36 protein-coding genes and 1 pseudogene (1 of these 37 only partly in view) are annotated in these 57,671 nt (G+C 72.1%); 11 read left to right on the top strand and 26 right to left on the bottom strand.

Annotated elements, in window-relative coordinates:
- From ACFYWX_RS13515 to ACFYWX_RS13525, 3 genes are all read right to left on the bottom strand, one after another.
- Positions 1-17 carry the beginning of a thioester reductase domain-containing protein gene (locus ACFYWX_RS13515; RefSeq protein ID WP_389424142.1) on the bottom strand. It extends 2,482 nt beyond the left edge of the window, so the window shows 17 of its 2,499 coding nt (coding positions 1-17); it begins with the start codon at positions 15-17; its stop codon lies beyond the left edge, outside the window.
- A 57-nt stretch (positions 18-74) separates the two neighbouring features.
- The gene (locus ACFYWX_RS13520; protein ID WP_389424143.1) at positions 75-13,745 is read right to left on the bottom strand and encodes an SDR family NAD(P)-dependent oxidoreductase; all 13,671 of its coding nucleotides are present in this window, start codon (positions 13,743-13,745) and stop codon (positions 75-77) included.
- Between the two features lie 208 nt (positions 13,746-13,953).
- Positions 13,954-15,678: a fatty acyl-AMP ligase gene (locus ACFYWX_RS13525; protein ID WP_389424144.1), complete on the bottom strand. Its 1,725-nt coding sequence runs from the start codon at positions 15,676-15,678 to the stop codon at positions 13,954-13,956.
- 358 nt (positions 15,679-16,036) lie between these two features.
- Here ACFYWX_RS13525 and ACFYWX_RS13530 point away from each other — a divergent pair, with 358 nt between their 5' ends.
- The gene (locus ACFYWX_RS13530; protein ID WP_389424145.1) at positions 16,037-17,131 is read left to right on the top strand and encodes a chemotaxis protein; all 1,095 of its coding nucleotides are present in this window, start codon (positions 16,037-16,039) and stop codon (positions 17,129-17,131) included.
- A gap of 30 nt (positions 17,132-17,161) precedes the next feature.
- On the opposite strand, the gene ACFYWX_RS13535 is transcribed toward ACFYWX_RS13530, so the two are convergent.
- A complete protein-coding gene (locus ACFYWX_RS13535; protein WP_389424146.1) occupies positions 17,162-17,575 on the bottom strand; it encodes an SsgA family sporulation/cell division regulator in 414 nt (137 codons plus the stop codon).
- 344 nt (positions 17,576-17,919) lie between these two features.
- Here ACFYWX_RS13535 and ACFYWX_RS13540 point away from each other — a divergent pair, with 344 nt between their 5' ends.
- Positions 17,920-19,338, top strand: coding sequence for a PP2C family protein-serine/threonine phosphatase (locus ACFYWX_RS13540; protein WP_389424147.1), 1,419 nt, complete (start codon positions 17,920-17,922; stop codon positions 19,336-19,338).
- 10 nt (positions 19,339-19,348) lie between these two features.
- Here the strand turns inward: ACFYWX_RS13540 and ACFYWX_RS13545 are convergent, their stop codons facing one another.
- The gene (locus tag ACFYWX_RS13545; protein WP_389424148.1) at positions 19,349-20,842 is read right to left on the bottom strand and encodes a hypothetical protein; all 1,494 of its coding nucleotides are present in this window, start codon (positions 20,840-20,842) and stop codon (positions 19,349-19,351) included.
- A 243-nt stretch (positions 20,843-21,085) separates the two neighbouring features.
- Between ACFYWX_RS13545 and ACFYWX_RS13550 the strand changes: the two genes are divergently transcribed.
- Complete coding sequence (locus ACFYWX_RS13550; RefSeq protein WP_389424149.1) at positions 21,086-22,225, top strand: aminoglycoside phosphotransferase family protein; 1,140 nt, start codon at positions 21,086-21,088, stop codon at positions 22,223-22,225.
- A gap of 169 nt (positions 22,226-22,394) precedes the next feature.
- A complete protein-coding gene (locus ACFYWX_RS13555) occupies positions 22,395-24,341 on the top strand; it encodes an N-acetylmuramoyl-L-alanine amidase (protein ID WP_389424150.1) in 1,947 nt (648 codons plus the stop codon).
- 16 nt (positions 24,342-24,357) lie between these two features.
- Here the strand turns inward: ACFYWX_RS13555 and ACFYWX_RS13560 are convergent, their stop codons facing one another.
- The 8 genes from ACFYWX_RS13560 to ACFYWX_RS13595 all read right to left on the bottom strand — a co-directional run bounded on the left by ACFYWX_RS13560 (position 24,358) and on the right by ACFYWX_RS13595 (position 31,043).
- Entirely contained in the window at positions 24,358-24,855 is a 498-nt protein-coding gene (locus ACFYWX_RS13560) for a hypothetical protein (RefSeq protein ID WP_389424151.1), read from the bottom strand.
- A 69-nt stretch (positions 24,856-24,924) separates the two neighbouring features.
- Complete coding sequence (locus tag ACFYWX_RS13565; RefSeq protein WP_389424152.1) at positions 24,925-25,524, bottom strand: CGNR zinc finger domain-containing protein; 600 nt, start codon at positions 25,522-25,524, stop codon at positions 24,925-24,927.
- Positions 25,525-25,591: 67 nt separating this feature from the next.
- Positions 25,592-26,494 (bottom strand): universal stress protein, encoded by a 903-nt coding sequence (locus ACFYWX_RS13570; protein WP_389424153.1) that lies wholly within the window; start codon positions 26,492-26,494, stop codon positions 25,592-25,594.
- A 131-nt stretch (positions 26,495-26,625) separates the two neighbouring features.
- Positions 26,626-26,871 (bottom strand): DUF397 domain-containing protein, encoded by a 246-nt coding sequence (locus ACFYWX_RS13575; RefSeq protein WP_389424154.1) that lies wholly within the window; start codon positions 26,869-26,871, stop codon positions 26,626-26,628.
- Positions 26,872-26,953: 82 nt separating this feature from the next.
- A complete protein-coding gene (locus ACFYWX_RS13580) occupies positions 26,954-28,120 on the bottom strand; it encodes a thiolase domain-containing protein (protein WP_389424155.1) in 1,167 nt (388 codons plus the stop codon).
- Complete coding sequence (locus ACFYWX_RS13585; protein WP_389424156.1) at positions 28,117-29,166, bottom strand: thiolase domain-containing protein; 1,050 nt, start codon at positions 29,164-29,166, stop codon at positions 28,117-28,119. Before ACFYWX_RS13585 ends, ACFYWX_RS13580 begins: the two co-directional genes overlap by 4 nt.
- On the bottom strand, positions 29,163-30,104 hold the full coding sequence (locus ACFYWX_RS13590) for a Zn-ribbon domain-containing OB-fold protein (RefSeq protein WP_389424157.1): 942 nt from the start codon (positions 30,102-30,104) through the stop codon (positions 29,163-29,165). The genes ACFYWX_RS13585 and ACFYWX_RS13590 overlap by 4 nt, the downstream gene beginning before the upstream one ends.
- Positions 30,105-30,242: 138 nt before the next feature.
- A complete protein-coding gene (locus ACFYWX_RS13595; protein ID WP_389424158.1) occupies positions 30,243-31,043 on the bottom strand; it encodes a crotonase/enoyl-CoA hydratase family protein in 801 nt (266 codons plus the stop codon).
- 177 nt (positions 31,044-31,220) lie between these two features.
- Here ACFYWX_RS13595 and ACFYWX_RS13600 point away from each other — a divergent pair, with 177 nt between their 5' ends.
- Positions 31,221-32,825 (top strand): acyl-CoA synthetase, encoded by a 1,605-nt coding sequence (locus tag ACFYWX_RS13600; protein ID WP_389424159.1) that lies wholly within the window; start codon positions 31,221-31,223, stop codon positions 32,823-32,825.
- 28 nt (positions 32,826-32,853) lie between these two features.
- On the opposite strand, the gene ACFYWX_RS13605 is transcribed toward ACFYWX_RS13600, so the two are convergent.
- Entirely contained in the window at positions 32,854-33,699 is an 846-nt protein-coding gene (locus tag ACFYWX_RS13605) for an alpha/beta fold hydrolase (RefSeq protein ID WP_389424160.1), read from the bottom strand.
- Positions 33,700-33,882: 183 nt separating this feature from the next.
- On the opposite strand from ACFYWX_RS13605, the gene paaK reads away from it, so the two are divergent.
- A complete protein-coding gene (gene paaK / locus ACFYWX_RS13610; RefSeq protein ID WP_389424161.1) occupies positions 33,883-35,175 on the top strand; it encodes a phenylacetate--CoA ligase PaaK in 1,293 nt (430 codons plus the stop codon).
- Here the strand turns inward: paaK and ACFYWX_RS13615 are convergent.
- The gene (locus tag ACFYWX_RS13615; protein ID WP_389424162.1) at positions 35,172-36,671 is read right to left on the bottom strand and encodes an acyl-CoA synthetase; all 1,500 of its coding nucleotides are present in this window, start codon (positions 36,669-36,671) and stop codon (positions 35,172-35,174) included. The genes paaK and ACFYWX_RS13615 overlap by 4 nt on opposite strands.
- A gap of 109 nt (positions 36,672-36,780) precedes the next feature.
- On the opposite strand from ACFYWX_RS13615, the gene ACFYWX_RS13620 reads away from it, so the two are divergent.
- Positions 36,781-39,192: a penicillin acylase family protein gene (locus ACFYWX_RS13620; protein ID WP_389424163.1), complete on the top strand. Its 2,412-nt coding sequence runs from the start codon at positions 36,781-36,783 to the stop codon at positions 39,190-39,192.
- A 24-nt stretch (positions 39,193-39,216) separates the two neighbouring features.
- Here the strand turns inward: ACFYWX_RS13620 and ACFYWX_RS13625 are convergent, their stop codons facing one another.
- The 3 genes from ACFYWX_RS13625 to ACFYWX_RS13635 all read right to left on the bottom strand — a co-directional run bounded on the left by ACFYWX_RS13625 (position 39,217) and on the right by ACFYWX_RS13635 (position 43,534).
- Positions 39,217-40,770, bottom strand: a complete 1,554-nt coding sequence (locus ACFYWX_RS13625; RefSeq protein WP_389424164.1) for an acyl-CoA synthetase — start codon at positions 40,768-40,770, stop codon at positions 39,217-39,219.
- Entirely contained in the window at positions 40,767-41,876 is a 1,110-nt protein-coding gene (locus ACFYWX_RS13630) for an NAD(P)H-dependent flavin oxidoreductase (protein WP_389424165.1), read from the bottom strand. The genes ACFYWX_RS13625 and ACFYWX_RS13630 overlap by 4 nt, the downstream gene beginning before the upstream one ends.
- A 95-nt stretch (positions 41,877-41,971) precedes the next feature.
- Entirely contained in the window at positions 41,972-43,534 is a 1,563-nt protein-coding gene (locus ACFYWX_RS13635) for a phytoene desaturase family protein (RefSeq protein WP_389424166.1), read from the bottom strand.
- A 111-nt stretch (positions 43,535-43,645) separates the two neighbouring features.
- On the opposite strand from ACFYWX_RS13635, the gene ACFYWX_RS13640 reads away from it, so the two are divergent.
- Entirely contained in the window at positions 43,646-44,521 is an 876-nt protein-coding gene (locus ACFYWX_RS13640) for an NUDIX domain-containing protein (RefSeq protein WP_389424167.1), read from the top strand.
- A 75-nt stretch (positions 44,522-44,596) separates the two neighbouring features.
- Here the strand turns inward: ACFYWX_RS13640 and ACFYWX_RS13645 are convergent, their stop codons facing one another.
- The 3 genes and pseudogenes from ACFYWX_RS13645 to ACFYWX_RS13655 all read right to left on the bottom strand — a co-directional run bounded on the left by ACFYWX_RS13645 (position 44,597) and on the right by ACFYWX_RS13655 (position 48,168).
- Complete coding sequence (locus ACFYWX_RS13645) at positions 44,597-46,834, bottom strand: tetratricopeptide repeat protein (RefSeq protein WP_389424168.1); 2,238 nt, start codon at positions 46,832-46,834, stop codon at positions 44,597-44,599.
- 60 nt (positions 46,835-46,894) lie between these two features.
- A pseudogene (locus tag ACFYWX_RS13650) lies at positions 46,895-47,602 on the bottom strand (oxygenase MpaB family protein); the annotation flags it as partial.
- A 377-nt stretch (positions 47,603-47,979) separates the two neighbouring features.
- Positions 47,980-48,168, bottom strand: coding sequence for a hypothetical protein (locus ACFYWX_RS13655; protein ID WP_389424169.1), 189 nt, complete (start codon positions 48,166-48,168; stop codon positions 47,980-47,982).
- Positions 48,169-48,205: 37 nt separating this feature from the next.
- Here ACFYWX_RS13655 and ACFYWX_RS13660 point away from each other — a divergent pair, with 37 nt between their 5' ends.
- A complete protein-coding gene (locus ACFYWX_RS13660) occupies positions 48,206-48,403 on the top strand; it encodes a hypothetical protein (RefSeq protein ID WP_389424170.1) in 198 nt (65 codons plus the stop codon).
- Here ACFYWX_RS13660 and ACFYWX_RS13665 read toward each other — a convergent pair.
- A complete protein-coding gene (locus ACFYWX_RS13665; protein ID WP_389424171.1) occupies positions 48,380-50,554 on the bottom strand; it encodes an FUSC family protein in 2,175 nt (724 codons plus the stop codon). The genes ACFYWX_RS13660 and ACFYWX_RS13665 overlap by 24 nt on opposite strands.
- 294 nt (positions 50,555-50,848) lie before the next feature.
- Complete coding sequence (locus tag ACFYWX_RS13670; protein ID WP_389424172.1) at positions 50,849-51,982, bottom strand: hypothetical protein; 1,134 nt, start codon at positions 51,980-51,982, stop codon at positions 50,849-50,851.
- 360 nt (positions 51,983-52,342) lie between these two features.
- Here ACFYWX_RS13670 and ACFYWX_RS13675 point away from each other — a divergent pair, with 360 nt between their 5' ends.
- Both ACFYWX_RS13675 and ACFYWX_RS13680 read left to right on the top strand, forming a co-directional pair.
- Positions 52,343-53,035: a DUF1931 family protein gene (locus tag ACFYWX_RS13675; protein WP_389424173.1), complete on the top strand. Its 693-nt coding sequence runs from the start codon at positions 52,343-52,345 to the stop codon at positions 53,033-53,035.
- A 281-nt stretch (positions 53,036-53,316) separates the two neighbouring features.
- On the top strand, positions 53,317-54,510 hold the full coding sequence (locus ACFYWX_RS13680) for a PP2C family protein-serine/threonine phosphatase (RefSeq protein ID WP_389424174.1): 1,194 nt from the start codon (positions 53,317-53,319) through the stop codon (positions 54,508-54,510).
- A 102-nt stretch (positions 54,511-54,612) separates the two neighbouring features.
- On the opposite strand, the gene ACFYWX_RS13685 is transcribed toward ACFYWX_RS13680, so the two are convergent.
- The 3 genes from ACFYWX_RS13685 to ACFYWX_RS13695 are packed head-to-tail and all read right to left on the bottom strand — an operon-like array spanning position 54,613 to position 57,422.
- Positions 54,613-55,041, bottom strand: a complete 429-nt coding sequence (locus ACFYWX_RS13685; protein WP_389424175.1) for a DUF2267 domain-containing protein — start codon at positions 55,039-55,041, stop codon at positions 54,613-54,615.
- A gap of 35 nt (positions 55,042-55,076) precedes the next feature.
- Positions 55,077-55,469 (bottom strand): DUF2267 domain-containing protein, encoded by a 393-nt coding sequence (locus ACFYWX_RS13690; RefSeq protein ID WP_389424176.1) that lies wholly within the window; start codon positions 55,467-55,469, stop codon positions 55,077-55,079.
- A 21-nt stretch (positions 55,470-55,490) separates the two neighbouring features.
- Positions 55,491-57,422 (bottom strand): MFS transporter, encoded by a 1,932-nt coding sequence (locus ACFYWX_RS13695; protein WP_389424177.1) that lies wholly within the window; start codon positions 57,420-57,422, stop codon positions 55,491-55,493.
- Between the last annotated feature and the right edge of the window lie 249 nt (positions 57,423-57,671).

Genomic DNA, 57,671 nt, shown 5'->3' on the forward strand with positions numbered 1-57,671 from the left:
TCGTTCATGTCACGCATGAGAGCCCTTCACCCTGTGCACGGTCCATTCCTTCACTGCTGTCGCGCGTCGATCACTCATCGCTGCTCCCACGACCGGAACGTCCGCAGATGCTCCGGCGTGGCCACGGTCTCCAGCCGCTCGTCCTCCTGGTCCCCGCCGCCGAGCGCCGCCACGACGCGGCGGGCCGGGGCGTTGCGCGGGGTGCGTTCGGCGGTCAACCGGACCTTCGTGCAGCCCAGTTCGTCGGCCCGGTCGGCCAGCCACGTGAGCAGCCGCTCCTCGACTCCGCGGCCGAGCGCCCGGCAGCTCATCAGCCAGGCGACGACGTCGAGCCGGTCCCCGTCCTGCCGGACGGCGAGCAGCCCGATCTGCCCGTAGTCGCCGAACCGGTCCCGGGCCGCGGCCGTCCACACCTCGCCGCGCTCTCGCCAGCGGGCGAGGTCCCCGCCGTCGGCGGAGCGGGCGCGGAGGGTGAACTGGTTGGTGCGGCGGACGAGTTGCTCGGCGCGCTGGACGTCGTCCTCGGACAGTTCCCGGATGTCGACCTCGAGCTCCAGCTGGGCCAGGAACTCCTCGAACCCGGCCTGTTCGCGTACGGCGTCCCGCTCCCGCTCCTGGTCGTAGAACCGGGCCCGCAACGCGTCCTCCGCGGTCGCCGCGGCCGGGACGAGCGGCCACAACCGGCCCAGGAACTCCTCCAGTTCGGCTGCGGGCGGGCAGGTCACCGACAGGACCTGGGGCAGTGCCGACCGCATCTTGCCGATCTCTGCGGGGTTGTCGTCCAGGAACAGGAAGCTGTCGAGTCCGAGGTTGAGCGTGTGTGCCGCCTGCGCCAGCCGGCCCGGCTTCGGTCCCCACTCGGCCGACAGGACGCTGAAGTGCTCCGCCTTGAGCAGGCTGTCCGGCCGGTCCAGGACGGCCCGTACGGTTTCCACGTCGTTGTTGCTGACCAGCGCCAGCAGTGCGCCCGCCTCCCGCCACTGGAGCAGCCGGCGCGCGAGCAGGGCGCGCGCTCCGGTCAGGTCGACCGCCTCGGGGCCGGCCTCTCCGGCCACGCCGCCCCACAGGGTCTCGTCGCCGTCGACGGCGATCACCTTGGGCGCGGGCCGCCGCAGCGCCCGTACGACCTCGGCGAGGTGCAGGGCGACGGCCGCTTGGAAGTGCGGGGTGAACGGCAGGTGGGCGAGCCGTTCGGTGCCTGCGTCGAAGGGGTCCTCGACGGCGTGGCGCGGGGTCCAGTCGTCGGGGCCGAGCACCGCGATGCCGGGTCGTTCGGCCAGCTCGGCCGCGATGTCGCGCTCCCACCGGGTGAGGCGGTCGTCGCAGTGGGCGGACGGCAGGATGCCGACGACCAGCGGCTTGCGGGTGCGCTCGGCCAAGGCACGCAGCGCCGCCGGGTACTCGGTGCGCAGTTCGGCGAGGAGCGCGTCGTCGACCGGGCCGAAGCGTTCCAGGTCGACCGCCCTCAGCAGCACCACGCCGACCGCGGTGCCGGGGTCGGCGAAGACGCCCGAGGGGTCGCGCAGACTCGCGAGCACCTGGTGGTACGGGGCTTCGGCGACGGTCAGAGTCCCGTCCCCCGCGCCCTCGTTGACGGCCGCCTCGCACATCAGGGGGAGGTTGCCGAGGGCGAAGGTGGCGGCGAGGGCCAGGGAGCGGGGCGTCGGAGCGGACGTCGGAACGGACGTCGCCGCCGGACGCACCAGTGCCGACGCGTCCTGCGCGACCTCCGCCAGCAAGCGGACGTACTCCTCCCCCAGCCCGGCCGTGACCGCTTCGTCGAGGATGTCGAGGTTGTGGTCCAGGCGGAGTCGGCCCGCGTCCGGGGTCATGGTGATCATCAGGTCGAGGTCGGTGTAGCCCGTCCCGCCGGGCAGCACCTCCACGTGGGTCAGACTGCCCGCGTACCGCACGAAGTTGAAGTACACCTCGACGAGCGGCGCGTTCTGCCGGTACAGGCCCTGCCGGGCCAGCGTGGCGAGGACGTCCGAGAACATGGCGCCCCTGGTGAGGATCCGCTGGAGGCGGCCGTCGGTGCGGCGCAGCACGTCCTCGACCGGCTCGCCGGCCCGGGCCTCGGCCGGGAACGGCACCGGGACGCCGTAGAAACCCACCGCGTCGTACGCGTCGGCGTGAATGCGGGTGTCGACGGGGACGGCGAGCACGAACCGCTCGCGCTCCCGCTTCCTGGCGAGGAGGACGGTGAGTGTGCCGAGGCAGAGGGCGGCCGGGGTGACGGCGAGCCGGCTCGCGGCGGCCGACACCCGGTCCATGAGTCCGTCGGGGAGGGCCACGGTGACGCTGCCCGACCGGTACGAGCGCCGCTCGGGGCGCGGGCTCGCGAGGGTGAGGTCGAGGCGTTCGCTGCCGTGGAAGCTCTCGCGCCACTCGGCCGCGTCGACGGCCTCGCCCGCCTGCTGGGCCTCGATCAGGAGGTGGACGTCCCGGTTGGTGACGTCGGAGGGGAGAGGGCTGCCGGACAGCTCGGTGTCGATCTCACCGGCCACCAGCAGCAGCGACTGGAGGTCGCTCACGGCGTGGTGCGCGCCGAAGACCAGGATCTGGCCGTGTGCGCCGCCGTCCAGCAGCTCGAACCGCCACAGCGGCGGCGTCGCCAGGTCGAACGGGGGCTCCAGCAGCTCCCGCAGCCGGTCGGCGGCGTCCGGTGCGGCCTCGTCGGCCGCGTCCGTCCAGCGCAGCGGCGGCTTGGGCAGCGACCGGTCCACGCGCAGCCGCCAACCGCCCTCGGGGTCCGGGACGATCGCCGTGCGCAGGGCGGCGTGCCGGGCGGTGAGGCGGTTGACGATGTCCGTGAGCGTCTCGCGGGTGACCGGCGTGGTGAGCCGGACCGCGAGGCCCACGCCGTGGGCCGCGTGCGGCATGCCCGGCTGGGCGCTGCGCAGCAGCCGTACGACGTCGCGGGTCGCGGGCCGCAGCTCGCTCTCCGGCACCTCCGGGGCGGGCTCGGCGGGCTGCTCGGGGGCCGTGGTCCGCCGCTCCGGGAGGGCCTCGCCGAGCGCGCGGGCGAGGCCGCGGATGTCGGAGGCGTTGAAGACCTCGGCGGTGGGGAGTTCGACGCCCAGTTCGCGGGCGAAGGCGTTGCGCAGCCGCACCAGCATGAGGGAGTCCAGGCCCAGTTCCTTCAGGGCGGTGGTCGCGGAGACGTCCACGACGCCTCCGGAGACCTCGCCGACGCGGGCCCGGACGTACGCCTCGAGCCAGGCGGTGCGGTCCTGCTCCGTGGTCGCGGCGAACACCTTCTTCACCAGGCCGTCGGAGTCCGCCGTGCCCGTGGGCGCGGTGATCAGGTCGCCGAGGATCGGGCGGGTGCGCGCCGCGTCCGGGTCGAGCGCGAGCATCTCCCAGTCGAGGGCGAGGGGCGCGAGCTGGCGCCGTGCGGTGTTCAGCACCCGCTCGAACAGTTCGCCGCCCTCCTGCGGGGAGAAGGCGACCAGGCCCGTGCGGCTGGTCTCGGCGGTGCGGACGCCCGACTCGGCGACCATGCCGACGCCGGCCCAGGCACCCCAGTCGAGGCTGAGCGCCCGCCGTCCGGTACGGGAGAGGTGGTGGGCCCACGCGTCGAGGAACGCGTTGGCCGCGGAGTACGGGCTCTGTCCGGCCGAGCCGAGCAGACCGGCCGCCGAGGCGAACAGCACCAGACCGTCGGCCTCCGGGACCAGTTCGGTGAGCAGGGCGGTGCCGAGGACCTTGGGGGCGAGGACGCGCAGGACGCGGTCGTCGGTCAGGTTCGCCACCGTGGCGTCGTCGAGGACACCGGCCGCGTGGACGATCCCGGCGATCGGTCCCGCGTCCCGTCGTACGGCGTCCAGGGCGGCGGTGAGACCGGCGCGGTCGGCGACGTCGGCGCGGGGCAGGTGCACGGTGACGCCCCGGGCCTCGAGCGCCTGGATCCAGCGGGTGGCGTCCGGGCCGGGGGTGCCTCGGCTCATCAGGGCCAGTTTGCGGGCGCCGCGTCGGACCAGGCGTTCGGCGACGATCCGGCCGAGGCCGCCCAGACCGCCGGTGATCAGGTGGACTCCGTCGGGGGTGGTCCCGGTGCGGGCCTCGTCGTCGTCCGGGCGGGTGCGGGCCAGCCGGGGCACCAGGCGTCCCGACTCGCGCAGCGCGACGAGCCGTTCGTCGTCGGCGTGCCACAGCTGGGTCCACAGGGCGTCGGTGCCGCCCTCGGCCGGCAGGTCGATCAGGGTGGTCCCCAGCTCCGGGTGCTCCTGCGCCACCGCGAGCCCGAAGCCCCAGGCGAGCGCCTGCTGCGGATGGGCGACCCGGGTGCTGTCCCCGGCGGCCTGGCTGCCGCGGACGACCACGAAGAGGCGCGGCGCGCGGCCCTGCGGCCGGTCGGCGAAGGTGCGCACCAGGTGCAGGGTGCTCAGGCAGCACAGCCGTGCCGCCTCCTCGGCGGTACGGTCGTCGGCGACGGCCGGGGCGTCGAGCGCGGTCAGCTGGACCACCCGCTCGGGCGTACCGCCCGCGAAGCCCTCTTCGAGGAGCCGGGCCAGCTGCGCCGGATCCGTCGGGTCGAGGACGTACCGGCCGGGCTCCTCCTCGGCGAACTCCTCTCCCCTGCGGGCGATCACATGGGGTACGGCGGTGCCGAGCCGCTCGGCGAGATCGGCGGCGACACCCGACTCGTCGCCGAGGATCAGCCAGCTGCCCGTGGCGGGGGGCTCCTGTGCGGCCGGGCGCGGCTGCCAGCGGGTCTCGAAGAGGGCGCCGTCCAGCGGGGAGAGCGCAGCCAGCCGGAAGTCCCGTGCCTCCAGGACGAGTTGCTCGTCCTCGTCCCAGAGCCGCAGGTCGAGGGTGGCGGTGTCGCCGTCCACGGACTTCAGTGCGCAGCTCACCCAGACGGGCGTGGTGCGCCTGCCGGTGAACGTCAGTCGTCCGAAGCCGGCGGGTACGAAGGCGCGGCCTTCGGGCGCGTTGCCGGGCAGGGCGGCCGTGTGGAAGGCGGCGTCGAGGGAGGCGGGGTGCAGCAGGTGTCCGGCGGCGGGCTTGGCTGCCAGCCGGGCGAGCGCCGTGTCGGCGGAGCGGTGGCCGGACTCCAGGCCGCGGAAGGCGGGGCCGTACTCGATGCCGAGCGCGGCGAGCCCGGCGTAGACGCCCGGCAGGTCGACCGCTTCCGTGCACTGTTCGCGCACCTCGGCGAGCCGGGCGTCGCTCGCCCCTTCGCCTGCGGTGATCCGCCCGGTGACGTGCCGCTCCCATCGGCCACCGGCCGCCGACGAGGCGACGGTGAACTCGCGGACGCCGTCCTGGGCGGGCGGCAGCACCAGTTGCAGCCGTACGGGCCGGTCCGCGTCGAGCCGCAGCGGCTGGACGAAGCGGACGTCGGCCAGCTCGACCGGTCCGCCGTCCTGGAGCGTGCCGGCGGCGCCGAGGGCCATGTCGAGGAAGGCGGCGCCGGGCAGCCAGACCTCACCGGTGACCTGGTGGTCGGTCAGGTAGGTGAAACGGCTGTCGCGCAGGTCGAGTTCGGTCTGGAAGACGTGCCGGTCGGGTTCGTCGCTGGCCTCGACGTGCGTGCCGAGGAGCGGTGAACCGCCGGGCGTGCCGGTGTTGGGGGCGGGTGCGAGCCAGTGGCGTTCGCGGGCGAAGGCGTAGGTGGGCAGGTCGGTCCGGTGTGCGTCCGGGAACAGCGCCGACCAGTCGGGGGTGTGCCCGGCGGTGTACAGCTCCCCCACCCGGTCAAGGAGGACGTCGTGAGCGTCCTGGCCTCGGCGCAGGGAGCCGACGCCGACGGCGTCGATGCCGGCCTCGGCGGCCACCGCCTCGATGGAGGAGGTGAGCGACGGGTGCGGGCTGAGTTCGACGAAGTAGCGGTAGCCGTCGTCCAGCATGCGTCGGACGGTGTCCGCGAAGCGCACGGGGCGGCGGAGGTTGTCGAACCAGTAGGCGGCGCCCAGTTCGTCACCGGGGACGGGTTCGGCCAGGAACGAGGAGTACAGCGGGGTCGGCGTGCGGGTGCCGCGGACGTCGGAGAAGGAGTCGAGGAGTTGGCCGCGGAGCGGTTCCATCAGGGGGGTGTGCGAGGCGAACGGAGTCGAGAGACGTCGTACGCTGACGCCTCGCTCCTCCAGCGCACGGTGGAGTTGGGCCAGGGCCTCGGCGTCGCCGGACACGGCGGTGGACGAGGCGCTGTTGACCGCGCCGACGAACAGCCGGTCCGTGTGGGGCTGCAGCAGTTCCTCGACCTCGGCGGGCGGCAGGCTCACGGCCAGCATGCCGCCCTGTCCGACCAGCGGGACGACCGACCGGGCGCGGGCGGTGACCACGGTGATGGCGTCGTCCAGGGTGAGCGCGCCCGCGCCGTACGCGGCGGCGATCTCACCGAGGCTGTGCCCGACCACGGCGTCCGGCGTGACGCCGAGCGCCCGCCAGGCGGCGGCCAGCGCCGCGTTGACCGCGAACAGCGCCGGTTGCAGATACTCGGTCCGGTTGAGCGGGAAGAACTCCTCGGGTGCGCGCAGGGCGTCGAGGACGGACCAGCCGGCGTGCCGGTGCAGGGCCTCGTCGATCCGGGTCAGCTCCGCGCGGAACGCGTCCGAACCGCGCATCAGGTCAAGGCCCATGCCCGCCCATTGGCCGCCGTGCCCGGCGAACACGAAGGCCACCTTGCCGGTCTGGTCCTCGCGGGGCGCTGTCTGCGGCCTGCGTCCGGCGGCCAGCCCGTCCAGTTGGGTGAGCAGTTCGTCCCGGTCGCCCGCCACGATCGCCGCACGCCGCTCGAAGTGGCTGCGGTGCCGGGCCAGGGTGTGGGCGACGTCCGGCAGGGTCGCGTCGGACCCCACGTGGCGGGCGAGCCGGGCGGCCTGCCCCCGCAGGGCGGGCTCACTGCGGGCGGACAGCACGAACAGATGCTTGGCCGGGGCGGCTTCGGCCCGCGGCTCGGTCACGGGCCCGGGCCCGGCGTCGGTCTGGGGCCCCGCCTGAACCTTCGGCGCCTCCTCGACGATCACATGCGCGTTGGTTCCGCTGATCCCGAAGGCGCTCACCCCGGCCCGGCGGACCCGGGTGGCCTCCTCCGGCCAGGCCAGGTCCGTCCGCAGGAGGTGCAGTCCGCTCTCCTCCCAGTCGACGTGCCGGCTGGGTGTGTCCGCGTGCAGGGTGCGCGGGAGGGTCTGGTGGCGCAGGGACTGGATCACCTTGATGAGTCCGGCGACGCCCGAAGCGGCCTGGGTGTGGCCGACGTTGGACTTCAGCGAGCCCAGGTACAGCGGCCGGTCCTCGGGGCGCGAGGCGCCGAAGACCTCGGAGAGGGCGTTGGCCTCGATGGGGTCGCCGAGCGTGGTGCCGGTGCCGTGGGCCTCGACGTAGTCGATGTCGGCGGGGTCGAGACCGGAGACCTCCAGCGCGCGCCGGACCACCTGCTCCTGGGCCGGGCCGTTCGGCGCGGAGAGGCCCTGGCTGCGGCCGTCCTGGTTGACGGCGGTGCCGCGCAGCACGGCCAGCACCTCGTCCCCGTCGCGCCGGGCGTCGCTCAGCCTCTTCAGTACGAGCATGCCGGCGCCCTCCGCCCAGATGGCGCCGTCGGCGTCGTCGGAGAAGGAGCGGCACCGGCCGGTGACGGACAGGCCGCGCAGGCGGCTGAACTCGACGAAAGTCTGCGGCGTCACCATCAGCGTCACGCCGCCGGCGAGGGCGAGGTCGCACTCGCCGGAGCGCAGCGCCTGCGCCGCCAGGTGGGTCGCCACCAGGGACGACGAGCACGCGGTGTCGACGGTCATCGCCGGGCCGTGCAGCCCGAGCGTGTACGCCAGTCGGCCCGAGGCCACACTCAGCGCCGAGCCGGTGCCGACGTAGCCGTCGAGCTGGTCGAGCCGGGAGCCCGCCAGGTAGTCGCTGCCGAACATGCCGACGTACACGCCGGTGGTGCTGCCCGCGAGCCGCGCGGGCACGATCCCGGCGCGTTCCAGCGCCTCCCAGGCGGTCTCCAGGAGCAGCCGCTGCTGCGGGTCCATGGCCGCCGCCTCCTTCGGGGTGATCCCGAAGAAGCCCGCGTCGAAGGACTCGATGTCGTCCAGGAAGCCGCCTTCGCGGGCGTACGACTTGCCCGGGGTCTCCGGGTCGGGGTCGTAGAGTGCCGCCACGTCCCAGCGGCGCGCCGGGAAGGGGCCGACCGCGTCCTGGCCCGCGGCGACCAGGTGCCACAGGTCCTCGGGGTCGTTCACTCCGCCCGGCAGACGGCAGGCCATGGCCACGACGGCGATCGGCTCGTCGGCCACCGGCGTGGCGGTGCGGGCGGGTCGTGTCTGCGTACGGCGTGTCGTACGGGCGCCGGTGGCGAGCGCGGTGGTCAGCAGGTACTCGGCGAGCCGGGCCGGGGTGGGGTGGTCGAAGAGGAGGGTGGCGGGGAGCTTGGCGCCGATCCGGGTGCCGATGCGGTTGCGCAGTTCGACCGCCGTCACCGAGTCCATGCCGAGTTCACGCAGGGGCTGGTCGGCGCGGACCGACTCCGCCGAGCGCAGGCCGAGGGCGCGGGAGGCCTCCTCGCGGACCAGGGCGAGAACGCGTTCGGCGCGTTCGGCCTCGGGCAGCCGGGCCAGGCGGTCGGCGAGTCCGGCGTGCTGCCCGCCGATGCGGGGCGCGGGCAGCAGGGAGCGCCACAGGGCTCCCGTCGTGCTGTCCTTCAGCCGCGCCAGGTCCAGCGCCCAGGCCACCTGGTGGGGTGTGCCCCGTCGCAGGGCGAGTTCGGTGAGGTCGCGGCCCTGGTCGGGGGTGAGCGCGCGGTGGCCGAGGCGGGCCATGCGCTCCAGGTCGGCATGCTCGGCGGCCAGGCCCTCACCGGCCCACACACCGAAGGAGACGGAGACGCCCGGCAGGCCCAGGGCCTGGCGGTGGTGGGCGAGTTGGTCGAGGAAGACGTTGGCCGCCGCGTAGTTGCCCTGCCCGGCGTTGCCGACGACACCGGCGGCCGAGGAGACCAACAGGAAGAGTTCGAGCGGCAGGTCGGCGGTGAGCCGGTGCAGATGGGCGGCGCCGTCGACCTTGGGGCGCAGCACTCGCGCGAGGCGCTCCGGGGTCAACTCGGCGACGACTCCGTCGTCCAGGACACCGGCGCAGTGCACGACACCGCGCAGCGGCATCTCCTCGCCGACACCTGCGATCACCTCGGCGAGGGCGTCGGCGTCCGCCGCGTCGCAGGCGGCCACCTCGACCTCGGCTCCCAGCTCGGCCAGTTCGGTGACGGCCTCGGCGGCCCGCGGGTCGTCGGCACCCTGACGTGACGTCAACAGCAGGCGTGGTACGCCGCGTTCGGCGAGGAGGCGGGCGAGGTGGAGGCCGACGGCACCGAGGCCGCCGGTGATGAGGACGGTGCCGTCGGTGGGCACCCGACCACCGGCGGCCTCCGAGGAGCGGGCGCGGACCAGCCGCGGAGCGAGCAACGCGCCTGCGCGCAGGACGAGTTCGGGCTCATCGACGTGGGCCACGGCCGCTCGGATGGCTTCCGTGGGGTCGTCGGCGTCGTCGAGGTCGAGCAGGGTCGGCCCGAGGTCCGGGTGTTCGGCGCGGGTGCTTCGGGCCAGGCCCCACAGCACGGACTGGGCGAGCCCCGGCACGGTGTCTCCGGCGCCGGCCGCGACCGCGCCCCGGGTCACCCAGACGGTCCGCCGCGGTGCCTCGTCCGGCGGGAGGGCGATCAGGGCCTGTATCTCGGCCAGCGCGGTGGCGGCCAGTTCGTGCGCCGCGTCCGCGTCCGTCGGGGAGTGCGGCCAGAACCGTACGACGGCATCGGAGCCCTCGTCGCCCAGGGCGCGCACGGCCGCCGCGACCTGCGGGTCCGTGCGGTCGCCGACGACGGCCCAGGTGGCGTCCGGCTCCCTGGCGGGCTCGTCGGTGAGGGTCGTCCACGCCACCTCGTACAGGTGCCGGGCGTTTTCCGAGCCGGCGCTCAGGTCGGCCGGGCTCACCGCGCGCAGCCGTACGTCATCGAGGTGTCCGGCAGGGAGTCCGTCGGCGTCCCACAGGGTCACGTCCAGCGTGACGTCGGTCGCGGTGGCGCCGGTGCGCCGTATGGACGCGGTGAGGTCCGTGGCGCCGCCGGGCGGCAGGACGCAGCGGCCGACGGCGACCGGCAGGAGCACCCGGTCGTCGGACGCGTCGAAGGCGGCCGTGACGTGCAGCGCGGCGTCGAGCAGCGCCGGGTGGACGGGGTACGGGTCGGCCGTGTCACGGGCCACGGAGGGCAGCGCGAGGCGGGCCAGCAGCTCTCCGTCGCCGGTGAGCACGGCCTCGCGTACGCCCTGGAAGGCCGGGCCGTAGCCGAGGCCGAGGTCCGTCAGCCGCTCGTACGTCCGCGGGTTCCAGGCCGGTCGGGCCGTCTTGGGCCACTCCGGGGGCCGCGGTGACGTGTCCTTGCCGGGCTCGGCCGCCGAGGCGGTGGCGTGCAGGGTCCAGCCCGTGTCCTGCCGGCCACGCGGGCGGCTGTGCACGGTGATCTCGGCGGCGGGGCCGTCGGTGACGACCTCGACGGACACCTCGACGGTGCCGGAGGCAGGAAGCGTGAGCGGGGTGAGGAGGAGCAGTCCGGCGAGGTCGGCCTGTTCGTCCGGGCGGGTCGCGGCGAGGGCGGCGCGGCACAGTTCCAGCAGGGTCGTGCCCGAGACCACGGTCCGGCCGAAGACGGCGTGGTCGGGCAGCCAGTCGGCGGTGGCCGTCGACCACTCGCCCCGGAAGGTCCAGCGGGTCTCGTCGGCCGACTGGAGCTGGACGCCGAGGAGGGGGTGTGCGGCGCGGTCGAACAGGCCGGGGCCGCCGGTGGCGGTCTCGGGCTCGATCCAGTGGCGCTGCGGGTCCCAGGCGTAGGTCGGCAGGTCGGCGGGCTCCGTGTCGGCGACCAGGCGGCGCCAGTCGATCGGCCTGCCGTGGACGTGGAGTTCGGCGGCCGCCCGGTCCAGGCAGGCGGGGCCGTCCTCGTCGCGGCGCAGGGAGCCGACGGCGACCAGGTCCTCGTCGATGGTCTTCAGGGAGGTGACCAGGGACGGGTGGGGGCTGAGTTCGACGAAGCAGCGGTAGCCGTCGGCCGCCATGCGCTCCACGGTGGGCGCGAAGCGGACGGGCTCGCGCAGGTTGGTGTACCAGTACTCGGCTTCGAGCTCCTCGGTGACCGGCTCGCCGGTGACCGTGGAGTACCAGGTGACGGAGGCCGGGTAGGCGGTGACGCCGTCGAGTTCGTCGACGATCGTCGCGCGGACGGGCTCGACCTGGGCGCTGTGGGAGGCGTAGTCGACGTCGAGGCGGCGGACGAAGACCTGCTCGCGGTCGAGGTCGGCCAGCAGCGTCTCCAGGGGCTCCACGTCGCCGGCGATCACGGTCGAGCGGCCGCTGTTGACGGCGGCGACCGAGACGCGGCCGTCGAGACCGGCGAGGCGGGCCTCGACGTCGGTGTGCGGCAGGGCCACGACGGCCATGGTGCCGGTGCCCGCGAGGTCGGTCAGCGCCTGGCTGCGCAGGGCGACCACCGCCGCCGCGTCGGCGAGGCTGAGGGCACCGGCGACGCAGGCCGCGGCGACCTCGCCCTGGCTGTGCCCGATCACGGCGTCCGGGCGGATGCCCCGGGCCCGCCACACGGCGGCCAGGGACACCATCACGGCGAACAGCACCGGCTGCACGACGTCCACCCGCTCCAGGGAGGGAGCGCCCGCGTCACCGCGCAGCACGGCCGCCACGGACCAGCCCGTGAACGGGCGCAGGGCGCCGTCGCAGCGGTCCAGTTCGTCGGCGAACACCGGGTCGCGGTCGAGCAGGTCCCGGGCCATGCCGGTCCACTGCGCCCCCTGCCCCGGGAAGACGAACGCCACCTTGCCGGAGCCGGCGGCCTGGGGCGCACCGACGACGGTCTCGGTGCCGGGCTGTGCGTCGGCGAGTTGCCTCAGTGCCGTGAGCAGGTCGTCGCGCTCGGCAGCCTGGAGGACGGCCCTGTGCTCGAAGTGTGTGCGCCGGTGGGCGAGCGTCGCGGCGACGGCCGCCACGGACGTCTCAGGGTGCTCGCCGAGGTGCTCGAAGAGACGGGCGGCCTGCCCCTGGAGGGAGGCGGGGGTGCGGGCGGAGAGGGGCAGGAGCAGCGGGCGGGGGAGGTCGGTCGGGGGCTCCCCCGCCCCGCCCTTCTCCCCGGGCGCCTCCTCCAGCACCACATGCGCGTTGGTCCCGCTGATCCCGAACGCGCTGACCCCCGCGCGCCGCACCCGGTCCCCGCCTCCCGGCCACTTCTGGGCGTCGGTGTGCACGCGGAGGCCGCCGGAGGCCCAGTCGATGTGCTCGGTCGGGGTCTCGGCGTGCAGGGAGGCCGGTATCCGTTCGTGGCCGAGGGCGAGCACCGTCTTGATGACGCCGCCGATGCCCGCGGCGGCCTGGGTGTGACCGATGTTGGACTTCAGGGAGCCCACGCCGAGCGGCCGGTCGGCGGGTCGGCCGGGTCCGAAGACGGCGGCCAGGGCGCGCCCCTCGATGGGGTCACCGAGCGGGGTGCCGGTGCCGTGGGCCTCGATGAAGTCGATGTCGTCGGGGCTGAGCCCGGCCGCGTCGAGGGCGGCCCGCAGCACGCGCTCCTGCGCGAGTCCGTTGGGTGCGCTCAGGCCCTGGCTGCGGCCGTCCTGGTTGATCGCCGAGCCCTTGACGACCGCGAGGACCCGGTCGCCGTCCCGGCGTGCGTCCGCGAGGCGCTTGAGCAGCACCAGGCCGCAGCCCTCGGCCCACACCACACCGTCCGCCTCCGCGGAGAACGGACTGCACCGCCCGGACGGTGACAGCCCGCGCAGCCTGCTGAACTCGACGTGCCCACGGGGCGTGACCAGCAGGGTCGCCCCGCCGGCCAGCGCGAGGTCGCACTCCCCGGCGGCCAGCGCACGTGCCGCGAGGTGCAGGGCGACGAGGGAGGAGGAGCAGGCGGTGTCGACGGTGACCGCCGGGCCCTGGAGTCCGAGGGTGTAGGCGATGCGTCCGGAGGCCACGCTGGCGGCCGACCCGGTCCCGACGTGCCCGTCGAGTTGGCCGAGCGAGGCGGCGGCGAGGTATCCGCTGTCGTACAGGCCGATGTAGACACCCGTGGAGCTGCCGTTCAGCGTGTCCGGGACGATTTTGGCGCGTTCGAGCGTCTCCCAGGTGGTCTGGAGCAGCAGCCGCTGCTGCGGGTCCATGGCCGCGGCCTCGCGCGGGGAGATGCCGAAGAAGGACGCGTCGAAGCGGTCGATGCCGGAGAGGAATCCGCCGCGCAGGGTGTACGCCTTGCCGGTGGCCTCCGGGTCGGGGTCGTAGAGCCCCTGGGTGTCCCAACGGCCGGGCGGCACCTCGGAGATGGCGTCCTCACCGGCGGTCAGCAGCCGCCACAGCGCCTCGGGGTCGTCGGCGCCGCCGGGGAAGCGGCAGGCCATGGAGATGATCGCGATGTCGTCGTCGGCCCGTGGGGGCGCGCCCTCCGCAGCGGCCGGTGCCGCGGCCACCGGCACCGCGGGTCCCTCGTCGAAGACGGCCTCGGCGATCGCCGCGATCGTGGGGTGGTTGAAGACGAGGGAGGGTTCGAGGAGCCGCCCGGTCCGTGTCGAGAGCTCGGCGGCGAGGGTGACCAACTGCCGTGATCCGAGGCCGAACTCGGCGATCGGGCGGTGCGTGTCGACGGTCAGCGGGTCGAGCCCGGCCGCCTCGGCCACGGCCGCCGCCAGCCAGGTCCGCACGCCCTCGGCGGTCGTCACGGACGGCTCGGTGGACTGCTTCGGGGACTCGTTGGCAGACATCTGGGCAGGCGTCCTCACGACAGGTTCGGGCGGATTTCCGTACGACGGGCGCGACGGGCGCAATGGCCCTCGGGGTTCGAGGCGTGCGACACGTACGCGGGTACGGCGGATTCGGGTCATGTACGGCCGTGGACGACCGACGTGCGACCGGAAAGACGGACGGACGGGTCGCCGTCGGCGCGAACGGGCGCGCCGACGGCGGACGGTGTCATCTCCGGGCGGGTGCGCCGATCAGGGAGAGGGTGCCGTCGAGATACGCCGTCCGGGAGGCGCGGCGCTGGATCTTCCCGCTGGACGTCTTGGGGATGGTGCCGGGGTGGACCAGCACGACGTCCCGCACGGACAGGCCGTGGGCCTCGCCGATCGCGCCGCGGACCAGGTCGGTGATCTTCTCCGACTCGTCGGCCGCCTCAGGGGCGACCTCGGCGACGAGGACGGGCTGTTCGCCCGTGACGCCGCTGTCGACGGAGAACGCGGCGGTGCAGCCGGGCCGCAGCGCCGGGTGGGACATCTCGGCGGACAGCTCGAGGTCCTGCGGGTAGTGGTTGCGTCCGTCGATGACCATCAGGTCCTTCAGACGGCCGGTGACGAACAGCTCGCCGTCGCGCAGGAATCCGAGGTCGCCGGTGCGCAGGAAGCGGCCCTCGTGGCCGGCCAGGGTGGCGCGGAAGGTCTCGCGGGTGGCGAGGGTGTTGCGCCAGTAGCCCTTGGCGACGCTCGCGCCGCCGACCCAGATCTCCCCGACCTCGCCCTCGGGCAGTTCCTCCTGCCGTTCGGGGTCGGCGATCGCGACGGTCACGCCCTCGCCGGGGCGGCCGCAGCCGACCGCGGCCGCGTCCGTCGCGCCGTCGTGCGGTGCGGTGCCGTCGGCGTCGAGGAGGACGGGCGGGGTGTCGACAGTGCCGCCGGTGACCATGAGGGTGGCCTCGGCCAGGCCGTAGCAGGGGTAGAGGGCTTCACGTCGGAATCCGGCCTCGCCGAAGGTCTCGGCGAACCTGCGCAGGGTCGCCGCACGCACCGGTTCGGCGCCGTTGAAGGCGACCTGCCAGCTGCTGAGGTCGAGGCCGTCGAGGAGTTCGGGCGTGGCGTGCTTCAGGCACAGCTCGTACGCGAAGTTGGGGGCACCGCTGGTGTGCGGGCGGTAGCGGCTGACGGCGGTGAGCCAGCGGTCGGGTCGCTGGAGGAAGTGCAGCGGCGAGAAGAGCGTGCTGGTCGCGCCGAGGTAGACGGTGTTGAGGACCGGTCCGATGAGGCCCATGTCGTGGTAGACGGGCAGCCAGCTGACGAAGAGTTCGTGGTCGTGCCGCGCGATCGCGTCCGGGGTGTGGCCCATCCGCTCGGCGATGACCCGTTCGTTGTCCACGAGGTTGCCGTGGGTGACCATCACGCCGCGCGGGGCGGAGGTGGAGCCGGAGGTGTACTGGAGGAAGGCGACCGAGTCGGCGGTGAGGTCGGGCTCGCGCCAGGCGTCGGCCGCGTCGTCGGGTATGTCCTCGGTCGCGACGCAGGTGATCTCGGCGAGTTCGGGCAGGTGTTCCGCCATGGTGCGCAGGGCGGTGATCACCTCGCGCCCGCCGAGGATCACCTTGGCGTCCGCGTCGGCGATCAGGCGCTTCATCCGGGTCAGGGCGCGGTGGTTCTGCGAGCGGCCCTGCGGGGGCACGCCGGGTACGGCGACCACGCCGGCGGAGAGGCAGCCCAGGTAGTCGCAGATGAACTCCAGGCCGGGCGGGTGGAGCAGCATGGCGCGGGAACCGGCCAGTCCGTGCTCCTGGAACCAGGCGGCGACGGCCCGGGAGCGGCGGGCCAGGCGCCCGTACGTGATCTCCTGGACCTCTTCGTCGCTGTCACCGGTGACGAGGTAGCGGTAGGCGGTCCGGTCGGGCTGTTGCGAGGCGTGCGTGGTCAGTAAGTCGACCAGGGAATGAGCCATCTGACGAGTCTCACCTGTCTGGATCGTGAGCGAGGAAACTGGAGTTCGAGAGCCACGTGCTGCGACGCTGCAGAATCCGCGGCCGATCCGGCGCCCTTGCCGGATCATCCGTCTCGACGACCCATTCATGAAACGCGGCGATGATCACCGGCTTCACGCGTCCCCCCGTTCGGCGTGCTGCCAATGAGTAAAACCATAGCAAGACAATCCGCACGGCAGGTCGAACATATGTAAACCCCGCGTGTCGAAGGAAGTTAAAGCCCCTGGCGAGCGCGGGCGATCTGACGCACGACCGTCCGCATACGTTTGAAGCTTGCACCGCATGCCCTTGGAGCGATTCGGTCATATCGTGCTGTATATGGAGCACGCACTCAGCCCCGCGACACTCACCGAGCTGCGCCGCCGGCGCGCCTATCCCGCGGTGTCGGTGCTGACGCCGACCCACCGCCGCGGTCCCGACACCGCCCAGGATCCGGTCCGGCTGCGCAATGTGGTGGCCGAGGCCAAGAAACAGCTGGAGGCCGACCCCGGGGTCACCCGGGAGCGGCGGGCCGACGTCGCCCGGCAGCTGGACCGGGCGCTCACCGAGGTCGACCTCACGCACGTCGAGGACGGTCTGGTGATCTTCGCCGCTCCGGGCGAGCACCAGGTGTGGTCCCTCGCGCGTTCCGTACCCGAACGCGTCGTGCTCTCGGACACCTTCCTGACGCGCAACCTGGTCTCCGCGCAGGCCGCCGAGCGGCCCTTCTGGGTACTGTCGGTCTCCGCCGACCGCCTCACGCTGTGGAGCGGCGGAGTCGACCGCGTCACCGAGGACCACTCCGGCGGGTTCCCGCTGGCCAGGAGCCGCGAGAACTTCGACGCCGAGCGCCAGGAGCGGATCGGCGACATGCCGAGCACCTTCCGCGACGAGGACACCCGTCACTTCCTGCGTGACGCGGACACGGCCATGAGCCGCATCCTGCGCGACGACCCGCGGCCGCTGTACGTCACCGGCGAGCACGCGGCGCTGTCCCTGCTCGACGAGATCGGCACCGTCACCAAGGACGCGGTCCATGTCCAGCACGGCGGCCTCACCCACGGCCCCGCCGACGCCGTATGGCAGGCGATCCGTCCCCGGCACGACGCGGAGGCCCGCAGAGACACCGCGTCCGTGGCGCGGGTCCTGGAGTCGGCCCGGGGCCACCGGGCGTTCGCGGCCGGGGTGGACGAGGTCTGGCGCAGCGCTCAGGAGGGCCGGGTGCGCCTGCTCGCCGTCGAGGAGAACTACCGCGTCACGGTGCGCGACGACGGCGACCACCTCGTCCCGGCGGAGAGCGGCGACCTCGACGCCCGCGAGGACATCGTGGACGAGATCGTCGAGCAGTGCCTGGACAAGGGCGCACAGGTGCGCTTCGTCCCGGACGGCGCACTCGGCGAGGCACACGGGGTAGCGGGGGTGCTGCGCTACTGAACGGCGCGTTCCACCCACCCCGCCGAAGGCTCAGACGCCGTCGAACAGGCTGCTCAGGCCGCGCTCGACGGCCAGGCCGACCTCCTCCTGGCCGACCGCCACGACGGCGTGGCTTCGCAGCAGGAAGCGGCGCAGGTCGGGCGTGTCGAACTCGACCAGGGCCAGCCCGTACGGCGAGTGGAACTCCATGATCGTACGGGTCTGCCCGCACGGCCGGACCCGTACGTCTCCGCTGCCGGCCGGAGCGCCCAGCCCCTCTTCCAGGAGGGCTCGGGCGAAGGTCCAGGTGACGGCGGTGCCGTCGAGGGAGGCCGTGGGCGGGAAGTCGACGTGCACGGCCAGGGGGTCGGCGGAGCTGTAGCGGAAGGCGGCGGGCACGGGGAGCTCCTGCTCCTCCGCCGTGATCAGGCGGCCGCGGACGGACTGCGCGAGGGTGGTCTCCATCGTCATGTTCTTACGACCGCGCAGGGGCCCTTCGCGTACACGCGGCGGGTAAAGATTCAGCCCGGAATCTCACCCCCGAACACGCGACCGTCGAACACCCGGATGAGCGTCGACCGAAGCACTCCGAAAAGCCGTCAAGTGGCGTACTCTGTCTACGACTTGCCCACTCGGCGACGTACTCCAAAGACACCGCACAACCACCCCGTGAAGACTGTGGCATATGCCAGAAGCACCACCGTATCGTGTGTTGCCAAATCCCTTACACGGCGTCGCGGGCTGTGCAACAGTCGTAACGGTCCTTCCGTCACAGTCCTGGCCGTACCGTCCCCGCATCGGAGTGCGTCATGCCGTCCCATCTGTCTGCGGACCGCCCAGCCGCCCAGCCGCCAGGACGCGGCTCGGTCGAAGCGCTGATTTCGCAGACGCGACGGCTCAAGGGCGACGTGGACGCCGTACGACGGGACGCACAGGGCGACGGATCGGACCCGCAGGGACGCTGGCAGCGCGCGCTGTACGACCTGGCGCTGCACCAACTCAGCGACCTCGACGAGCACTTGGCTCAACTGAAGGACGGACCGGCCCCGGCGGCGCACGAGGCGCCGGCCCTCACGCGTGCCGTACCGGACGCGCCCGCTGAGGACTCGCTGCTCAGCCGGGTCGGCAGCGCGGAGTGGAACCTGCTGACGGACGGGGCCAGTTGGTCCGGGGAGCTGTACCGGATCCTCGGCCGTGACCCGGCCGCTCCCCCGCTCACCCTCGACGAGCTGCCCTCCGTCGTCCTCGACGAGGACCGTCCCCGACTGACCGCGATGGTCACCGACTGTCTCGTCGACGCCAAGCCGATCGACGGGGAGTTCCGGATCGTGCGCCCGGACGGCGAGGTGCGGACGGTGCACATGATGGGCGAACCGGTGCTCGACACCGACGGCAGCACCGCCGCGATGTGGGCCGTGCTGCGGGACGTGAGCGAGCTGCGCCGAAGCCAGCGGACGGTGAGTGAGACCCGTGACTCGCTCCAGCGCCACCGGCACCGCGCGCAGACGGAGCACCGGCTCGCGGTCGAGTTGCAGGAAGCCGTGCTGCCGCCGTGGCGGGGCTCCCTGCGACTCCCGCACCAGGGCCCCGAGGCACTGGACCTGGCCGGCCGCTATCTGCCGGCCTCGACGAGCGCGCTGATCGGCGGCGACTGGTACGACGCGCTCGAGCTGTCCGACGGCGAGACGCTGCTCACCGTCGGCGGGCTCACCGGGCACGGCCCCGCCGTCACGTCGAACATGGCGATGCTGCTGGGCGCCCTGCGCGGCATGGCGATGGCGGGCACCCGGCCGGGGCAACTCATGACCCTGCTCAACCAGTTATTGGACGCCACCGTCCAGCCGGCCCTCGGCAGCGCCGTCTGCTGCCGCTACCGGCCACAGACCCGCACCCTGGTGTGGGCGCAGGCCGGACACCCCGTCCCGCTGCTGTACCGCGACGGAACGGGGCGCAGGCTGAGCGCACCCGACGGCGTCCTGCTCGGTGCCACCTCGTCAGCCGCCTACGGGCAGGCCGAGGAGATGCTGGAAGCAGGCGACCTGCTCCTGCTGCACACCGAGGGGCTGGCGCCCGGCCCAGCAGCAGCCGAGGACCGCCTCCTCGACCTGGCCCCGCGTTTCACCGAGGCACGCACCGCACAGGACTGCCTGCGGATGGTCGTGGAGGAGTTCGGCGACACCGAACGCGAGGACGACGCCTGTGTGCTGGTCGCCAGGGTGACTTCATAGAACCTTGCGGCTACACCGGTGCGCTGCCCCCCTTGGCGTTGCGGGCCTTGGGCAGCGCCAGCCTGATCTCCTCCCGCAGCTCCTGGATGCTCGGGTACCCGGAGTACTCCGCGGTGAGCCGGTACATCTGGCGCAGCCGGTCCCAGGTGCGTCGGGAGGAGTTCTGCCCCATCGACATCAGGGCGAGGCGTGCGAACCGATCCGCCTGTTCGGGATCGTCGGCGATGAAGCAGGCGGAGGCCATGGACAGGAAGTCGAAGATCTTCGACCGCTCCTGTGCGTCGGCCCGCAGGGCCAGCGCCTTGTCCGCGTAGTGCTGGGCGTGCACGGCCGCGCCCGGCTCGAACTCCGCGAGCGTGCGATAGGCGAGAGCCTGCATGCCGTACAGGTCTGCTTCGTTGAACAACTGCATCCAACTGGGCGGCGGCACGTCGCTCTTGTCGGAGACGAAGAGGTCCTCGGCCTGTCCGAGGGTGCGGCGCATCGCCTGGCCCTTGCCCATCGACGCCTGTGCCCAGGCCTCGATGGTGTGGAACATCGCCCTGGTGCGCGGCAGTACCTGCTCACCGGAGCCGGACTGAGCGAGCTTCATCAGGTCCAGCGCGTCGTCGGGCCGGCCGAGGTGCACCATCTGACGGGCCGCCCGGGACAGGGCCTCCCCGGCGCGGGGCCGGTCGCCGCCCTCTCTGGCGGCATGGGCGGCGATGACGAAGTACTTCTGGGCCGTGGGTTCCAGGCCGACGTCGTGCGACATCCAGCCCGCGAGGACGGCGAGGTTGGCGGCGACGCCCCACAGGCGCCGCTGGAGATGGGGTGGGTGATGGTAGGCGAGCATGCCGCCCACCTCGTTGAGCTGTCCCACGACGGCCTTGCGCTGCAGCCCGCCGCCGCGGGCCGCGTCCCAGGCTCGGAACACCTCGACCGAGCGTTCGAGTTCGTCGACCTCCTCGGTCCCGATGGGGGCAGCCTCGTAGCGGTCGAACCCGGCCGGTTCGGCGTTGAGGGGGTGGTCGATGACGGGAGCGTCGGCAGAAAGAGTCGGATCGGTGTGCAGCCAGTCGTGCATGGCGCTGCTGAGTGCGGATCCCGCGGCGAGCGCGGCGCCCGCGCCCACCAAGCCGCGTCGGTTGAGCATGAGGTCCATTCCCGTGAATTCGGTGAGGACCGCGGCAGTCCGTTCGGGCGCCCACGGCACACCGTCGGGATGCTCGTCGCTCCCGCCGCCCTGCCGATTTCCCGCACGCCCGTGCCGGACCAGACCGAGGTCCTCGATGGTCACGACACGGCCGAGACGCTCCGTGAACAGAGCCGCCAGCACCCGCGGTACGGGATCGCGCGGGATCTCTCCCGTGTCGATCCACCGCCGCACCCGGGAGGTGTCGGTCGCCAGCTGGGGGTGGCCCATGGCCGCCGCCTGCCGGTTGACCAGCCTCGCGAGTTCGCCCTTGGACCAGCCGGCCAGGCCGAACAGGTCCGAGAGCCGGGTGTTGGGTTGTCCGCTCACGTAAGCCCCCAGGTTCTCGGCTGAGTTGACAGTAGCCCGGTGCGAGTTGCCGGGCGACTATTCGCCAGGGTTCGCCAGGGTTCGCCAGATGGTGTGCCACTGGGCATCGGGTGTCAGGTAGGAACGCGCCACCCCGACCCGGTCGCCTTCTTGAAACATCGGATGCATTCCCCAGGGTGCACCCGGGCGGCCGGGCCGGGCAGCGCATGAAATCGCAGGCACACGAAGGGATCTGTTTCCCCCATGTACGCAGCATCGTCCTCCGTGTCCGCCCCGCCCCGGCCGCTGCGCCCCCGCCCGGCGGGCAGCGGCCCCTACCTCGACCCCGCCCGCCCGGCGACCCCCGTGCTCGGTGCGGGACGGGCCCGGCGGCCCGCGGGGGTCGGCACACAACCGCTCAGCGGGAGACTCGACCTGTCCGGCCCCCAGGGCGCCCAGCTGCGTACGGCGATCGCGTCGGTGCACCGGATCTGCCCGGAGTTCGCCCCGGTCCAGGTGCTGCGCCGCAGCGGACGCTCCGTACTCCTGGTCGGCACGACAGGGCGCACCACGGCAGTGGCGAAGTGCTTACTGGACCACTCCCCCGCATGGTCCGAGCGGATCCGCCACGAGATAGCGGCATACCGCACGTTCGTCCGGCACCGCCCCCCGGTGCGCGTGCCGAGACTGATCGCGGCGGACCCGGACAACTGCACACTGGTCATCGAGCGGATGCCGGGGCGCGTGGCCGCGCTGCACCGGCACCCTGCGGAGGCCCCGCCGCGCGCCGACCTCCGTGCTGCGCTCGGCGCGATCTGCCGGCTCAACGCCTGGCGGCCGCCGGCAGGCACCTTCGACGCCCCGCTGGACTACGCGGCCCGCATCGCCCGCTTCCACGAGCTGGGGCTGCTGACCGACCGGGACATGGGCGACCTCCAGAAGCTGCTGCACAGCATCGCGCAGACCGCGGGCCGGCAGGGCATGGGCCAGTTCTGCCACGGCGACGCTCTGTTGTCGAACATCCTTCTGTCACCGGCCGGTCCAGTGCTGGTGGACTGGGAGCACGCGGGCTGGTATCTGCCGGGCTACGACCTCGCCACGCTGTGGTCGGTGCTCGGTGACGCCCCCGTGGCGCGGCGGCAGATCAGCCAGATCGCCCAGTCGGCGGGGCCCGCGTCCCGTGACGCCTTCCTGGTCAACCTGATGCTCGTGCTGACCCGGGAGATCCGTACGTACGAGACGGCCGTGCAGCGTTCGATGCACGACGCGACCCCGACGGTACCTGGAGTGGCCCACCCGGGTGCCGCGCCGTCCGGCGAGGAACAGCGGCTGCTGCTGAGGCGGCTGCACGACGACTGTCAACTGGCCCGGCGGGCCGTGCGTGCGGCGGTCGGCACTCGCTGAAGGGGACGGTGGCCCGTGGTGCGCCTGTGCGGCGCACCACGGGCTTTCGTGTGTCCATCAGAGGAAAAGCCCTGTCTCTGGGCATCATTGACGGATCGTCGGCCGACCGGTACCACTGACGCACCGCTCGGTCCCGCACCCCCACGCTCGATCGGCCCTGGAGGCTGAAATGCGAGGATCCGTCACCCACCCCAGACGTAAGCGAAGGACCGCCCAAGCCGTGGCGTCCGCGGCCCTGCTGCTGCCCCTGCTCGGCGCGGCGCCGGCAGACGGCGCGCCCGAGCCCTCCGGCGACCGGCTGCAGCGGGCGTTCGCCGCGGCGGCCGCCGAGTACCACGTCCCGCAGAGCGTGCTCCTCGCCGTCTCCTACCTCCAGTCCCGCTGGGAGGCACACGGCGGCGCGCCGAGCGTGACCGGCGGTTACGGCCCGATGCACCTCACCGACGCCCGCACGGCGCTGGCCACGGCACCGCACCACAGCGAGGGCGCGGAGGACGCCCGCGGTGATCAGGCCCGTCCCCCGCTGCGCCCCGAAGGGAAGGTGCCGGAGTACACCGCGCTGCCCGCCCGTCTGAAGACGCTGACGAAAGCGGCCGAGCTGACCGGTGTCCCGGCCGACGAGCTGCGCACCGACGAGGCCGCCAACATCGCCGGCGGCGCCGCCCTGCTGGCCGCCGCCCAGAAGGAGCTGGGCGAGCCGCTGAGCGCGGACCCGGCGCACTGGTACGGAGCGGTGGCCCGCTTCTCCGGCGCGGACGACCGCGCGACGGCCGCCGCGTACGCGAACGACGTGTACGACGTTCTGCGCACCGGTGAGGCACGCACCACGGACGGCGGGCAACGCGTCGCCCTGGCCGCCCGCCCCGGCCTCGATCCCGATACCGCCCAGCTGGGGCGGACGGGTCTGCGCGCGGCCTCCGCCGACGGCACCGAGTGCCCCTCGACCGTCTCCTGCGAGTGGATCCCTGCTCCCTACGAGGAGTTCGGCGACAACGACTACGGCAACCACGACCTGGGAGACCGGCCGAGGGCGCAGAGCATCAAGTACATCGTCGTCCATGACACCGAGGGCGGCTGGGAGGGGGTCCTGGACCTGGTCCAGGACCCGACCTATGTGTCGTGGCAGTACACACTGCGCTCCACCGACGGCCACATCGCCCAGCACGTGAAGGCCAAGGACGTGGCCTGGCACGCGGGCAACTGGTACGTGAACGCCAAATCGATCGGTCTGGAGCACGAGGGCTTCCTGGCGAATCCGGACGCCTGGTACACGGAGGCGATGTACCGGTCCTCGGCGCGCCTGGTGAGGTACCTCGCCGCGAAGTACGGCATCCCGCTGGACCGGCAGCACATCCTGGGCCATGACACGGTGCCGGGGCCGACCGCCGCGACGGTGCCCGGCATGCACACCGACCCCGGCCCGTACTGGGACTGGCGGCACTATTTCGAGCTGCTGGGCCACCCCTTGGAGTGGACCAAGGTCAAGGGCGGCGGTCTGGTGACGGTCCTGCCGGACTACGCCGTCAACCGGCCCGAGTACAGGGGTTGCGTCGCCAAGGGCGAGCCGTGCGCGCCGCACGGCTCCAGCGAGGTGCGGCTGTACACGGACCACGACGAGAACTCCGCCCTGATCAAGGACATCGGCCTGGGCACGGACCCGACCACGGGCGTGAACGACCTCTCCTCGCGGGTCTCCACGGGCCAGCGGTACGCCGTCGCCGACCGGTGGGGCGACTGGACGGCGATCTGGTACCTGGGACAGAAGGCCTGGTTCAGGAACCCGAAGCAGCAGCCGACCGCCGTCGCGTCGGCGGGCTTCGTCGTCACGCCGAAGGCCGGCCTCGACAGCGTCCCCGTGTACGGGCGTGCCTACCCGGAGGCTGCGGCCTACCCGGCGGGAGTGCCCGCCCAGCCCGTGTCACCGCTGCCGTACACCCTGCCGAAGGGGCAGAAGTACGTGGTCGGCGACAAGGTGCCGGGCGAGTACTACTACGCGGTCACCTTCACCACGGACTCGCACCGGGTCGTGGTCGGCAAGGACCTGTACTACGAGATCCAGTTCGGTCACCGGGTGGCGTTCGTACGGGCCGCGGACGTGCGGCTGTCGATCTCCTGAGCCGGTCGGCAACCGGTCAGCCCTGCTGGAACAGCTCCGCGGGCAGCGGCTTCAGCAGGGCGTACAGGTCGTCGGTGATGGGGCGGTCCCAGGCGGCGATGGTGACGAGGACGTTGTCGCTGCGGTCGAACTGGACGCAGGAGATACGGCCCTCGGAGAGCTTGAGGCGGCGCACGATCAGGAGGTTGTCGCCCTGCATCACCGGCACGTCCTCGCCGCCGACGACGGTCACCTCCTCGTCGTTCTCCAGCGCCAGCAGCAGTTGGGCGACCTCGAAGGGGACCTCTCCCTCGTCGACCTCGCGCGCCGGGGAGCCCTCGGGAAGGTTGCCGATGATCATCGCGGGGCCGCGGCCGCCGAACAGGTCGTAACGCAGGAACACGCCCTGGCAGGTGCCGTCGGGCGCGGGCAGCAGACCGGCGCCGAGGTTGCCGGGCCAGTCGCCCGGGTCCATGGCCAGTACGTCGAAGTCAGGCCCGGCGGGCGTTGCGCTACGGCGGCGGAGGAACGACATGCCGCCATGGTACGTGCCCGGAGGTCGTCGGCGTCGTGCGGGCGCCCACTCTTCGAGCACTCCGCGGGGCTACGCGGCCCTCTTGTGCCGTTCATGGTGACGGGCGACGCGGGCACGGTTGCCGCAGGAGGGTTTGCACCACTCCTGGCGTGGGTGTTCCTTGAGGAAGTACCGCACGCAGCGCGGTGCGTGGCAGGCGCGCAGTCGCTGTCGGTCGGGGCCGGCGAGGAAGGCGATGGCGGCCTGCGCGAGCACCGCGGTGAGCTCCCCGGGGCCCTGCGCGGCCTGCCGGTGTTCCTCGGGTTCGGCGCCGTCGCTCCAGTGCAGGACGGGGACGGTGGGGGTGCGGGCGGCCGCCGCGTTGAGGCGTTCGACGGCCTGGTGCACGGGCATGAGCCGGGCGGCGTCGGCGGGGCTCGGCTCGTCGGGGCGCACGGCGTGGGCGAAGAGGGCGCGGACGGCGGCGCGCACGTCACGGACGGCGGCGAGGGCCGTGTCCTCGGCGACGAATCCGGCGGGGTCCGCCACGGTGTCGGGGTGCGCGTGGACCCAGGCGGTCAGTCCCGCCGGCCCCACCAGGTCGTCGGCGACGCCACCGTGGCCGTCGTGCCGGATGGTGAGGGCGAGGTCGAGGGCGAGGCGGGCGTCCCTGCTGAGCGAGTCCTGCATGCAGCTAATGATAGACAGGCGGCCGGCCATTAGTCGCCGGGTAGCCCTTGGGCATTCCGCCAGTTCCTCATTCCTCCCCTGGTGACGGCGGCACCACCGCCACCGGGCTCGCCGCGTGCAGCAGTACGGCGTTGGTGACTGAGCCCAGCATGCGGGCGGGGGCCAGGAGGCGTCGGCGGTGGCGGCCCACGACGACCAGCTCGGCGTCCTTGGAAGCGGCGACGAGGTGACCGGCCGCGTCGCCGGGGGCCGGGAACGGTTCGGCCAGGACGTCGGGGTACCGCTCGCGGTAGGGGGCGAGGAAGCCCTCGGCGAGGGCTAGCGTCTCGCCCTCGACGGCGTCCTGGTCGATCATCGGCGGGACGACGTCCTCGGGCGCCGCCCAGGTCTGTACGGGCCAGGGGTAGGCGGCGACGACCTGGAGGCGGGCGTCGCGCAGCGCGGCCTCGGCGAAGCCGAAGTCGAGCGTGGCGTCGTCGGGGCCGTCCACCTTCAGGCCCACGACCACCCGGGGCCCGGGCTCCGTCTCCGGCGCCGCCTCGACCTTCCGCCCGGGCCGGGGCACCACCACGACCGGGCACTCGGCGTCCCGCGCGGCCGCCAGGCCGTTGGAGCCGAGCAGCAGGCTGGCGAAACCGCCGCGGCCCCGGGAGCCGAGCACCAGGAGCTGGGCGGCCTGTCCCTGTTCCGCCAGGACCGTGCCGATGGCGCCGTCGAGGCCGACGTACTCCGTCGTGGGCAGGCCGGAAGGGCCCTCGAGGTGGGTGCGTGCCGCGGCGAGCACCCAGTCGGCCTCCGGGTCCGGCGGTACGACGACGGGGGCGCCGGGCTGGGTCCAGGCGTGGTACTGCCGTACGTGGACCACCCGGAGTGGCGCCGCGCGCCTGCGGGCGGTGTCGACGGCCCAGTCCAGGGCCCGCAGGCTGTCCCGCGAACCGTCGACCGCCACGACGACCGGCAGGGTGCTCATGGTTCCTCACCTTCCGAAGACGACCTTCCTCCTGTGGGGGCCAGCCTCGCTCAGGTGGCGGCCCCGGGAGGGCGCACAAGGGCGCGTGTCCGGAAAATCAGGCGCAATACCGGGCGCTCAGGGTCGGGGCACTAGGTCAGGTCGAACTCCCCCTCTCGCGCCCCCGACACGAACGCGCCCCACTCCGCGGGGGTGAAGATCAGGGTAGGGCTCTGGGGCCGGCCGCTGTTGCGCATCGCGATGAACCCCTCGACGAACGCGATCTGGACATCCCCCCTGCCTCGGCTGCTGGACTGCCACTCGGCGTTGCTGAGATCCAGCTCCGGCTTGTCCCAGCCCGCGAGCGGCTGCTGCTGGATGGTGGTGCTCTCGGCCACGTCCGTGCTCCTCCCGTTTCGTCGTCCGCGGCCAGCCTAGCGATCGACCCCTGCCCTCAACAGGCCACGCGAGAGGGACCTTTCAGGAGGTGGGGGGTTCGGAGCCCACGAGCCACATGGAGAAGAACTGCGATCCGCCGCCGTAGGCGTGCCCAAGTACCCGCCTGGCGCCGTCCACCTGATGCTCTCCGGCCTGTCCGCGCACCTGGAGAGCCGCCTCCGCGAACCGGATCATGCCGGAGGCTCCGATGGGGTTGGTCGACAGGACGCCCCCCGACATGTTCACGGGCAGGTCCCCGTCCAGCTCGGTCACCCCGGCCTCGGTGAGTTTCCAGCCCTCGCCCTCGTCGGCGAAGCCGAGGTTCTCCAGCCACATGGGCTCGTACCAGGAGAACGGCACGTACATCTCGACGGCGTCGATGTCCCGGCGCGGGTCGGCGACCCCCGCCTGCCGGTACACGTCGGCGGCGCAGTCCTTGCCGGCCCGGGGCGAGACGAAGTCCTTGCCGGCGAAGAGGGTCGGCTCGCTGCGCATGGCCCCGCCGAGCATCCAGGCCGGCGGACGGGGCGCGCGGGCGGCTCCGGCGCGGTCGGTGAGGACCATCGCGCAGGCGCCGTCGGAGGAGGGGCAGGTCTCTGAGTAGCGGATGGGGTCCCAGAGCATGGGCGAGGCCTGGACCTTCTCCAGGGTGATGTCGTGCTCGTGCAGATGGGCGTAGGGGTTCTTCAGGGCGTTGCGCCGGTCCTTGTACGCGACCAGCGAGCCGACCGAGTCGGGGGCGCCACTGCGCCGCATGTAGGCGCGCACGTGCGGGGCGAAGAAGCCGCCCGCGCCGGCCAGCAGCGGCTGCTGGAAGGGGATCGGCAGGGACAGGCCCCACATGGCGTTGGATTCGGACTGTTTTTCGAAGGCCAACGTCAGTACGGTGCCGTGGACGCGGGCGGCGATCAGGTTGGCGGCGACCAGTGCCGTCGACCCGCCGACGGAGCCGGCCGTGTGCACGCGCAGCATCGGCTTGCCCACGGCGCCGAGCGCGTCGGCGAGGTAGAGCTCGGGCATCATGACGCCCTCGAAGAAGTCGGGCGCCTTGCCGATCACGACGGCGTCGATGTCGGCCCAGGTCAACTCGGCGTCACCGAGCGCCTGTTGGGCGGCCTCGCGGACCAGTCCGGCGATGGACACGTCCCTGCGGGCCGCCACGTGCTTGGTCTGGCCGATGCCGACGACGGCCACGGGCTCCTTGCTCATCGCGGATCCCCTTCGAGTACGGCGACCAGGTTCTGTTGCAGGCACGGGCCCGAGGTGGCGTGGGCGAGGGCGCGGTCGGACTCGCCCCGGTGGATGCGGGCGGCGGCCTCGCCGATGCGGGCGAGTCCGGCGGCCATCATCGGGTTGGCGGCGAGGGCACCGCCGGAGGGGTTGATCCGCACGGTGTCGTCGAGCTTCAGCGCCTTGCGCAGGACGACCTCCTGGGCGGTGAACGGCGCGTGCAACTCAGCCGTGTCGACGGGCCGTTCGAAGGCACCGGCCCGCTCGGCGGCCAGGCGGGCGGACGGCGAGTCGGTGAGGTCGCGGACACCGAGCCCGTGGGCCTCGATGCGGTGGTCGATGCCCCGGATCCAGGCGGGCCGCTCGCACAGCTCACGCGCCCTGTCCCCCGCCGCGAGGATCACGGCGGCGGCCCCGTCACCGATCGGCGGGCAGTCGCCGGTGCGCAGCGGCCGTACAACGTACTCCCCCTGCGGGACCGGCCCGCTCAGCTGGGCCCGGGGGTTGGCGGTCGCGGCCTCGCGGCTGCGGGCCGCCACGGCGGCCAGCGCGGGTTCGTCCGTGTCGCCCGCGTCGATCAGCGCCTGCGCCTGGAGGGCGGCGAGGGCGACGGAGTCGGGCCACAGGGGGGCGACGTAGTAGGGGTCGAGCTGCCGGGTGAGCACGTCCCGCACGGAGCCGGGCGAGGACTTGCCGTAGGAGTACACCAGCGCGGTGTCGGCGTCCCCCGTCAGCAGTTTCGTCCACGCCTCGTACAGCGCCCACGCGCCGTCCATCTCGACGTGCGACTCGGAGATGGGCGGCCAGGCGCCGACCCCGTCGAGGGCGAGGGTGAAGGAGAAGGCACGGCCGGCGAGGTAGTCGCAGGAGCCGGAGCAGGTGAAGCCGATGCCGGCGGCCTTGAGGCCGGTCTGTGCCAGGACGTCGTGCAGGACCGGCATGAGCATCTCCACCTCGGACATCTCCTCGGTGGTGCGCAGGGTGCCGGACTGCGCGAAGGCCACGACGGCGATCTCTCGGGTCACAGCAGCTCCTTGTACGTCTCGTAGTCCGCGTCGGGTTCACCGGTCGGCCGGTAGTGGTCCGGGTAGCGGCCGCCCTCGCTCCACACGGGCTCGACCCGCAGGCCCATCCGCACCTGGTCGTACGGGATGCCCCCGATCCGGCCGTGCAGCGCCAGGTCGGCCCCGTCGAGGGCTATGTGGGCGTAGACGTAGGGGACTTCGATGTCGAGGTTCTTCGCCTTGATGTTGACGATGCAGAACGTGGTGACGGTGCCGCTCGGACCCACTTCCACCTGTTCCGAGGTGGCGACGCCACAGGTGGGGCACGCGCCTCTCGGCGGCACGTACACCTTGCGGCAGGACGGGCAGCGTTCGCCGACGGTGCGCCGGCCGGAGAGGGCGTTGATGTAGGCGGTCTGGGCGCGGCCGGGCGAGTAGGTGTAGTCGAGGCGGGCGGGGGCGACGATGCCGGTGACCGGGTCCGCGAACTCGCCGTTGTGGCCGGCCGGTTCGTCCGGGTCGCCGTCGTACGGCTCGAAGCAGGCGATGTCGGTGATGGCGCCGGTGGGTTCCTCGGCCCAGCGGATCCGGACGCGCATCCCGGCGTGGACGGTGTCGGGGCCGGGGGCGTCGAGGGCGTGCAGGAGGGCGGTGTCGGCGCCGTCGAGGCGGACCAGGACCCAGGCGAAGGGTGTGTCGAGGGGCTGGCCGCGGCGGGGGGCGTGGTTCCAGGCCCAGGTGGTGACGGTGCCGGTGGGGGCGACCTCGACGAGGTCGCCGAGTTCCTCGGCGGTGACGGGGTCGTACTCGACGGGCGGGACGAGGACGCGGTCGTCGGTGGTCCGCACGCCGAGGACGACGCGCTCGCGCAGGCCGGTCAGGAACGCGCTCTGGACGGGACCGACGGAACGGGTGAAGGGGAACTCGACGACGAGGGGGGCTTTGAGAACTTGGGGCATCGGGTGCTTGCCTCCTTTGGAGCCAGGTCGGTGGATCGCGCCCATAGGGGCGCGGGGCCGTGCCATCTGCGGCTCCGCCGCGCGGGCGCGACCAGCCACAGCGAACCCGCAGCAGTGAACCGGCCCCCAGCGGAGCGCCTACGCACGCTTGTAGACGGGCGCCCGTTTCTCCGCGAAGGCCCGGGCGCCCTCCTTGGCGTCGGCGGTGTCGAAGATCGGCCAGCCGCGCTTGAGTTCGGCGGCGAGGCCGTTGGTCTCGGTCATCTCGGCGGTGTCGTACACGGACGCCTTGACGGCCTCGACGGCGAGCGGTCCACAGGCGTTGATCCGCTCGGCGATCTCCAGGGCCTTCGCGAGCGCGGTGCCGTCCGGGACGACGTGCCCGACGAGCCCCACGTCGGCGGCCTCCTGGGCGCTGTACGGGCGTCCGGTGAGGAGCATCTCCAGGGCGTGGGTGCGCGGGATCTGGCGCTGGAGGCGGACGGTGGAGCCGCCGATCGGGAACAGGCCGCGCTTCACCTCGAACAGGCCGAAGGTCGCGGACGCGCCGGCCACCCGGATGTCGGTGCCCTGGAGGATCTCGGTGCCGCCCGCGACGCAGTAACCCTCGACGGCGGCGATCACCGGCTTGCGGGGCCGGTGGTGGCGCAGCATCGCCTTCCAGTGCAGGTCGGGATCGGCGTCGAGCCGGGCCCGGTACTGCGGGCCCTCCATGCCCTTGCCGGCCAGGGCCTTGAGGTCCATGCCCGCGCAGAAGGCGCCGCCCGCGCCGGTGAGCACGATCGAGCGGACGGCGTCGTCCTCGTCGGCCTCGAGCCACCCGTCGTACAGGCCGACGAGCATCGGCAACGAGAGCGCGTTCTTGGCCTCGGGCCTGTTGAGTGTGAGCACCAGTGTGGCGCCTTCGCGCTGCACGGTGAGGTGTTCGGTCCCGCCCATGACCCATCTCCCCTCTGACAGAACGAGAACAGGTTGCAGTAGGCGGGGAGGCACTTCAAGGGTTTTCTGACAGACAGTCAGATTTCTTCGCGCGGACCCTTCACAGTTGCGGCGCCCTTTGCTCTGATGACCGGCGAACCGTCGAGGAGCCAGGCCGTCGAAAGGTCAGGAGGAGCGGTGGAGTACAACCTTGCCGACCTGTTCGAGTCGGTCGTCGACGTGGTCCCGGACCGCGAGGCGCTCGTGTATGTCGACCACCCCGGCACCGGTGCGGAACGCCGCCTGACCTACGCGGAGTTGGACGCGGCCGCGAACCGTGTCGGCCACCACCTCCTCGATGCCGGGATACGACCCGGCGAGCATCTCGGACTCCATCTCTACAACGGGATCGAGTACCTCCAGACCGTGCTCGGCTGCCTGAAGGCGCGGATTGTCCCAGTCAACGTCAACTACCGTTACGTCGAGGAGGAGTTGGTCTACCTCTACCGGGACGCGGATCTGGCGGCGCTGGTCTTCGACGCGGAGTTCACGGACCGGGTGGCGGCGGCACTGCCCAGAGCGCCGAAGCTGCGGCATCTGCTGCGGGTGGGAAAGACCGGAGCACTCGGTCGGCCCTTCGAGGAGGCCGAGACCGCGGGGTCTCCCGGTCGGGGGTTCCCGGCCCGTTCGGGCGACGACCAGTTCATCATCTACACCGGCGGCACGACCGGCATGCCCAAGGGTGTGATGTGGCGTCAGGAAGACTTGTTCTTCGCGGGGTTGGGCGGGGGCGCGCCGACCGGTGCGCCGGTGAAGAAGCCGGAGGAGCTGGCCGGGCGGGTGGCGGCCGGCGGGTCGGGGATCACCTTCTTCCCCACTCCCCCGCTGATGCACGGCACGTCCACGCTGACGGCGTTCATCGGCTTCAACTTCGGGCAACGGGTCGTGCTCCACCGCAAGTTCGTGCCCGAGGAGGTGCTGCGGACGATCGAGAAAGAGAAGGTCACCGCCATGTCGCTGGTGGGCGACGCGATGCTGCGACCGCTCGTCGACGCGCTCAGTGGTCCCCTGAAGGGCACGGACTGCTCGTCGATGTTCAGCGTCTCCTCGTCGGGCGCGGTCATGTCGGACACGGTGCGGACACAGTTCCAGGCGCTCCTCCCCCACGTCATGCTGCTCAACAACTTCGGCTCCTCCGAGTCCGGCTTCAACGGCACGGCGACGCAGGACGCCGGACCCGAACGCGGCTTCCGTATCCGCGTCAACTCCCGTACCCAGGTGGTCGATCCGGCCACGTGTGAGCCGGTCACGGTGGGCGAGGTGGGCCGTGTGGCGCAGTGCGGGCACGTGCCGCTCGGCTACTACAACGACCCGGTGAAGACCGCCGAGACCTTCTTCGCGAAGGACGGCGAGCGGTGGGTGCTGCTGGGCGACATGGCGACCGTCGACGGGGACGGCGTGGTCACCGTCCTCGGGCGGGGTTCGCAGTGCATCAACACCGGGGGCGAGAAGGTGTACCCGGAGGAGGTCGAGCAGGCGCTCAAGGCCCATCCGGACGTGTACGACGCGCTGGTGGCCGGGGTGCCGGACCCGACGTGGGGCAATCACGTGGCGGCTGTCGTCCAGCTGCGCGGAGGCGCGCCGCACCCGTCCCTGGAGGACATCCAGACCCACTGCCGCGGCCGGCTCGCCGGGTACAAGATCCCGCGCCAGCTGGTGATCACCGACTCCATCCGCCGCTCACCGAGCGGCAAGGCGGACTACCGGTGGGCACGGGAGGTGGCGGTGACGGCCCAGGGGTGACGCCACGCCAAGCTCTGCCGCGCGCCGCTCAGGCCGGGTCGGTGTCGAGGAACGCGGCGAGACGCCCGACGAACCACTCCGGGTCGTCCAGCCACGGGTAGTGCCCCGCGCCGGGCTGCACCGCGAACTCGGCGTTGGGGAAGGCGTCGGCGGTGCGGCGGGCGAGGTCGGGCCGGGGGCCTCCGTCGAGTTCGCCGGCGAGGACGAGGACCGGGGCGGTGACGCGGGCGAGCGCGGCGCGGGTCGCGGGCGGGTCGTAGGCTCCGGCGGAGCCGTACACGTCGGCGGCGGCGTCGTTGCACTCCTCGTCGGCGCGCGCGTCGTGCTCGCGGGCGGCGTCGTCCCAGCGGCCGTAGAAGAACGGGGCGAACACCGGGTCGAAGTCGGCCTCGTCCCGCAGCCAGTCCTGGAACACGGGAAAGGCCTCCTTGAACCATGGCTCGTCCTTGCGCAGCCGGGCGGCGGCCAGCCGGTCCTCGGAGCTCGCCGGCAGCCCCAGCGCCCACGGGGTGGCGGTGACGAGCGCCAGCCGCGCCACCCGCTGCGGGTACCGCGCCGCGTACAGCATCGCGAGGCTCCCGCCCGCCGAGTGTGCGAGCACGTCCATCCGCTCAAGGCCCAGGTGGGCGCGGAGCGCCTCCACGTCGTCGACCAGCCGGTCGCAGCGGTACGTCGCCGGGTCGTCCGGCACCGCGGACTCGCCGGTGCCGCGCAGGTCGAGGCGGATCAGCCGACGGTGGGCCGAGAGCCCGCCCAGCCCCCCGAGGTAGGCGGAGGCCCGCATGGGTCCGCCGGGCAGAACGACGAGCGGTGCGCCCTCACCCGACTGATGATGGGCGAGGAGGGTCCCGTCGGGTGCGGTGAAGGTCGGCATGACGCCGATCATCGAGGCACGCCAGGGCTTCACGCAACGGTTGCCGCGAGGAACCGAGACGCACCCGAGAAAGTCCCGCCCGTCCCCTTGCCTCATCCCCGGCGGCCTGGATTACTGATCACCGGCACCTCGACCGAATGATCGGTCGCCCGAATCGGTATGGTTGGTGAAGGAGACGGTCTCATGACGGACGTGCGGGATCTGGACCCCGGGGAACGGCTCGACCTCGCGGAACTGCGCTCCCTGCAACTGGAGCGGCTGCGCGCCTCGCTGCGGCACGCGTACGCCGACGTGCCGTTCTACCGGGCCTCCTTCGACAAGGCCGGGGTCCACCCCGACGACTGCCGCACCCTGGACGACCTGTCCCGCTTCCCCTTCACCACCAAGGCGGACTTGCGCGAGAACTACCCGTACGGCATGTTCGCGGTTCCCCGCGAGCGGGTCCGCCGGATCCACGCGTCGAGCGGGACGACCGGGCGCCCCACGGTGGTCGGGTACACGGAGGGCGACCTGTCGATGTGGGCCGACATGGTGGCCCGTTCGATCCGCGCGGCGGGCGGCCGGCCCGGGGACACGGTGCACGTGGCGTACGGCTACGGCCTGTTCACCGGCGGCCTGGGCGCCCACTACGGCGCCGAACGCCTCGGCTGTACGGTCGTCCCCGCGTCCGGCGGCATGACGGCCCGCCAGGTGCAGCTGATCCAGGACCTCGAGCCCGGCATCATCATGGTGACCCCCTCCTACATGCTCACCCTGCTCGACGAGTTCGAGCGGCAGGGTGTCGACCCGCGCGGCACCTCCCTGCGCGTGGGTGTCTTCGGCGCCGAGCCGTGGACCGAGCAGATGCGGCACGAGATCGAGGAGCGGTTCGCGATCGACGCGGTCGACATATACGGCCTGTCGGAGGTGATCGGTCCGGGCGTCGCCCAGGAGTGCGTGGAGACGAAGGACGGGCTGCACATCTGGGAGGACCACTTCTTCCCGGAGGTCGTCGACCCGATCACCGGGGAGGTGCTGCCCGAGGGCGAGGAGGGGGAACTGGTCTTCACCTCGCTCACCAAGGAGGCCATGCCGGTCGTCCGCTACCGGACCCGCGATCTGACGCGACTGCTGCCGGGCACGGCGCGGGTCTTCCGTCGGATGCGGAAGATCACCGGCCGCAGCGACGACATGGTGATCCTGCGCGGGGTGAACCTCTTCCCCACCCAGATCGAGGAGATCGTGCTGCGCACCCCGGGCGTGGCCCCCCACTTCCAGCTCCGCCTCACCCGCGAGGGACGCCTCGACGCGCTCACCGTCCGGGCGGAGGCCCGCCCGGACGCCCCCGCGGAGACCCGCGAGGCAGCCGCGCGAGCCATCGCGGCGGCCGTGAAGGACGGCATCGGCGTGTCCGTCGGCGTGGAGATCGTCGAACCGGAATCACTGGAGCGGTCGGTGGGCAAGATCCGACGGATCGTGGACCTGCGTCCGCGTTAGGCGTCGGTGAACCGGTTCCTGAGTTCCCTCTTGAGGATCTTCCCGCTCGCGTTGCGCGGCAGCTCGTCCACGAACACCACCCGCTTCGGGGCCTTGAAGGGGGCGAGCTTCTCGCGGGCGTGGCCGATGAGTTCGGCCTCCGTCACCTCGCCGCGCGGGACGACGACCGCCGTGACCGACTCGATCCACTTCTCGTCGGGGAGGCCGATGACGGCGACCTCGGCGACGGAGTCGTGCGTGTAGAGGGCGTCCTCGACCTGGCGTGAGGCGACCAGCACGCCGCCGGAATTGATGACGTCCTTGACCCGGTCGACGATGGTGAAGAACCCGTGCGCGTCGCGGACCGCGAGGTCGCCGGAGTGGAACCAGCCGTCACGGAAGGCCTCGGCGGTCTCCTCGGGCTTGTCCCAGTAGCCCTCGCACAGCTGCGGGGAGCGGTAGACGATCTCGCCGGGGGTGCCGTCGGGGACGTCCTCGCCGTTCTCGTCGACGACCCGCGCGTCCACGAACAGGACGGTACGGCCGCAGGAGTCCATGCGGCCCTTGTGCTCGTCGGGGGCGAGGACCGTCGCCAGCGGACCGATCTCGCTCTGGCCGAAGCAGTTGTAGAAGGCGAGCTTGGGCAGCCGCTCCCGCAGCCGTTCGAGGACCGGGACCGGCATGATCGACGCCCCGTAGTACGCCTTGCGCAGGCCGCTCAGGTCACGGGTGGTGAAGTCGGGGCGGTTCGACAGGCCGATCCACACGGTCGGCGGGGCGAAGAGGCTGTCCACGCGGTCCGCCTCGATCAGGTCGAAGAGCCGGTCGCCGTCGGGCGCGTCGAGGATGATGTTCGTGGCGCCGACCGCGATGTAGGGCAGCAGGAACACGTGCATCTGGGCCGAGTGGTAGAGCGGCAGCGCGTGCGCGGGACGGTCGCCCGCGCTCAGGTCGAGCGCCGTGATCGCGCTCAGGTACTCGTGGACCAGTGAGCGGTGCGTCATCATCGCGCCCTTGGGCAGGGCCGTCGTACCCGAGGTGTACAGCAGCTGCACCAGGTCCTCGCCGCGCGGCTCGGGGCCGTCGTACGCAGGTGTGGCGGCCAGTCGCACCAGCAGGGAGTCGTCGGCGTCGCGCAGCAGCATCGTACGGACGCCGTCGGGGAGCTGCCCGGCCAGGTCCGGGTCGGTCAGGACCAGCGTGCTGCCCGACTGGCCGACGATGTACGCGAGGTCGTCGCCGGTGAGGTTCTGGTTGACCGGCACGTGGACGAGGCCCGCGCGGGCGCAGGCGAGGAAGCCGATGAGGTAGGCGTCGGAGTTGTGGCCGTAGGCGCCGACCCGGTCGCCGGGGGTGAGTCCCTGGGCGAGCAGGAGGCTCGCCGCGCGGGAGACCGCGTCGTCGAGTTCCTCGTACGTCCAGGAGCGGTCGCGGTGCTCGACCGCGACGCGCGCCGGGGTGCGGCGGGCGCTGCGGCGCAGCGCCCCGTCAACCGTACTGCCGTGTCCCTGCGTCATGACACATGATCCTCGGTCGGCCGAAGAGCGAGGTCAAGCAACCGGGCCGAGGACACATACCCGTTGGTATGCTCAACCGCCCCTTCCCTCAACGACGTTGGGAGGCACGATGCGCACCCGCTTCAGACGCCTCGTCATCACGGCTGTCGCCCTGCTGACCGCCGCGACCACCCTGCCGGCGGCCGCGGCCGAACAACAGGACCGGCAGAACCGGCAGGACCGGCGACAGGAACATCCTGCGCACGGCGGACTGTCCGCCGTCATCCGGTACACCGAGTACGGCATTCCGCACATCGTCGCCCGCGACTACGCGGACCTCGGATTCGGCACCGGCTGGGCGCAGGCCGCCGACCAGGTGTGCACGCTCGCCGACGGTTTCGTGACCGTGCGCGGGGAGCGGTCGCGCTTCTTCGGGCCCGACGCGGCGCCCGACTTCTCGCTTTCCTCGGCGACCAGGAACCTCTCCAGTGACCTGTACTTCCGCGGGGTGCGGGAGGCAGGCACGGTGGAGCGGCTGCTCTCCGAACCCGCGCCGGCGGGGCCTAGCCGGGCGTCGAAGGACCTGATGCGGGGCTTCGCCGCCGGGTACAACGCCTGGCTGCGGCAGCACCGGATCACCGACCCGGCCTGCGCGGGCGCCGCCTGGGTGCGTCCCGTCACGGCCGTCGACGTGGCTGCGCGCGGTTACGCGCTGGCCGTGCTCGGCGGTCAGGGCCGGGGCGTGGACGGCATCACGGCCGTGCAGCCGCCCACGACGACCGTCACGGGCGGTCCCGACGCCGGAGAGGCCGCGCGGGCCGCCCGCGAGCTGCTGGCCGCGGACACCTCCGACATGGGGTCGAACGCGGTCGCCTTCGGCGGCACCACCACGGCGAACGGCCGCGGGCTGCTGCTCGGCAACCCGCACTATCCCTGGCAGGGCGGCCGCCGCTTCTGGCAGATGCAGCAGACCATCCCGGGGAAGCTCAACGTGTCGGGCGGCGCGCTGCTCGGCACGGCGACGGTGTCCATCGGCCACAACGACCGCGTGGCCTGGAGCCACACCGTCGCCACGGGCGTCACCCTCAACCTCCACCAGCTGACACTGGATCCGGCCGACCCGACGGTCTATCTGGTCGACGGCACACCGGAACGGATGACGCGACGGTCCGTCACCGTCCCGGTGAAGGACGGGGCGCCGGTGACGCGCACCCAGTGGTGGACGCGCTACGGCCCGGTGGTCACCTCACTCGGCGCCACCCTGCCCCTGCCCTGGACGAGCACGACGGCGTACGCGCTCAACGACCCCAACGTCGCCAACCTCCGCGCCTCCGACACCTCCCTCGGCTTCGCCACGGCCCGGGGCACGGACGGCGTCCTGGGTTCCCTGCGCCGCACGCAGGGCCTGCCGTGGGTCAACACCGTCGCCGCCGACTCACGCGGCCACACGCTGTTCACCCAGTCCCAGGTACTCCCCCGCATCACCGACGAGCTGGCCCGGCGCTGCTCCACACCGCTCGGCAAGGCCACCTACCCCTCCTCGGGGCTGGCGGTCCTGGACGGTTCTCGCGGGGACTGCGCGCTCGGCAGCGACGCCGACGCCGTACAGCCGGGGATCTTCGGCCCCGCGAAGATGCCGGTCCTGCGGGACGCGCCGTACGCGGAGAACTCCAACGACAGCGCCTGGCTGGCCAACGTGGACCGGCCGTTGACCGGGTACGAGCGGATCTTCGGCACGACCGGTACCGCGCGCTCGCTGCGGACGCGGGGCGCGCTCGAGGACGTGGCGGCACTGGCCCGGCGCGGTGGTCTGACCGTGCGGGACCTCCAGGCGCAGCAGTACGCCGACCGGGTGCCGGCGGGCGACCTGGTCGCGGCGGACGCGGCGAAGGCGTGCGCGGCCCTGCCGGGTGGTACGGCAACGGGCAGTGACGGCAAGGCCGTTGACGTACGCGAGGCGTGCGGGGTGCTCGCGGGCTGGGACCGTACGGCGAACACCGACAGCCGTGGCGCCCTGCTCTTCGACCGCTTCTGGCGCAAGCTGCCCGTCTCCCAGCTCTGGCGGGTGCCGTTCTCGGCCGCGGACCCCGTGCACACCCCGAACACGCTCGACACCGGCGCCCCTGCCTTCGCGGCGGCTCTCGCGGACTCGGTCGCCGAACTGCGTGCGGCGGGCATCCCGCTCGACTCCAGGCTCGGCGAGCACCAGTTCGTCCTCCGGAACGGAACGCGCATCCCCGTCCCGGGCGGCACGGAGTCGCTCGGCGTGTGGAACAAGGTCGAGCCCGTGTGGAACCCGACGGGCGGCGGATACACGGAGGTGACGACCGGCTCCAGCTACGTCCAGGCCGTCGGCTTCGACGGCAGCCGCTGCCCGGTGGCGCGCACGGTACTGACGTACTCCCAGTCCGCGAACCCGAACTCGCCCCACCACAGCGACCAGACCCGGTTGTTCTCGACCGGCAGATGGGTGACGTCCCGCTTCTGCGAGAAGGACATCCTGTCCTCGCCCGCGCTGCGGGTGGTGCGGGTTCGCTCGTAGGCGGAGCGACGGTCCCCCTGGGTGTCACACGGCTCGGTCGCGGCCCTCCCAGTACGGCTCGCGCAGGCGCCGCTTGTACAGCTTGCCGTTGGGGTCGCGGGGCATTTCCGGGGTGAAGTCGATGCTCTTCGGTCGTTTGTAGCCGGCGAGGTGCTCGGTGCAGTGGTCGAGGAGGGCGGCGGCGAGGGCGGGGCCGGGTTCGTGGCCGGGGGCGGGCTCGACGACGGCCTTGACCTCCTCGCCCCAGTCGTCGTGCGGGATGCCGAAGGCGGCGGCGTCGGCGACGGCGGGGTGGGCGAGGAGGGCGGACTCGATCTCGGCGGGGTAGATGTTGACCCCGCCCGAGATGATGAGGTCGATCTTGCGGTCGCGGAGGAAGAGATAGCCGTCCTCGTCGAGGAGTCCCAGGTCGCCGACGGTGAAGAAGTCGCCGATGCGGTTCTTCCTCGTCTTCGCCTCGTCCTTGTGGTAGGCGAAGCCGCCGGTCGTCATCTTCATGTAGACGGTGCCGAGTTCGCCGGGCGGGAGCCGGTTGCCGTTGTCGTCGAAGATCGCCAACTCGCTGATGGGCCAGGCCTTTCCGACCGTGCCGGGCTTCTTCAGCCAGTCCTCCGCCGTGGCGAAGGCGCCGCCGCCCTCGCTGGCCGCGTAGTACTCCTCCACGCAGTCGCCCCACCAGTCGATCATCGCCCGTTTCACGTGGTCGGGGCAGGGGGCGGCGCCGTGGATGGCGTGGCGCATGGACGTGACGTCGTAAGCCGCCCGGGTGTCGTCCGGCAGCGCCAGGAGGCGATGGAACTGGGTGGGGACCATGTGCGTGTGCGTGCACCGGTGGGCGTCGATGAGCCGGAGCATCTCCTCGGGCGTCCACTTGTCCATCAGGACCAGTTGGTGGCCGATGTGCAGGGACGCGCCCGCGAACTGGAGGACGGCCGTGTGGTAGAGCGGCGAGCAGACCAGGTGCACGTTGTCGGCGAACGGCTTGATGCCGAAGATGCCGAGGAAGCCGCCGAGGTAGGCCTCCTCGGGGAGCTTGCCGGGCAGCGGGCGCCGGATGCCGCGGGGGCGGCCGGTGGTGCCCGAGGTGTAGTTCATGACCCAGCCGAGGGTGCGGTCGGCAGGCGCGGACTCCGGTTGTCCGTCGAGGAGTCGGGCGTAGGGACGGAATCCTTCGACCGTGCCGACGGCGTACCGGTGGGTGGCCGGCAGGCCCGCCTCGTCGGCGGCCCGGCGGGCGGCGTCGGCGTAGCGTTCGTGGGCGAGGAGCACCTTGGCGCCGGAGTCGGAGACGATCCAGGCGATCTCGGGCCCGACGAGGTGGTGGTTGACGGGGACGAGGTAGAACCCGGCCTGGGTGGCGGCGAGGTACGCGGTGAGGAACTCGACGCCGTTGGGCAGGACGACGGCGAAGGCGTCGCCGCGCTCCAGTCCGGCGGCTCGCAGGCCGTGGACGAGCCGGTTGACGGCAGCGTGCAGGCGTCCGGCGGTCCACTGCTGGCCGTCGGGGGCGATCAGGACCGTGCGGTCGGGGTCCTGGGTGGCCTGGGCCCAGAAACCGGCGGGGGGCGTGCTCGTCACTGGCCGCTCCTTCCGGCGATGCGGTTGACGCGGTCGACGGCTCGTTCAAAGCCGCGGGTGAGGTCGTCGAAGACGGCCTGGACACTGCGTTCGCTGTTCATCCGGCCGACGATCTGGCCGACGGGGGTGCCGAGCAGCGGCTCGACCTCGTACTTCTGGATGCGGGAGACGGCCTCCGCGACGAGCAGGCCCTGGAGGGGCATGGGGAGGGTGCCGGGGCCGTCCGGGTCGTCCCAGGCGTCGGTCCACTCGGTGCGCAGCTGGCGGGCGGGCTTTCCGGTCAGGGCGCGGGAGCGCACGGTGTCGCCGGAGCCGGCGGCGAGCAGCTTGCGGGTCAGGCCGGGCGAGTGCAGGTCGGCCTCGGTGGTGGTGAGCCAGAGGGAGCCGAGCCACACGCCCTGGGCGCCGAGGGCGAACGCGGCGGCCACCTGCTGTCCGCTGCCGATGCCGCCTGCGGCCAGGACCGGCAGCGGGTCGACGGCCTCGACGACCTCGGGGGTGAGCACCATGGAGGCGATCTCGCCGGTGTGCCCGCCGGCCTCGTACCCCTGGGCCACGACGATGTCGATGCCCGCGTCCATGTGTTTGCGGGCGTGCCGGGCGCTTCCGGCGAGGGCGGCGACGAGGACGTCCTGGTCGTGGGCGCGGGCCACGACGTCGGCGGGCGGTGAGCCGAGGGCGTTGGCGAGCAGCCGGATGGGGTAGTCGAAGGCGACGTCGAGCTGGGTGCGGGCGACCTGCTCCATCCAGCCGGTGATGCGCCAGCCGGACGCCTCGCCCTCGGCGAGCTCGGGCACGCCGTGTTTGGCCAGGGTGTCGCGGACGAACTCCCGGTGTGACGCGGGGATCATCGCCTCGACCTCGGCCTCGCTGACGCCTTCGACCTTCTTGGCGGGCATGACGACATCCAGGCCGTACGGCCGCCCCTCGACGTGCGCCTCGATCCAGTCGAGGTCGCGCTTGAGCTCGTCGGGGGCGGTGTAGCGGACCGCGCCGAGCACGCCGAACCCGCCGGCCCGGCTGATGGCCGCGGCGACGGCGGGGAACGGCGTGAAGCCGAAGACGGCGTGCTCGACTCCGAGTTGGTTGCTCAGCTCCGTCTGCATGGGCGCAGGATGCCGCAGCCGTCCGGACGACGGAAGAGGTATTCTGATAGACCGTCAGATTTCTTGTGCGCGGGGCGGCGATCGGCTGTGGGGCGTCAGTCGGCCTCCAGCACCGCCATCGCCGCGTTGTGCCCCGGCACCCCGCTCACGCCTCCCCCGCGCACGGCCCCGGCCCCGCACAGCAGCACGTTCGCGTGCCGGGTCTCCACGCCCCAACGGCCCGTGCCCTCCTGGGCGTACGGCCAGGACAGGTCGCGGTGGAAGATGTTGCCGCCGGGCAGCCGCAGGTCGCGCTCCAGGTCCAGCGGGGTCTTCGCCTCGATGCAGGGTCGGCCCTCGGCGTCGGTGGCCAGGCAGTCGGCGAGGGGTTCGTCGAGGTGGGCGTCGAGCTGGGCGAGGGTGGTCTTCAACAGGTCCTCGCGCACGGAGTCGTTGTCCCGTTCGAAGAGCCGGGCGGGCGTGTGCAGGCCGAACAACGTCAGTGTCTGGTAGCCCTGTTCGACCAGTTCCGGGCCGAGGATCGTCGGGTCGGTGAGCGAGTGGCAGTAGATCTCCGAGGGCGGGGCGGCGGGCAGCTCACCGGCGGCGGCCTGGGCGTGGGCGGTGGCGAGCTGGCCGTAGCCCTCGGCGATGTGGAAGGTGCCGGCGAAGGCCTCGCGCGGGTCGACGGAAATGTCCCGCAGCCTGGGCAGCCGCTTGAGCAGCATGTTCACCTTGAGCTGTGCGCCCTCGGCGGGCGTGGGTCGGGCGTCGCCGGTGAGGGCCGCGAGGTGCTGCGGCGAGGCGTTCACCAGGACGTGCCGGGCGGTGACGGTTCCCTCGGCGTCGGCGGTCCGGTAGGCGACCTCGGCGGTCGTGCCGTCCGTGGCGATCCGTACCGCCTCGTGCCCGGTGGCGACGACTGCACCCGCGGCGCGGGCCGCGGCGGCGAGGGCGTCGGTCAGGGCGCCCATGCCGCCGACGGGGACGTCCCAGGCGCCGGTGCCGCCGCCGATGACGTGGTAGAGGAAGCAGCGGTTCTGCTTGAGGGAGGTGTCGTGGGCGTCGGCGAAGGTCCCGATGAGGGCGTCGGTGAGGACCACGCCCCGGACCAGGTCGTCGCTGAAGTGCTCCTCGATCGCGACGCCGATCGGCTCCTCGAAGAACGCCCGCCAGGCGTCCCCGTCGTCGATGCGGCGTCGCAGCTCGTCCCGGGTGGGCAGCGGCTCGGTGAGCGTCGGGAAGACCCGCTGGGCGAGGCGGCCGGTCCGGTCGTAGAAGCGCTGCCAGGCCTCGTACTCGCGCTCGCCGCCGGTCAGCCGGGCGAACGCCTCGCGGGTGCGCCGTTCGCTGCCGCCCACGAGGAGACCGGTGGGCCGGCCCCCGCGCTCGACGGGCGTGTACGAGGAGATCGTGCGCCCCCGTACGCGGAAGTCCAGGCCCAGGTCCCGCACGATCTTCTTCGGCAGCAGGCTGACCAGGTACGAGTAACGCGACAGCCGCGCGTCGACGCCGGTGAAGGGGCGGGTGGAGACGGCGGCGCCGCCGGTGTGGTCGAGCCGCTCCAGCACCAGTACGGACCTTCCGGCCCGGGCCAGGTAGGCGGCGGCGACCAGGCCGTTGTGGCCGCCGCCGACGATGACGGCGTCGTACGCGCGGTGTCCCTCGAGTGCAGGCATGGTTCTTGGTAACACGGGGTGATCGCGATCGGCCAGAGACAGGCCCGGCCGACGGCGGCGGATCCGGCGTTCCCACCCGCCACGCCGGCCGGGCCGTGTTGACTGTCCCGGGTGACGAGCGAACTCCCCGACCCCACCCAGACCGCCGCGCTGCTGGTCAACCGGCGTGGACAGTACCTGCTTCATCTGCGCGACGCGCACAAGCCCATCTGCGACCCGGGGACCTGGTCCCTGCCGGGAGGCGCCCGGGAGGGGACCGAGACGCCCGCGGAGGCGGTCGCCCGCGAGTTGCTGGAGGAGACCGGGCTCCGTATCGAGGGTCTCGTCCCCTACACCGTCTTCAAGAACGACATCACGGTGTTCCTGGGCCGCTGGGACGGCGATCCCTCGCGGCTGCCGGTGACCGAGGGCATCATGTTCGCCTTCTTCGACGCCGCGACCACCGCGCAGCTGACGATGGCGCCCTGGGCGGCGGAGGTCATCGCCCAGCACCGGGCCGACGGCACGATCCTGCCGGTGCCTTCGCCGACACCGGCGGGCCACGGCGCGCTGACGGTCCCGAACGTCCTCGGCGTGCACCTGTACCTGGAGCGCGACGGCGAGGTGCTGCTCGGGCTGCGCCATCCCGACTCGGCCTTCGCACCTCTGGAGCACCACTTCCTGGCCGGTCACTGTGAGCAGGAGTCCGCCGTCGCCTGTCTGGTCCGGGAGGCTCAGGAGGAGGCGGGCCTGGTCGTCGACGCCCGGGACGTCGATTTCGCCCACGCCGTCCATATGTCCCACGGCCCCGGCACGCGACCGCGCCTCCAGCTCGTCTTCCGCGCGCGGCGGTGGCAGGGCGAGCCGCGGGTGCTGGAGCCGGACAAGTGCGTCGGCTGGGACTGGTGGCCCGCCGACGCCCTGCCCGAGCCGACGGTCCCGTACGCCCGGGCGGCGATCGACGGGATCCGCAACGGTCGGTTGTACACCGAGATGGGCTGGGGCTGAGCCGAGCCCGGGCCCTTGACGCTCCCGCCGGCGCCCGGCCGACCGGGGTTGGTCTCCGGGCTCCCCGTGCTCCCCTCAGCGCCCGTCCGTCGCCCGTCGGCGTCGTTCCGTGACCTTGCGGTAGAGCTCGACGGCCTCCGCGTCTCGGCCGAGTTGTTCCAGGCAGTGGGCCTCGTCGTTGCGGCTGGAGAGGGCGTCGGGGTGGTCGGCGCCGAGGACGCGCTCGCGGGCCGTGGCGACCCGCCGGTACTCGGTGAGGGCGTCGGCCCAGCGGCCGAGCCAGCCGAGGCCGACGGCGACCTCGCGTCGGCTGACCAGAGTGTCGGGGTGCTCCGCCCCCAGCACGCGCTCGCGGATCGCGCACACGTCGCGGGACTCGGCGAGGGCCTCCTCCCAGCGGCCGAGACGGCCGAGGTTGACGCCGAGGCCGTGGCGGGCGCGGAGGGTCTCGGGGTGGGCGGGGCCGTGGACGCGGGTGCGGTCGTCGATCAGCTCGCGGTAGAGCCGGAGTGCCTCGGCGCTGCGGCTGAGCCGGCCGAGGCTGATGCCGATCTCGTAGCGGGCGGCGAGCGTGTCCGGGTGGTCGGGGCCCAGGGCCTGGGCCCGGGCCGCGGCGACCTCGCGGTAGGTCCGCAGCGCCTCCTGCCAGCGTCCCAACTGACCTAGGGCGTACGCCACTTCGTAGCGCGTGACCAAGGTGTCCGGGTGCTCCGCCCCCAGCACCCGGGCCCGCGCCGACGCCACCTCGCATGCCATGCGGTACGACTCCTCCAGCCGTCCGAGCCGGCTGAGGTTGAAGGCGAGGTTGTGCCGACAGCGCAGGGTGTCGGGGTGGTCGGGCCCCATGAGGTGTTCCCGGGCGGCCAGCACCGACACGTACACCTTGTGGGCGTCCTCGTGGCGGCCCAACTGGCCGAGTACGTAGGCCATTTCCTGGCGGACGGCGAGGGTGTCCGGGTGGTCGGCGCCCAGCGCCCGGATCCGGGCGGCGGCCACATGCTTGTACTCGCGCAGCGCGTCCGCGGCGCGGCCCGTGCGGCTGAGGGTGAAGGCGACCTCGTAGCGGCTGGCGAGGGTGTCGGGGTGGTCGGGTCCCAGGAGCCGTTCGCGTTCGGCGGCGACCGCCCGGTGCACCTCGCCGGCCTCGGCCCAGCGGCCGAGCCGGCCCAGGCTGAGGCCTGCGTTGTGCCGGCCGGTCAGCGCGGTGAGCGTCTGCGGAGGCGGCGCGGGCGGTTCCTCGGGAGCGCCGGGCGGCTGGACGCGGTCCGACGGCGGGCGTGGGATCCACTCGCCGGTGAGGCCCGCCCCGGCGTCCGGCGGGGTGGCGGTCAGCCCGGCGCCGGTCGCCTTGTGGCCGGTGGTCATGCCGCGCGTCCAGGACGGCAGGCGGGGTTCGCGCGCGGCCTGTTCGGGCAGCGGGAAGTCCGGCTGGGGCGTGACCACCGTCGGCACGTACGCCGGTGTCGTACGGCCCAGTCCGATCCTGCGGCCCAGCTCCCGGCCGTCGCGTGGGCGTTCCTCGGGGCGCTTGGCCAGCAGGTCGAGGATGACCTTGTCGAGGTAGGCGGGCAGTTCGGCGCGGTGGCTGCGCGGCGGGCGGGGCGGGGTGTCGCGGTGGCCGACGAGGATGGCCCAGGGGTCGTCGAGGTCGAACGGGGGCGCTCCCGTGGCGATCTCGTACAGCACGCACCCGAACGAGTACAGATCGCTGCGCTGGTCCACCTCGATGCCGCTGATCTGCTCCGGCGACATGTAGTGCGGGGTGCCCATGGCGATGCCGGTGCCGGTGAGGCGGGAGGTGAAGCCGATGTCGTGGCCGAGGCGGGCGATGCCGAAGTCGCAGATCTTCACCGTGCCGTCGGTGAGCCGCATGATGTTCGCGGGCTTGAGGTCGCGGTGCACGATGCCCTGCTGGTGCGTGTAGGCGAGGGCGGCGGCGACCTGGTCGGCGATCTCGACGACGTCGGCGACGGGCAGCGGATGGTGCTTGTTGTCCTCCAGGAGCTGGCTGAGATTACGGCCCTCCAGCAGCTCCATCACCAGGAACAGGATGCCGTCGGACTCGCCGAAGTCGTGCACGACGGTCACCCCGCGATGCTGGAGCGCTGCGGCCACCCGGGCCTCACGTCGAAACCGCTCCCGCAGGACGCGCGTGAACGCCTGGTCGCGCTGCGGTCCGAGCGGCTTGAGGCACTTCACGGCGACCTGCCGGCCCAGCGACTCGTCCCGCGCACGCCACACCTCGCCCATGCCGCCGCGCCCGATCAGATCGAGCAGCCGGTACCGGCCCTGGACCAGCCTGGTGTCCGCCATCCCCTACCGCCGCCCCGTCACCGTCGCGCCCTCCCCTGGCCCGTCCAGTATGGCGGCCTATCACCCGACTTTGTACGGTGCCGGGCGGGCCTCGGGGCCCAGCCGGGCCATGGCACGCAGGATGTGTTTGGGCGGGAGTTGCCAGCGCAGACCTGCGGGAACGCTGCGCAGCAGGGTGCCTGTGGCACGCAACTGGCGGGTGACGACGGCCGGTTGCGGGGCGGGTCTGCCGTACAGCTCGTGGGCGTACGGCGGCAGGGAGGCGTACGCCAGACACGCCACGCGCCGCCACAGCACCTCGCGCGCCGGGACGAGGAGCGGGTGGATCGGCGGACGGCGCAGGAAGTCGTCCACCTCGCGCGCCTCCGGTCCGGCGACGAGGTCGGGGCGCACCTTCTCGAAGTAGGCCTTCATGGCGGCCCGGTCGGCGGGTACGGCATCGGGGTCGAGGCCCACCAGCCGGGCGCTGACGCGGTGTTCGGCGAGGTAGCGGTCGGCCTGGGCGTCGGTGAGCGGGAACCCGGAGCGGCGCAGGACGTGGAGGTACGAGTCGATCTCGGCGCAGTGCACCCACAGCAGCAGCTCGGGTTCGTCGACCCCGTACCGCTCCCCCGTGTCGGGGTCGGTCGCCGAGAGCATGCTGTGGATCTTCCGGACCTGGGCGCCCGCCTTCTCCGCGGCCTGCGTGGTGCCGTACGTCGTCGTCCCCACGAAGTTCGCCGTGCGCATGAGCCGGCCCCAGGCGTCGCGCCGGAAGTCGCTGTTCTGCTCGTTCGCCGCCAGGGGCGGCGTCGGTGTCCGCCTGCCAGCGGATGCCCCTGGCGGTGCGGCGGCGCGGTTCCTCCCGCAGGCCGGAGGCGAGGTCCCGGGCCGCCTCGGAGGGCAGACCCCAGGTCGGCGCCAGGACGAGCCGCAGGTTCCTGCCGTTCGTGTTCGCCTCGGGCTGCCTCATAACCCTTGTCCTGCCGCCTGGTAGGCCTCGGTGATGTCGCGCCTCGCCGCTTCCCCCAGGCTGCCACCACAGGGAGGCATCCGCTCGTCCACCCGTTGGCAGCACGCCGCGCCTGCGGGCCTGGGCACCCACTGCATGCTGAATGTGCGACCCATTCTCCCGAGGATCGAGGGCGACCCGGGTACAGGGCCTCCTACAGCTCATCGAGGACGGCATCCACCTCGTCGTTGCGGCGCTCCTCGTACTGCTCGCGGGGCTCCTGACCGTCGGGGTCGTCCCTGACGTCATCAGGTCGATCCAGGGGCCGTACCGCGAGGAGTCGGTCGTTCTCTCCGCCCTGGACAGCGGCCTGGTGCTGTTCATCGTGGCCGAGCTGCTCCACACCGTCCGCCTACCATCAGCTCCGCACGGTTCTCATCGTGACAGCCGAGGCGGAGAAGTCCTTCCGGTGGAACGTCGAGGGGATCGAACTGCTCATCCTGGCGGGGCTGATCCTCGTGATGGCGACAGCGGTGTACGTGTGGCGGCGCTCGACGCGGCCGGGAGACTACTTCCCGCTCCGGGGGGCGCGGCGCTCCCCGTCGCCGGAGCCGTCACCCACTCCGGTGCGCGGGTGATGATCCGTCACCTTCCGCAGCCGCGGCCGCCCGCACCCGTTGCTCCTCGCGAGCAGAGCCGACGTCCCGTTCCAGGGGTGTGCGGCTTACGGCTGTCGCGAGGTTGTCCAAGGCCCGCTTCTGCAGTTCCGCCCCGCGCCGCAGCACCGGGCTCCGGTCCCCGGTGGCGCCCTCCCACGCGTGGAGCGTCTCCTCCACGCGCCCCCAGTCCGGATTCCTGTGCTCGCGCACGTCGTCTGCCGCCTGCGCGGTGTCCGCCTCCAGGGCCTCGGCGAACCGCTCCGCCTCGGGGGCGAAACGACTGTCGGCCCGCGGGACGTGGCTCTCCATGAGCATCGCCGCCCGGTCGAACCCCTTGAGCGCCTCCTGCGCATCCTCCGCCTCGCGCGACGTCAGACCCCTGGGGCGGACCGGTTCCTGCCTTGCCTGGTCGTAAGCCTCCTGCCAGGCGGCACGTGCCTCCCTGCTCGCCAGCAGGGCCCTGCGCATGTCGGCACGATGCTCCCGGGTCGGTTCGGCGTAGCTGCGGAGCACTGCGGCCGCGTAGCGGCCGTTGGCGGCGAGCCAGTCCGCAAGCCGACCCGGCAGCCGGGGGGTCTCCCATGCGGGGAACACCACGTACGCCAGCATTGCCAGGGCCCCGCCGAGCAGGGTGAGCACCACCCGTTCCGGGACCGTCTGCTCCCATGCCTGGCCGCCCATGCCGAGCAGGAAGACGACGTACGCGGCAGTGAAGCACTGGGAGTAGGCGTAGCCGGTACGGAGCAGCGTGTACGACAGGGCCGCCGAGACCACCGCCAGCGCGCCGAACACATGGGCGTCCGGGCCCAGGGCCCGCACCATCCCGGTGGCGAGCGCGACCCCTGCCAGGGTCCCGGCGAGACGGCCCACCGCACGCGCGTACGTCCGGTGGAAGTCCGGCCGCATCACCATCACCGAGGCGATGGGCGCCCAATAGCCGTGGCCCACGGGTAGCCGGGAAGCGATCAGATAGCCGAGCGTGGCCACCGCCGCCAGGCGGACGGCGTGCCGGAACACGGGCGAGTCCCGGCGGAGCTCACGGCGGACCGCCCGGACGACGACCGGGAGCAGCCGGAACATGGTCGGGCGCACCAGGAATCGGGCGCTCGCGGGGCCGGGCGGCGTAGGCGCCTTGTCGCGCGCGCCGCCGCTCCCGGCGATCTCCAACGTCTCGGCGAGCAGTTCCACGAGCCGTTCGGCGGCCTGCCGGGCGGGCCCCTCCAGCACCTCGCCCTCCTCATCGACGCGCAGGACGTCCGCGCTCCCGGGCGGCACCTCGGCGGGAGTGCCGCGGCGGATCGAACGGGCGGCCGCGTCCAGGACGTCGGCGGCCGCGCCGAGCAACTCCCGTGCGCGGTCCCGCCCGGGTCCCTCCGCCGGGGCGCCGACGTCCGGGTCCGCGAGCGCGGCGACGACCGGCAGAATGCGCTCGGCGAGGCCCCGGGGGCCGTGGAGGACGGGGGGACGAGTGCGGGCTTGTGATGGCGTCACGGCGGCCGCGTCCCGGGCCGTCATCAACGGCTCCGGGTCGAACGGGGCGGCCGGGTCGTGTCGCAGCCGGCGGGCGTAGTCCGCCACGGCGGCCAGCGCGTCGGCGAGGGCGTCACGATGCGCCCCCCATCGGCGGATCGGGCACAGCAAGATCAGTACGGCCTGCGCCATACCTCCGAGCGCGATGACCCCGGCGTGTTCCAGGGCTCGCCCGACGCTCGTGGGCAGGGTGATGGTCACCAGCATGCTGCCGACCGTCGTCGCTGCGACGATCCCAGCGGTCGATCCGAGGGACCACGCCATCCCCGCAGCAAAGGCCCATACGGCCAGCAGTGGGAGGAAGGTCACGAGTCGCCCATCTGCCAGGTAGCCCACGAAGGTGCTGAGCGCCAGACCCGCGCCCGCGCCGAGCGCGATCACCTTGCGCGGACGCCAGGTGCGCTGGAAGGTGGCCGCACCCGCGGAGTAGGCACCGAGGGCTGCGGACGCGGCGTACGCAGGGGAGACCAGCCACAGCGCCGGCCCAATGACGAGCGCCACCCCAGCAGCCGTGCGCAGCGCGAGCAAGGGCTCCAGCCGCGTCTCCTCGATCGTGAGCCCGGATCGCACGACCTCCCCGAAGGTCCGCAGCCACCTCACTCATGTGAGCCTAGCCGGAACGCCCTGCCGGGGCGCGTCGGCCGCGCCGCCGCCTCCTGACGGCACCGCGCTCGGACGCGCGGCCCCGGGCCGACGTCCACCGATAAACCGGCACACTCTCACGTACATTGACGATCGATGACCACACCCCCGGCACCGGACGTTCAGCCTCAGCGGCCGCGTATCGGCTGAAGAAGGGGTGACGGACCTGCCCTACCGGGACAACACCCGCCCCGTCATCGCCATGATCAACCCGCCGGCGCACATCGCGCTGCTGGTTGTGCCGGTATCGGTTCACTTCGAGGGCTGGTCACCGTGGTCGTCTTGGAGCGTGTGACGACGTTCCTGTTCGCGCTTGGAGTAGGCGGCCGCCCGGATCGCATCGTCGCTCTCCAAGCCTGATCCCAGCGCGCCGCCCACGGTGGCGACCGAAGCGACGAACCAGGACAGCGTCAAGTACTCCTCGGCGTCCAGTGGGGTTCGTGTCACGGAAGCGAACGCTTGGTCGTTGAGGATGAACAGCGCCCACACCCAGTTGATGACCATCAAACCCACGTAGCAGACGAGCACCCCGATACCCACGGTCACGACCGTCGAGGCGTTGTAGAGCCACGCCCTCTGCCTCGCCTCCGGCGAGCTCTCTGCTGATCGATGCCACAGCTCCGCGTCTATGATCAGCCAGCCGATCATGAGCGCGACAGATCCGACCGTGGCGATCACGAGGCGTGGCACGCTCAGGGTCTCAGCCAGGCTCCAGACGGTGGAGTTCACGGTGGCGACCGCTCCTGTGGCGAGTGCGGCCGCCAGGGCTTTCGACAAGCCCGGCACCAACCGCCACGGCCGGTTGGCTCGGACCATACCGACGAGCACCCGCAGGTAACCGCGCGGCCCGCTGACGACGTACCGAAGATCGTCGGTCTCCTTCTCACCGATCGGGCCCGGATGAATAGGCGCGAGACGATTGACGAAGGGCCCCAGAAGCGGCTGACTTCGCGGAGGTCCTTCAGCCCCAGTGGTTTGCGGGCCCGCCAAGCCAAGCACGGCTTCTTCGACGGCCCGCCGGGCCCTCGTCTGCAGCCTCAGGCCCCCCAACGAAGGAAGAGAGAGCAGCGCCAAGCCGTGTTCGTGATTCAGATTCACAGCGAGCCTGCGTCCGTGTGAGTGCAGCGGAAGGTCGGTGAGGGCCACGACGATGTCCCAGTTCTCCGCACTCCCACGGTCCATGATCCGGCGCATCAAGGTGGGCGGGTCTTCCGTCCCCGAGGTGAAGGGCTCACTGACCACCTCGACGTCGAACCGTCGCCCCTGGCCCGACTTGTCGGCGAGCCGAGCAGAAAGTGTCCGGGCCATGCGCTGCGCGATCTCCGTCGGCGCGTCCGGATCCGCCAGGAGAGCCACGACCGTAACGCCCTGAGACGACACCCGCATGACTGGACCCTCTCGTCGGCTGTCCCGCGATCCCAAGTGCCCACAGACGCCGCCGAGGTAACGTCGACGCCGCGTGACACGCTGGCCTCCGCCAGCAGGTGCAGGCGGTACGGCCAAATCTCCTCGTCTTCCCAGCAAGGGGCCTGCTCCCACCACCGGGCCACGATCGCGTCCGCCACCGCGAAGACCCGCTCAGGCATCACCCCGGCACGCACCGCACGCCGCGCCACCGACCACACCACTTTTCCGTGTCCGGCCCGGGAGCCGGAGTCCGGCAAAGCCCTGTCACGCGGGAAATCCAGAACGCCTGCGAGGCACAGCGCTACGTCCTGCCCGGCACCGAGGCGGCTGGTGGGCGGGATGGGCCGCGTCAACCGGCCCTGGCTGCTGCTCACCGACTCTCCCGAGCGCTCTCTGGCCCTGCTGTCGGTCCGCACGCCCGTCCGACAACCCGGGCAGTCGGACGTATGGGTCTGGCAGGGCAATAGAGGGAGGCTAATTGGGCCCGACATGCGCATGCGTTCGCGCGCCCCCGTCGGCCAGGCTGGCTGGGAAGCCCAGGGGCCGGGAGCCACCCGGCTCCCGCAGCCGGAGGTTGCCGTCATGACCGTGATGTCCATCGCCAGATTCGAGAGGTTCTTTCGCGCGGCCGCAGGACTGAACGTCGACAAGAACGATCTCAAGCGCTACAGCGACTTCGTGGACGCCAAGCTCTACGATCTGCTGACCGTCGCCCAGGCCACTGCCAAGGCCAACGGGCGCGACATCATCCGGACCTGTGACCTACCGATCACGAAAGGCCTGCAGGAGAGCATTCACCACTTCCGGAAGATCGACCAGGAAGTAGAACTCAAGCCGATCCTGGAACAGCTCGCCACCCATCCCGCTCTGGACCGCATGCCCGATGAGGAGACCGAGGCGGCCTATCCGGATATCATCGGCGGACTCAGCCTGGCCCTTGCCCAGAGCTTCAAGATCCTCCACCCCGACCTGAAAAACCCCCAGACCCAGCACTGGGACGAGGCTCGAGCCGTCTTCGACCTCCTGTTGTGAGTGGCGACCGGAACAGGCGGTGCAGGCCACGGCCGAACAGCGTCAGCGCGCTCCGCCCTTTGGCTGCCGCAACGATCCTGCTGGCCCGCCGCAGGGCCTCGCCCACGTCCAGGGTGCTACCAAAAGCGGTTCTGGTTGGTGAGCTGGCCGAGACCGCGGCGGGTACCCGCCGGGTGCTGGAGCAGAGGGCGAGCCCCAGCCCTCCCGACTGATCGGCCCACAGCTCGAGTGTCGGAGAGCTCAGATTGTGACGGCTCGTCCTCGAAGGGATCATCGATGGCATGGACAGGAACGTGTCCGTCGGGTCCGAGGAGCGGCTGCTGGATGAACTGGTCAGCGCGGCCCAGCTGGCATCACCTGCGGAACTGCCCGTGGTCCTGAACCGGTATACCGAGGCCATGGGCTTGGGCAGGGCCGTCATCTATCTGGTCGACATCCAGCAAAGACTGCTGGTGCCGTTTGTCGAAGGCGAGCCGGAACTGGAGCTCGACACTTCGCTGGCCGGATGGGCCTACCGCACCGACTCTCTCCGAGTGGAAGAAACCCCCTCCGGAGGGCTGAACGTGTGGCTGCCCCTGACCGACGGAGCGGAGCGGCTGGGCGTCGTGGAGCTGAACATGAGCGCCCTGGACGGGCTCAAGCTACGGCGCTGCCGAACGGCGGCGCTGCTCCTCGCACTGATCATCACATCCAAGCGCACCTACAGCGACACCATCGCGCAGCGCATGCGCACCAAGCCGATGCACCTGCCCACGGAGATGGTGAGGGCCTTTCTCCCTCCCCGGTCGATCGGCACCGGGCGGGTCGTGTCGACGGCCGTTCTGGAGCCTGCGTACGAACTGGGCGGCGATGCTTTCGACCATGCGTTCACCGAGGACGTTCTGCACGCCGCAGTACTTGACGGCATGGGGCACGATCTGGCGTCCGGACTTGCCACTTCTGTCGCCATGGCAGGCTGCCGTAACGCCCGGCGCAGCGGGGCAGACCTGAACGAACTCGTGGGCACCATGGACGAGGCGTTGGCGAAGTGGCTTCCGGAGCAGTTCTGCACGGGTGTCTTCACCCACTTGCACATGCCCACCGGTGTGCTGCGCTGGTGCAATTGCGGCCACCCGCCTCCGTTGCTCATCCGTCGCCACCGCCTGCTCCACAAGGCCTTGGAGCGGCCACCTGAGCCTCCTTTGGGTCTGCCCGCCAGTCTCGCCGGGACCTCCCGTCAGGTGCACGACGTCAGCCTCGAACCCGGTGACCGAATACTGCTCTGCTCAGACGGCGTCGTGGAATCACGCGACGAGGCAGGCGAAGAGTTCGGCCTGGAGCGCTTCACCGACTACGTCATCCGGTCGACAGCAGCAGGGCAGAGCGCCCCGGAAGTGCTGCGCCTGCTCATCCATGCCATCCTCGAGCATCAGCACAACCAACTCAGCGACGACGCCACGATTTTGATGTTCGAGTGGCAGCCCCCTGATCCGTGACCGCAAGAGCCGGAAGGCGCAGCCGTGGCGCCAGAAGACCGGCCGGGGCGCCGTAGGCCTGCTCGGCGCGTTGCGCCGCGCTCATGACCTCCTCCACCGGGGTCACGGCAGGAGCGCGGCAAACGAGTTCGGCACCCGGGATTTGAGGTGCTGCCATTCGCCGGCGCTCACATGGCGCTCCAAAGTTTTCAGTACGGTGCGCACCAGCTTCTCGCTGCCACCCTCGACCGCATAGGGGAATTCACTCCGGACCCGTGCGAGGAACTCCTCGTTGCTCATCTTTACGGGCGTTTCGGCCGGTTTCCAGCCGTCGTAGTAGACGCCTCTGACGATGGTCGGCAGTTGGGCGCCGAACTGTACGGCCGTCTCGACCGGGAGACGATCCCGAAGCGGGTGCAGCACCGCCCGCAGTGCCGCGTACGACTGCTTACGCCGTTCTTTGGGCCATTCGAAGGCCTCCTCGACGTCTTTGAGGAGCCGATTGGCCTTGTCCACCATGGTGTCGAACGAGGAGAAACCTGTATCAACCATTTTCGTGGGCCTTTCGTTCTGGGCGCCTCACGGGCTCAGTCCGCGAGGTCGGCCTTGCCGAACAGGACCGCGTAACTGGAGGGGAGTTGGCTGATGATCTGATTCAGTTCTCCGCCAGTGACAGCGTCGGCAACGGTGGTCAGGACCGCGCTGGCGTCCCACTGCGCCGTACGCGGCCGGGCATTGGTGCGCTCGGCGACCCAGCGGTAGAACTCTTCGATCCCGAAGCTCTGCGCCTGCTGCGGCGTGGCATGTTCCAGAACTTGTCCCAGCGGGCCGGGCAGCTGTGATGCGAGGTCCTTGACCTCTCCCGGGCTGACCCGTTGGGCCAGCACTTCCAGCACGGCGTTGGTGACGTCTGCGGCTTCGTCCTGGTCGTTGTATTCGCCTCGCTCGCGTACACGGGCGAGGAATCCGTCGTATTTCATCGCTGCCTCCTTCTGCCCCGGTCACTGCTGGTCATGGGGGTCGCCCGGTGCGCTGTCGAGCCGTCCGGGTCCGTCCGTCGGCGCGTAGCTGCCGTCCGCAAGGCCCTCGGCCCGGGACTCCCGCACGGACTCACGCAGGGCACGGCGGAAGCGACCGGGGCCCCAGGAACGGCCGCCCACGGCCTGTTCGAGTCGGTCGCGGCTCGTCGGGCCGGCTTCTCGGAGCGCGTGGGTGATCTGTTCGATCTCGTCGTCGAGGCGTTGTTCGGCCATGGCGGACGTACGGCTTGCCGTGCCCGCGGTGCCGGCCATCCCCGGCGAGTACAGGGTGCTGCCCGGTCCGGTGCCCGGGCGGTAGCGGCGGGCTCCGGTGCGCTCCCGCTCCTGACGGCGGGCGGTGCGGTCGGCGATCCGCAGGTCCCGCTCGTGCGCGGCCTGCCGGACGTGTGCGGGACGGAGGCGGTCTCGTGCGTCCTGCGGCGCGGGCTCGTTGCGCCAGGCTGCGTCGGTTTCCTCAGCGGTGAGCGGCCGGGCGATGTTCTCCAGGGACTGTTGTTCGGCCCGGACACCGAAGAAGACCTCGGCCAGCCCGCCCAGCGCCATGGCGGCCGCTCCGACGAGGAAGCCGATGGCCACCAGGTCGGCGTCGCCACTGTGAATCAAGTGGCCGAACAGCAGCGGGCCGGTGATTCCGCCCACCGCCGTGCCGATCGCGAAGAACAGCGAGATGGACAGGGCTCGGGTCTCCATGGGGAAGACCTCGCTCACCGTCAGGTAGGCCGAGCTCGCTCCCGCGGACGCCACGAAGAAGGTCAGCGAGACCAGCAGGAAGAACCACCATGTCGTCAGGGAGCCGTTGACCAGCAGGACGGCGAGGACGGCTGCCACGACTGCCGAGCCGAAGTAGGTGCCCGCGATCATCGGCTTTCTGCCAACAGTGTCGAACAATCGGCCGAGAAGGAGTGGTCCGAGGAAGTTGACGATGGCGAAGAGGGCCAGGAAGTAGGGGATCGAGCCGGAGCCGATGTCGAAGAAGCCGTTCAGGATCGTGCCCAGGTCGAAGACGATCGCGTTGTACAGGAACGCCTGTCCGACGAAGAGCGCCAGACCGAGAACGGCGCGACGCGGGTACCGCCGCAGAGCCGCGCCGGCGATCTCCCTGAACGGAATGACGTCGCGCTGCCGTACGGTGACCGCCTCGCCCGGTTCCGGCAGCTCGCTGCCGGTCTCTTGGCGCACCTCGGCCTCGATCCGGTCGACGATGCGTTCAGCCTCGGCTTGGTGCCCGTGGATGAATAGCCAGCGTGGACTCTCCGGCACATGGCGGCGTACCAGCATGATGCCCAGGCCCAGGATGCCGCCCAGGCCGAAGGCCAGCCGCCAGCCGAGGTCGGCTGCCAGCAGACTCTCGTTGAGAAGCAGCACGGCGACCAGGCTGCCGAGCGCCGCACCGACCCAGTAGCTGCCGTTGATGGCCAGATCCACCTGCCCGCGGTTGCGGGCCGGAATCAGCTCGTCGATGGCCGAGTTGATCGCGGCGTACTCTCCGCCGATGCCCATGCCGGTGATGAAACGGGCGAGGTAGAGGTACCAGGCGTCATGGGCGAACGCGGTCGCGACGGTGGCGAGGATGTAGATGCCGAGCGTGAGCATGAACAGCTTCTTGCGCCCGTAGCGGTCGGTGAGCCTTCCGAACAGGAGAGCGCCCGCACACGCGCCTGCCACGTAGATGGCGGCGGCAGTGCCTATGTCGGCGCTGGTCAGGTTGATGCCGCTGCCCGGCTCGGTCATACGGGCGGCAACCGCCCCGACGATCGTCACTTCGAGACCGTCCAGAATCCAGACGGTTCCCAGACCGATGACGATCCGCCAATGGAATCGGGACCACGGCAGCCGGTCCAGCCGGGCGGGGACCTTGGTGGTGACGACACCGAGCTCGGCGGTGGTGGTCATGCCATGCCTCCTCGTTCAGGGCCATGGGCTGTTGCCTGGAGAGGGACAGAACAGGCCGGAATGGGCCGGTCCGCCTAGGGTGGTCTTCTGTGCTGCGCTGCCACCTTCTGGGACACCGTTTTCGCTTTCGCCATGAGGGCGACACGATGCTCTGGCACTGCGAGCGTGGGTGCGGAGCGGAGGGAAGCAAGCGATATCCGACGGCCCAGGACGCCGAGCGTTACGCACGGGCATTCGACCGCGAGGACC

Source organism: Streptomyces sp. NPDC002888 (assembly GCF_042888465.1).
Classification (GTDB): Bacteria; Actinomycetota; Actinomycetes; order Streptomycetales; family Streptomycetaceae; genus Streptomyces.

Coding starts and splice junctions, on each gene's coding strand:
- ACFYWX_RS13520 (WP_389424143.1), bottom strand. CDS start 13,745: ATGTCTGCCAACGAGTCCCCGAAGCAGTCCACCGAGCCGTCCGTGACG.
- ACFYWX_RS13525 (WP_389424144.1), bottom strand. CDS start 15,678: ATGGCTCATTCCCTGGTCGACTTACTGACCACGCACGCCTCGCAACAG.
- ACFYWX_RS13530 (WP_389424145.1), top strand. CDS start 16,037: ATGGAGCACGCACTCAGCCCCGCGACACTCACCGAGCTGCGCCGCCGG.
- ACFYWX_RS13535 (WP_389424146.1), bottom strand. CDS start 17,575: ATGGAGACCACCCTCGCGCAGTCCGTCCGCGGCCGCCTGATCACGGCG.
- ACFYWX_RS13540 (WP_389424147.1), top strand. CDS start 17,920: ATGCCGTCCCATCTGTCTGCGGACCGCCCAGCCGCCCAGCCGCCAGGA.
- ACFYWX_RS13550 (WP_389424149.1), top strand. CDS start 21,086: ATGTACGCAGCATCGTCCTCCGTGTCCGCCCCGCCCCGGCCGCTGCGC.
- ACFYWX_RS13555 (WP_389424150.1), top strand. CDS start 22,395: ATGCGAGGATCCGTCACCCACCCCAGACGTAAGCGAAGGACCGCCCAA.
- ACFYWX_RS13560 (WP_389424151.1), bottom strand. CDS start 24,855: ATGTCGTTCCTCCGCCGCCGTAGCGCAACGCCCGCCGGGCCTGACTTC.
- ACFYWX_RS13565 (WP_389424152.1), bottom strand. CDS start 25,524: ATGCAGGACTCGCTCAGCAGGGACGCCCGCCTCGCCCTCGACCTCGCC.
- ACFYWX_RS13570 (WP_389424153.1), bottom strand. CDS start 26,494: ATGAGCACCCTGCCGGTCGTCGTGGCGGTCGACGGTTCGCGGGACAGC.
- ACFYWX_RS13580 (WP_389424155.1), bottom strand. CDS start 28,120: ATGAGCAAGGAGCCCGTGGCCGTCGTCGGCATCGGCCAGACCAAGCAC.
- ACFYWX_RS13590 (WP_389424157.1), bottom strand. CDS start 30,104: ATGCCCCAAGTTCTCAAAGCCCCCCTCGTCGTCGAGTTCCCCTTCACC.
- ACFYWX_RS13595 (WP_389424158.1), bottom strand. CDS start 31,043: ATGGGCGGGACCGAACACCTCACCGTGCAGCGCGAAGGCGCCACACTG.
- ACFYWX_RS13605 (WP_389424160.1), bottom strand. CDS start 33,699: ATGCCGACCTTCACCGCACCCGACGGGACCCTCCTCGCCCATCATCAG.
- paaK (WP_389424161.1), top strand. CDS start 33,883: ATGACGGACGTGCGGGATCTGGACCCCGGGGAACGGCTCGACCTCGCG.
- ACFYWX_RS13615 (WP_389424162.1), bottom strand. CDS start 36,671: ATGACGCAGGGACACGGCAGTACGGTTGACGGGGCGCTGCGCCGCAGC.
- ACFYWX_RS13620 (WP_389424163.1), top strand. CDS start 36,781: ATGCGCACCCGCTTCAGACGCCTCGTCATCACGGCTGTCGCCCTGCTG.
- ACFYWX_RS13630 (WP_389424165.1), bottom strand. CDS start 41,876: ATGCAGACGGAGCTGAGCAACCAACTCGGAGTCGAGCACGCCGTCTTC.
- ACFYWX_RS13635 (WP_389424166.1), bottom strand. CDS start 43,534: ATGCCTGCACTCGAGGGACACCGCGCGTACGACGCCGTCATCGTCGGC.
- ACFYWX_RS13645 (WP_389424168.1), bottom strand. CDS start 46,834: ATGGCGGACACCAGGCTGGTCCAGGGCCGGTACCGGCTGCTCGATCTG.
- ACFYWX_RS13670 (WP_389424172.1), bottom strand. CDS start 51,982: ATGCGGGTGTCGTCTCAGGGCGTTACGGTCGTGGCTCTCCTGGCGGAT.
- ACFYWX_RS13675 (WP_389424173.1), top strand. CDS start 52,343: ATGGGCCGCGTCAACCGGCCCTGGCTGCTGCTCACCGACTCTCCCGAG.
- ACFYWX_RS13680 (WP_389424174.1), top strand. CDS start 53,317: ATGGACAGGAACGTGTCCGTCGGGTCCGAGGAGCGGCTGCTGGATGAA.
- ACFYWX_RS13685 (WP_389424175.1), bottom strand. CDS start 55,041: ATGGTTGATACAGGTTTCTCCTCGTTCGACACCATGGTGGACAAGGCC.
- ACFYWX_RS13690 (WP_389424176.1), bottom strand. CDS start 55,469: ATGAAATACGACGGATTCCTCGCCCGTGTACGCGAGCGAGGCGAATAC.
- ACFYWX_RS13695 (WP_389424177.1), bottom strand. CDS start 57,422: ATGACCACCACCGCCGAGCTCGGTGTCGTCACCACCAAGGTCCCCGCC.